The organism is Streptomyces sp. NPDC054887, assembly GCF_053610585.1.
Genome location: NZ_JBSGYQ010000066.1, coordinates 1 through 40,905, shown reverse-complemented (window position 1 = coordinate 40,905; position 40,905 = coordinate 1). Strand labels below are relative to the sequence as shown.

The following is a 40,905-nucleotide window of genomic DNA, read 5'->3' as shown; positions in this document are numbered from 1 at the left end:
GCCCGTGACCGCGGCCGGGCGACGCCGGGCCGCCCACGCCGGACCGGGCCCTGCGCCACGGGCCGCCGCGGACCCCCGCGCGTCGGCCGCCGACGGCCGGGCCACGCGCGGCGCCCCGCGCCGGATCAGGCCGATTCCCTCCGTACCAGCTCGGTCGGGAGGATCACCGCCGCCGCTTCCTCGCCGCCGATCCGGGCGAGCAGCATCCGCACCATCTCGGTGCTGATCCGGTCCCAGGGCTGGCGGATCGTGGTGAGCGGGGGGCGGGTCGACAGGGCGGCGGGCGAGTCGTCGAATCCGCCGACGGCCACGTCCTCGGGCACCCGCCGCCCGGCTCGCGCCAGCGTGTCGAGCACGCCCTGCGCCATCAGATCCGACGCCACGAAGACCGCGTCCAGGTCGGGGGCCCGGCGCAGCAGCAGCTCGGCCGCCGCCTCGCCACTGCCCCGGCTGTAGTCGCCCGCCGCGATCAGCGCCTCGTCGGCGGGCAGCCCGCACTCGGCGAGCGTCTCGCGGTACCCGGCGAGGCGCTCCACGCCGCCGGGGGTGTCCGCGGGGCCGGTCACCGTGGCGATCCGCCGCCGGCCCGACGCGTACAGGTAGCGCACCATCTCCCGCGCCCCGTCCCGGTCGTCGGCCGCGACGTAACTGACCCTTGTGCTCTGGCCCAGCGGCTTCCCGCAGGCGACCACGGGCACGCCCGCGGCCTGGAGTTCGCTGACGACGGGGTCGCCGGAGTGGCTGGAGACCAGCAGGACACCGTCCACGTGCCCGGCCGCGATGTACCGCAGGTTGCGCCGCCGTTCGGCCTCCGTGCCCGCGATCATCAGCAGCAGCGGGATGTCCTGGGCGGCCAGCGCCTGCGTGCAGGAACGCAGCAGCACGTTGAAGTTGGGGTCCTCGAAGAACCGCTCCTGCGGCTCGGTGAGCAGGAACGCCACCGAGTCGGACCTGCCCGTGATCAGCGAACGCGCGTGCCGGTTCACGACGTAACCCGTCCGGCGGATCGCGCTGTTGACAGCGGTCTGCGCCGCCGGGCTCACGTAGTGCCCGCCGTTGAGGACACGCGAGACGGTGCCGCGCGAGACGCCGGCCTCGCGCGCCACGTCGTGGATCGTCACCGGCCGGCGTTTGCCCTCTGTGCCGCGGTTCATGTTCTGTTCCCCTCTTTTCCTGCCCTCGGGCGCTCAGGACTTTACGGCTCCGGAGAGCAGGTCGAGACTCCAGAAGCGCTGGATGACGAGGAACAGCGCGATGAGCGGGACGATCGCCAGCAGCGCCCCGGTGATGACGAGCGTGTAGAGGGCCGGGGTGTTGGAGCCCTGCGCGAGCAGGGTGAACAGGCCCACCGTCATGGGGAACTTCTCGTCGTCGCCCAGCATGATGTACGGCAGCAGGAAGTTGTTCCAGATGGCCACGAACTGGAAGAGGAAGACGGTCACCAGACCCGGCGACATCATCGGGACGGCGATTCTCGCGAAGATGCGCCACTCGCCGGCGCCGTCCATCCGGCCGGCCTCGACCAGCTCCATGGGAATGGCCGCCTCCGCGTAGATCCGGCTCAGGTAGACGCCGTACGGGGAGAGGACGAGCGGCAGCAGTACGGACAGGTGCGTGTCCGTCAGGTCCGCCTCCGCCATCAGCAGGTACTGGGGGATCGCCAGGATCACCGGCGGCATCAGCACGCCCGCGAGCAGCACGTTGAAGACGGTCTCCCGGCCCCGGAAGCGGTACACGGCCAGCGCGTAACCGGCGAACGCCGAGACCACCGTGGACAGGACGGCGCCGAGCCCGGCGTACACGGCGGAGTTGGCCATCCACCGCCAGTAGATGCCGTCCCGGTACGCGCCGAGGTCCGCGAGGTTGTCCGCGAAGCCGGTGCCCGGCAGGAAGGTGAAGGTGGAGAACAGCTCCCCGCCGGACTTCGTCGACGCCATGACCACCCAGGCGACCGGCAGCAGGCAGTAGAGCGCACCGAGCACCAGGACGGCGGTGGGCAGGAGGGCGACGCCGCGCGGGCGGCGCGGCGGGCCGTGGGACGTGCCGGGGGTCGTTCCGGCGGCCGGGGCCGCCCTGCGGGCCTGGGCGGGAGGGGTGAGGGTGCTCATCGGGCCCCTCCTTTCCCCGTACGGGAGTTGGCGGCCCTGAGCAGGGCGAAGGACAGGACGAAGGTGGCGGCGGCGAGGACCACGGCGGTGGCGGACGCCGCGTACACGTTCCCGTTGACGAAGGCGTCGTTGTAGACCTTCATGAGCGGGCTCCAGGTGGTGGAGATGCCGTTGGTCAGCGGTTTGAGGGTCGTCGGCTCGCTGAAGACCTGGAGGGTGGCGATCACCGAGAAGAAGAAGGTGAGGACGAGTGAGGGCGCCACCATGGGGATCTTGACGCGCAGCGCGATCTGCACGGGTGTGGCGCCGTCGAGCTTCGCCGCCTCGTGGACCTCGGCCGGTATGGAACGCAGCGCCGTGTAGATCACGATCATGTTGAAGCCGGTGCCGCCCCACACGGCGATGTTGGCCAGCGCCCCGAAGAGCGGCGCGCCGTCGAAGAGGTCGGGGCCCGGCAGGCCGAGCCGCTCCAGCGCGTAGTGGAAGGGGCTGACGTCGGGGAGGTACAGGAAGCCCCACAGGAGAGCCGCGACGACCCCCGGGATGGCGTACGGAAGGAAGATCGCGAGCCGCGAGAAGGAGCGGGCCCGCACCCGCTCGGTGTCCAGCAGCAGCGCGAACAGCAGGGCGAGGCCGAGCATGACGGGGACCACGATCGCGCCGTAGCCGAGGACGCGCAGGGCGCCGTGGCCGAGTTCCGCGTCGGTGAGGGCGGCGGTGTAGTTCTCCAGTCCCGCCCAGACCTCGGCGCGGGCGCCCTTGCCGAGGCCGAGCCCCTTGACCTCGACCTTGTGGAGGCTGAGCCAGAGGGCGTACCCGACGGGAAGGGCGAAGAACAGGGCGAAGAGGGCGGCGGCCGGGAGGAGGAAGCCGTACGGGGCGCTTCTGACCCCGTACGACGTCCGGGCGGTACTGGTCACCGAGCGACCTCGAAGCCCTGCTTCTCCAGGTCCGCGACGGTGGCCCGGTGCATGCCGGTCAGCGCAGGGCCGAAGTCCGACCTGGTCTTGGCGGCCTTGCCGAACCGGTCCTTGAAGGCGGCGTACGCGACGTTGACGTTCGGGCCCCAGGCGGCGGGCGCGGTCGTCTTCGCGATGTCGGCGGCCCGGCGGTAGAAGTCCGGCTGGTGGGAGAAGAAGGCGGGGGCCTCGGTCAGGGCGCCGCTGGTCTGGGCGGCCGTGGCGGCCGGGTAGATGCCGCCCTCCTTGACCAGCGCGGCCAGCGCCTTGGGGTCCGTGTTCAGCCAGGTCGCGAACTTGGCGGCGGCCGCCCGGTGCTTGGAGTCGGTCGTGACGGCGGTGGTGGAACCGCCCCAGCTGCCGGTGGCGGTCTCGCCCTTCTTCCACTGGGGGAGCGGGGCCATCGCCCACTTGCCCTTGGTGTCGGGCGCCGCCGTGGTGAGTGTGCCGGGCGCCCAGACGGCGCTCACCCAGGCGATCTGCTTGCCGGTGTTGAGGGCCTTGTTCCAGGCGGGCGTATACATCGGCTGGTTGTCGACGGCGCCCTCCTCGACGAGACCGCCCCAGAAATCGGCGACCTTCTGGGTGGGCGCGTCGTCGATGCCGACCTTCCACTTGTCGCCCTCGGCGGTCCACCACTTGGCGCCGGCCTGCTGGGCGAGCCCGGCGAACAGTCCCGAGTCGTTGGAGGAGAACGTCGTCAGCGACTTGTCCGGCGCCTTCTTCTTCAGCGCGCGGGCGCTCTCGGCGAACTCGTCCCAGGTCGCCGGGACGCTCAGCCCGTACTTCTTGAACAGGTCGGCCCGGTAGTAGAACATCATCGGCCCCGAGTCCTGCGGCACGGCGTACACGGCGTCCGTGCCGAGGGTGGTCTGCTGCCAGACGCCCGGGGCGAACCTGCTCTCGGCGTCGCCGACGTCCCCGGATATGTCGGCGAGGGCGTCGTTGCTCACCAGCGTCGGCAGTGCCTGGTACTCGGCCTGCACGAGGTCGGGGGCCTGGTGTGCCTTGGACGCCGTGATGATCTTCGTGACCAGGTCGTCGCCGGACGCCTGCTTCTGCACGGTGACCTCGATGTCCGGATGCGTCTTGTTCCAGAGGGCGGCGACCTTGTCCATGCCGGGCGCCCAGGCCCAGTAGGTGAGTTCGACGGGGCCGGACCCGGCCTCGTCGCCGCCGTCGGACGAGCCGCAGGCGGTGAGCGCGGTCGCGGCGACGACGACGGCGGTGGCGGAGGCCGCGAGGCGGCGGTACGACGTGTGGGGCATGGGTGCTTCTCTCTGACCGAAGGGGCCTCCCGCTCCAACGGGGAGACCTGCCATGCATCTGTGAGCGTTCACAGTAGAGAAACGTTCCCGACACTTGTCAATGGTTGTTCGTGTGCGGTTATGTTGCACTGCCGTATCGATCGGCATGTGTGCACGTTCCCAGATCTGTTCAACATTCCAGGCTTCAGGAGAGATTCATGCCGGAGACCACTCACCAGGGCCGGCCACGGCTGCACTTCGGCGGGGACTACAACCCGGAGCAGTGGCCGGAGGGCGTCTGGCAGGAGGACGTACGGCTGATGCGCGAGGCCGGGGTCAACCTGGTGAGCGTCGGGATCTTCTCCTGGGCCCTGCTCGAACCCGAGCCGGGCGCCTACGACTTCGGCTGGCTCGACCGGCTGCTCGACCTGCTGCACGAGAACGGCGTCGGCGCCGACCTCGCCACCCCCACGGTCGCGCCCCCGGCCTGGTTCTACCGCGCCCACCCCGACGCGCTGCCGGTCAGCCGCGAGGGCGTCCGGTACGCGTTCGGCTCGCGCGGCGCGATCTGCCACAGCAACCCCGCCTACCGCGAGGCCGCCGCACGGATCACCACCGAGCTCGCCCAGCGGTACGCCGCCCACCCCGCCCTCGCGATGTGGCACGTCCACAACGAGTACGGCGTCCCTGTCAGCGCCTGCTACTGCGACACCTGCGCCGCCCGCTTCCGCCGCTGGCTCGACGCCCGCTACGGCTCCGTGGAGGCGGTCAACGAGGCGTGGGGCACGGCGTTCTGGGGCCAGCGCTTCGGCTCGTACGAGCAGATCGACCCGCCGCGCCTCACCCCGACCACCGGCAACCCCGGCCAGCAGCTCGACTACCGCCGTTTCGCCGACGCCACCATGCGCGAGAACTTCGTCGCGGAGCGGGACATCCTGCACCGGCTCGCGCCGGGCGTCCCCGTGACGACCAACTTCATGACCGCGCTCAGCCAGTGCGACTCCGTCGACTACTGGGCCTGGGGCCGCGAGGTCGACCTCGTCAGCAACGACCACTACCTGATCACCGACGGCCGCCGGACCCACATCAACCTCGCCATGGCCGCCGACCTCACCCGCTCGGTCGCCGGCGGAGCGCCCTGGCTGCTGATGGAACACTCCACCAGCGGCGTCAGCTGGCAGCCCCGCAACCCCGCCAAGCGCCCCGGCGAGATGGCCCGCAACTCCCTGGCCCACGTGGCCCGCGGCTCCGAGGGAGCCATGTTCTTCCAGTGGCGCCAGTCCCGGCGCGGCGCCGAGAAATTCCACTCCGCGATGCTGCCGCACGCCGGCACCGACTCCCGGACGTGGCGCGAGGTGGTCGGTCTCGGCTCCGCGATCGAGTCCCTGGCGTCCGTACGCGGCACCCGCACCGTCGCGGACGTGGCCATGGTCTGGGACTGGCAGTCCTGGTGGGCGCAGAACCTGGAGTGGCGCCCCAGCGAGGACCACGACGCCCGCGAGCGGGCCGACAGCTTCTACGAGGCGCTCTACGACCGGCACCTGACGGTCGACTTCGTCCACCCGGAGGCGGACCTGTCGGCCCACCCCCTGGTCGTGGTGCCCGCGCTCTACCTCGCCACGGAGGCGGCGGGCCGCAATCTGCGGGCGTACGTCGAGAACGGCGGCACCCTCGTCGTCTCCTACTTCTCCGGGATCGTCGACGAGCACGACGCCGTCCACGAAGGTCCCTACCCCGGCGCGCTGCGGGACGTGCTCGGCCTGACCGTCGAGGAGTGGTCGCCGCTCGGAGCGGGCGAGGGCGTGCGGATCGGCGGCCCGGGCGACGCCTCGCTGGCCGCCGACGTGTGGACCGAGTTCGTGGTGCCGCGCGGCGCCGAGACCGTGTGGACGTACGCCGACGGGCCGGCCGCCGGCGGACCCGCCGTCACCCGGCACCGCCTGGGCGGCGGCACCGCCTGGTACGTCTCGACCCGGCTGGACGCCGTCGCGCTCGACACGATCCTGGCCGCCGCCTGCGAGGACGCCGGAGTCGAAGCCCGTACCGGACTGCCCCGCGACGTCGAGGTGGTGCGCCGCTCGGGCGAGGGCGGCGACCACGTCTTCGCCGTCAACCACACCGCGCACGACGCCAAGGTCCCGCTGGCGGACTCCGGCACCGAACTGCTCACCGGCGACCGCGTGGCGGGACACCTCGCCGTACCGGCGGGCGCCGTAAGGGTCGTACGGCTCGACGCCTGACCCCTTCCCCACCTACTCCCGGGGGCGGCCGTCGAGCCGCCGGCCGCCCCCGGGGCGCACCCGCACCACCTTCCCCCCGCCCTCCGCCGTCGAAGGGACACCGACGATGTACGCACAGCCACGAGGTGCTTTCCGCTCGTTCCTCAGATCCGCCGCCGTGCCCGTGCTCGGCGCACTGCTCGTCACCGCGCTGCCGGCCGCACCGGCGCACGCGGCGTCCACGCTCACCAACACCGGCTTCGAATCGGGTGTTTCGGGCTGGTCCACCTACTCCGCGACCGGCCAGAACTCCGCCTCGTACGCCGAGGCCGGCGGCCGCAGCGGCAGCACCAGGCTGACCCACTGGTCGTCGTCCGCCTACAAGGTGGAGACGTACCAGTACCTCACAGGACTGGCCGACGGCAGCTACACGTTCAGCGCCTGGGTGCGCTCCAGCGGCGGCCAGAACGCCGCGTACCTCGCCCTGCGCAACTGCGGCAGCCCCGAGCAGCGCACCGATCTGCCGCCCACGCCCAACGGGAAGTGGATACGGCTGGTCGCCTCCGTCAAGGTGACCGGTGGGCAGTGCACGGTCGGCGTCAACTCCGACGCCCGGGCGGGCAACTGGCTCAACGTCGACGACGTCACCTTCACCCCCGGGGCGACGGGCATCCCCGTCAAGGGCGTCGACGTGTCCTCGCTGAAGAAGAGCGAGGACCTCGGCGGTACGTACCGGACGAGCGGCGGCGCCACGGGCGACGGACTCGCGATCCTGAAGTCCGCGGGCGCCAACTACGGCCGTCTCAAGGTCTGGGTGAACCCGGCCGACGGCTACAACGACAAGGCCCGTGTCCTGCGGATGGCGCAGCGGATCAAGGGCCAGGGAATGAAGCTGCTCGTCGACTTCCACTACTCCGACACCTGGGCCGACCCGGGCGCCCAGACCAAGCCGGCCGCCTGGGCGTCGCACGACTACAACCGCCTGAAGACGGACGTGTACGACCACACGTACGACGTCCTGAACGCCCTCAAGGCGCAGGGCACCACGGCGGACATGGTGCAGATCGGCAACGAGATCAACACCGGGCTGCTCTGGCCCGAGGGTTCCACGGACAACTGGGACCGCACGGCGGGCCTGCTGAAGTCCGGGATCTCCGCCGCCCGTGCGGTCGCCCCGTCCACCCGCGTCGCCCTGCACCTGGCCCACGGCGGCGACAACGGCCTCTACCGCTGGTGGTTCGACAACGCGACCGCGCGGGGCGTGGACTTCGACGTCATCGCCCTGTCCTTCTACGGGTACTGGCACGGGCCGCTGTCCGACCTCCAGGCCAACCTGGACGACGTCTCGGCCCGCTACGGGAAGCCGGTCCTGGTCGCCGAGACGGCGTACGCCTTCCGCCTCGACAGCAAGGACGGCCACGAGAACATCATCGACACCACGGGCGAACTGATCGCGGGCTACCCGGCGAGCCCGGCCGGACAGGCGGCCTGGCTGCGTGACGTGATGAACGTGGTGGAGGCCGTGCCGAACGGCCGCGGCCTGGGCGTCGTCTACTGGGAGCCCGCCTGGACCGCCGTCGCGGGCAACGGCTGGGACCCGGCCGACCCCGCATCGGGCAACGGCTGGGAGAACCAGGCGCTGTTCGACTACGACAACCGGCTGCTGCCCGCCGCGAACTGGTTCGGCCACCGCTGAGCGGGAGCCGGGCCGCCGGTGCGTCCGGCGGCCCGGCCCCGGTCCACGGGCGCACGGGCCCGACCCCTCCCGCCGCGCGGGCGCGCACTCCGTCCGGCATCGTCCGGGAGGTCACCCCGTACGGTCGCTATGCTCGAAGCCCCGTCCTCCGAGGAGCCATGACCAGCGCCGCACGCAACCTGCCCCAGCTGCTCACCGACGCCAAGCGCTGGTTCGACGACGCATTGCTGGCCAGCATGCGGGCCGCCGGCGAGCGGCCGGTCACCGTCGGGCAGGCGGCCGTCTTCGCCGCCCTCGACGACGGCGGCACCACGGTCTCCGAGCTGGCCCGCCGGACGGGCGTCACCCGGCAGACCGCCCATCAGGCCGTGCACGCCCTCATCGGCATGGGGCTGCTGGAGCAGGCCCCCGATCCGGCCTCCGCCCGCAGCCGGCTGATCCGCCCCACGGACGAGGGCGCCCGTGTGCACCGGCGTGCCCAGGACACCCTGGCCGTCATCGAAGGCGTCCTGGCGGAGCGCGTCGGCGACGACGCGCTCCGCGCCCTGCGCGAGGCGCTCAGCGCCCCCAGGGGCGAGCCCCCGTTGGTGCGGGCGCCCTGAGCGCCGACGGTCCGCGGCCGGTCGGGCGGCGGACCGTCGCCGGCCGTTCGCCGGTCAGCGGGCGGCGGCGAGCACCGCGTCGGCCATGGCCCGCTCGCCGGCCGCGTTGGGGTGGAAGGGCGCGGCCGCGTTCGTGACGAGCGGCTCCATCCACCGCGTGCCGGCCGGCTTGCAGACGTCGTGGCCGATGGACTTGGTGTAGGTGTCCACGTAGACGGCTCCGCGCGCGGCGGCCTGGGTGGCGATCATGGCGTTGAGGCGCTTGTGGGTGTCGCGCAGCCACGGGGCGTCGCCCTTGGCGATGGTGGCCACCCAGGGGCAGTTGGTGCCGTCGTCGGGCAGGATCGCCGGATAGCCGGTGACCAGGACGCGGGCCTGCGGGGCGCGTTTGCGGATGCCGTCGATGGCGGCGGCGATCTTCGGGGCGGTGGCGTTGACGGTGGCGGCGAGCTGGTCGGTGCCCGTCCAGGTGTAGCTGTTCTTGCAGGGCGAGCCGCCGAGGTTGAACGCGCCCAGGGTCACGCAGCGGACGATGATGTTGGCGAAGCCGACGTCGTTGCCGCCGATGGTGAGGGTGACCAGGTCGGTGTCGGCGCTCAGCGCGTCGAGCTGCGGCGGCGCGGACGCGTTCTGCGCGGAGGTCATGTGCACCGTGGTGGCCCCTCCGCACGTGACGTCCTTGTGCGCGGCGGGGGAAAGGGCGGCGTTCAGCAGGGCCGGGTAATTGCGGTCCGAGCGCATGCAGTTGGAGTCGACCTGGTTCGGTACACCGGCTCCGGAGGCGAACGAGTCGCCCAGGGCCACATAGCGGTCGACCGTGGTGCCGGCGGCCGCGGCGGGGCCGGCTCCCAGGCCGGCGGCGGCGGCCAGGGACGCGGTGACGGCGGTGAACGCGGCGGCGGTGCGGGCGCGACGGCTCGGTGGAACTGATCGCATGGCAGTGCCTCTCATGACGGGGTGTGGGGATCGGGCGCCTTCTGGCCGCCGGGGAGGGCCAGTCGGCACGCCGGACCGGCGGCAGGGCGGTCCCGTTCGCCCGCCGCCGGAATTGCGAGGCACTGCGCGCAGTGTTACCGGTCGGTTGTACTGGCTCGTAATATGTGGCCGGTGTGACGGGGCGTCAAGATGTTGGGCCTTAAATTGTTTCCGTCGAGGCGCACAGCGTCACGGCCCGGACGTCGTTGTCCTGGGTGCCGTAACCGGGGAACGTCACGGTGTCGCCGGGGCCGGCGGTCCGGCAGGGGACGGCGCTGCCGTCGCGGTACTCGACGGTGATGTGCTGGGTGGCGTCGCACGTGTTGGTGACGAACGTGTAGCGCCAACTTGTCGAGTATTGAACACAAGAGGGGGCCGGTTCCCCACTCTGGACGGCCGCGCCGACGCCCGGAGCCTGGGTGAGACACGCTCCTACGGCCAACAGGGCCGCCGAAGCGACGCGTGCGATTGAACGCATGGTGGGACGCATTGATGATCAACCCTTCACTTCTTGAACAGTGCGGAAGTGAGAGTAGGCAAGGCGGACGGCCGCTTGAAAGAGTTTTCGCCAACTTGCGCAAGAAAGCCGCCCGTTGCCGGATTCCGGCCCGCGAGGGCGTGCGCGGGCGAAGAGTCCCAGCTCCGCCGCTCGTGGCGGTCCGTGGCCGCGGGGCGGGCGGATCGCCGGTCGCGAAGGGTGCCACGGACCGCCGGAGGGCGCGTACGGGCGTCGTCGCAGGCACGGGCCCTGGGCGGGCGTCTCGGCGGTGGGCGTGCCGCCCCGTGGAGAACGCGCGGAAATCGCCGTCGCGCGGGCTGCGCGTCCCCCGCGCTGTGACTCAGGTGCCGGCCGCCAGGGGCGACAGGGGCCGGAGGCTGTGGGTGCTCGCGGACGGGTTGGTGTATTCGAGGGTGATCTCCTGCCAGGCCTGGGTGAAGCCGAGGTCGGTGATGGCGAGCAGGCGGGCGTGCTGGTCGTGGATGCGCCGCCGCATGCTCAGTCCGGGCGCGGCGGGACCCCGCCTGTCGTGCCGGGTCAGGGTGATGGCCTCCCGCACCACCGCCCGCAGGCCGGCTCGCTCCAGCCACAGGTAGAGCAGGCTCAGGTCGGGATCGGTGACGGGTACGCGCGCGAGGTAGCGGGCCAGTTCGGGAACCTCGGCCACGGCCGCGGGCGAGAAGTACGTGACGGCGTCCTGGACGGCCTTCCCCGCCGCGTTGAGGACGCGGTGGTGGTGGATCAGCGTCGCCCGCCCGCCGGCCAGGCCCAGTTGGAGCGCGAGCGACGGTGACACCGACGCGCTGAACAGCCGGCCCGAGGTGGGGCCTCCGGCCGGGGGCGCCGGAAAGGCCGGCAGGTCCCGCACGGCCGACCGCGGCGCGGCGGCCGGCGGGGCGTCCGGGGTGCCGCGGCCGACGGCGTACGTCCCCCGGCGGTCCGTCAGGACCAGTCCCTGGTCGCGCAGGTGCTGGAGGGCCGCCCGTACGGTCTGCCGGTTGACGTCGAACCGCGCGGCCAGTGCGCGTTCGGCGGGAAGCCTGGAGTTCACCGGTATCGCCCCCTGCTCGATGTCCCGTGCGAGCGCTGCGGCGATCCGCAGGTAGACAGGGATGGTGGGGGGCTCGGGGCGCGATGAACGGGGCATGAGGACCTCTCACGTCACAGAGTGCTACGAAGCATGTGGGGAGCGCGACCAACTTAGCAGTGGTCTACACCTGTGGCGACCCGCAGTCGGCCCGCCTGGCCGGAATCGCCCGGCGCCGCGGCCGGGGATCCGGTGACCGCGCTGTACGGGCGGCCGGGGCGCCCGTGAACCGTGCGGGGCGGCGCCACGCGTCGGCCGAAGAGGACCGCTGGGCCCGGCGCTCCGGCGACTGCTGCGGCGCCGCGCTCCGGTGGGCGGCGGGCGGCGGGGTGCACCATCATCGATGGCAGACGGGGCGCTCCGTACCGGCCAGGCGGAAGGCGGTGGCACCGTGGTGCTCACGCTCGTACGCGAACTCGGCCGACGGGCCGACCCCCTCCGCCTGCGGGGTGACGTGGAGTACCTGGCAGACCGCCCCCGCAGCCGCGTCCGCGCGCCCGAGGCCATGCTGCGCGCCGAGGCCCACGTGACGCGCGAACTGTCCGACGCGGGCTGGCACACCGAGCGACAGCCGTTCGACGTACGGTGGCGGCTGGGCGGCAGCGACCGCGGCGGCGAGCAGCCGGTCGCACTCCAACCGCGCCTGCACAGGCGGCTGAACGGCGCCAACCTCGTGGCCCGCCTGCCGGGCGCCGACGGCCGGCCCACCGTCGTCGTCGGCGCGCATCTGGACACCGTCGACGCCGGCCCGGGCGCCGACGACAACGCCTCGGGCGTGGCGGCGCTGCTGGAAGCCGCACGGCTGCTGGGCGGGCTTCCGCGTCCGCCCGCCGTCACCCTGGTGTTCTTCGACATGGAGGAACTGGGCATGATCGGTTCCCGGTTCGCCGCCCGGGAGCTGCCCCGCACCCACCCGGTGGCGGGCATGATCTGTCTGGAGTCCGTCGGCTACTTCGCCACCGCGCCCGGAACCCAGCGCATGCCCCCGGGCTTCGGAGCTGTCTTCCCCGAGGTGGCCGCGCGCGTGCGCGCGGCCGGTGAGCGGGGTGACTTCACCCTCGTCGTGCACCGGCGCTCGACCGGACCGGCCGCGGCGCTGTGGTGCCGCGCGGCGCAGGCGGCGGAACCGCGACTGACCGCGCTGACCCTGCGCGACCCGCGTCCGCTCGGACTGCCCGGCGCGCTGGCCGGCCTCGTGGCGCCCCCGCTGCTGCACCTGGACCGCAGCGACCACGCGTCCTTCTGGAACGCCGGGATTCCGGCCATGATGCTCACGGGCACGGCGAACTTCCGCAATCCCCACTACCACCGGCCGACCGATACGCCCGACACGCTCGACTACGCGCGCCTGTCGGCAGTCGCCGTCGCGACCGCCGCCACGGCGGCGTGCTGGTGAGCTGCCCGCCCCCGGGCGAGGGCCGGCTCCAAGTCGTACTGGCGGCCGGGCCGGACGGTAGTAAAATCACGTGCCATGTCGAACCCTGATGGTCTGCTCGTCGATGTCGCCGCCATGGTGGAGTCCGAGCACTGCAATCAGATGTCCCTCACCGTGGTCGCCGGAGGCGCCGTCATCACCGGACGGCTGGCTCCCGAGGCCGTGTGGCGCCAGCGCGTCGCCGAGGTGCTCAAGGACTCCGATCGCCTCGGCCCCTTCTCCAGCATCTTCATGACGTCCAGCGCCCACTCGAGCCACGACCCGGCCGAGCCGCCCGCACCCACCCACCTGCACTTCCATGTGGCGAGGATCCTCCAGGGCAACGTGGGCATCCCCGAGACCGGTGGCATGTACCGCATCGCGATCAAGGACGTGAGCGCGTGGACGGTGGGTGACTTCAGCTACTCGGAATAGTGACCACCGCGCCGGGTGCGGCGAGCGCCGCCGGCCGGCGGGGACCGCGTCTGCCGTGACACAGCCAGGACCCTGCCGAGCAGGGTCCTGGCTGCTGTACGAGGCGGTCGGGCCGGGCGGCGTCCCGCCGCGCGTCCGCCGTGAGGAGCGGCGCCGGGCCGGAGGCGGCCATAGGCTGATCTTCATGGACATCACCATTCACACGAGCTTCCTCCCGCACGACGACCCGGAGGCGTCCCTGGCGTTCTACCGCGACGTCCTCGGCTTCGAGGTCCGCGGCGACGTCGGGCAGGGCAGGATGCGCTGGATCACGGTCGGCCCCGCCGGCCGGCCCGACACGTCCATCCTCCTCGCGCCGCCGGCCGTGGACCCCGGGGTCACCGACGACGAACGCCGCACCGTCGCCGAGATGATGGCCAAGGGCACCTACGGCTGGATCCTGCTGGCCACCCCCGACCTCGACGGCACGTTCGAGAAGGTGCGGGCCGGCGACGCCGAGGTCGTGCAGGAGCCGACCGAGCAGCCGTACGGCATCCGCGACTGCGCCTTCCGCGACCCCGCCGGCAACCTGATCCGCATCCAGGAAGTGCGCTGAGCGCGTCCGCCCGGAACAGGTACGAGACCGGTCAGGAATGAAGAAGCGCAGGCCGCCCGGGCGCAACTAGCGTGAGGGACATGGCAACCATCGCATCCGTCACGCTCGACGTGGCCGACCCCGCAGCCGCCCGTTCCTTCTACACCGCCGCCTTCGGCCTGGACACGCAGCTGCGCCTGCGGGCCTCGCAGGAGCCCTCCGCAGGCTTCCGCGGGTTCACGCTGGCGCTCACGGTGTCCGGGCCCGCCACCGTCGACGGTTTCGTGACCGCCGCCGTCGACGCCGGCGCCACGGTCCTCAAGCCCGCCTCGAAGTCGCTCTGGGGCTACGGCGGCGTCGTGCGGGCCCCGGACGGGACCATCTGGAAGATCGCGACCTCGGCGAAGAAGGACACCGGCCCCGCCACCCGCCACATCGACGAGATCGTGCTCCTGCTCGGCGTCGCGGACGTGGCCGCGAGCAAGCGGTTCTACGTCGGACAGGGCCTCGCCGTGGCGAAGGGCTTCGGCCGCGTGTACGTCGAGTTCGCCGCCGGGGAGAGCCCCGTCAAGCTGGCGCTCTACCGGCGCCGCGCCCTGGCCAAGGACCTCGGCGTCGCACCCGACGGCTCCGGTTCGCACCGGCTCCTGATCGGCGGCGACGCCGCACCCTTCACGGACCCGGACGGGTTCGCCTGGGAGGCCGCCGCGCCGGCGCACGCCGCGTGACCCGCCCCCGCCGCCGGCCCCGGCAGCAGAGCGGCCCGGCGCCCCGTGTCGAACGGTGCGCCGGGCCGGACGGTGCCCCGGGTCAGGCCGCGGGGGCCGGGAACGTCGGGTACTCGACGCCGGAGACGTGCTGGACGACCCGGATGACCTGGCAGGAGTAGCCGAACTCGTTGTCGTACCAGAGGTAGAGGATCGCGTTGTCGCCCTCGACCTTCGTGGCGCCCGCGTCGACGATCGACGCGTGGCGGGAGCCGATGAAGTCGCTCGACACCGCGTCGGGGGCGGTGATGAAGTCGATCTGGCGCTTGAGCGGCGAGGTCAGCGAGACGTCGCGGAGGTGGTCGAGGACCTCCTCGCGCGTGGTCTCCCGCGCCAGCTGGAGGTTGAGGATCGCGATCGAGACGTCCGGCACCGGCACGCGGACGGAGCTGCCGGTGATCTTCGCCTTGAGGTCCGGAAGGGCCTTGGCGACGGCGGAGGCGGCACCGGTCTCGGTGATGACCATGTTGAGCGCCGCCGAGCGGCCGCGACGGTCCGAACTGTGGTAGTTGTCCAGAAGGTTCTGGTCGTTGGTGAACGAGTGGACGGTCTCCACGTGGCCGCGCAGAACGCCGTACTCGTCCGCCATCGCCTTCAGCGGCGGGACGATCGCGTTGGTGGTGCAGGACGCGCAGGACAGGATCCGCTCGTCCGGCTTGATCGTGTCGTGGTTCACACCGTGCACGATGTTAGGGACGTCGCCCTTGCCCGGCGCGGTGAGGACGACCTTGTCGATGCCGGGGCGCAGGTGCTTGGACAGCCCCTCGCGGTCGCGCCACTTGCCGGTGTTGTCGATGAGGATGGCGTCGTTGATGCCGTACGCCGTGTAGTCGACCTCCGACGGGTCGTTGGCGTAGATCACCTTGATCTCGTTGCCGTTGGCGACGATCGCGCTGTTCGCCTCGTCCACGGTGATCGTGCCCTGGAACTGGCCGTGGATGGAGTCGCGGCGCAGCAGCGAGGCGCGCTTGACGAGGTCCTCGGCGCCCCGGCCGCCCCCGCGGACGACGATGGCGCGCAGGCGCAGACCGTTGCCGGAGCCGGCCTTCTCGATGAGGAGGCGGGCGACGAGGCGGCCGATGCGGCCGAACCCGTAGAGGACGACGTCACGTCCCTCGCCGCGCTCGATCTTGTTGGCGCCGGTGGCGCCGGCGACGGCCTCCGCGGTGAAGTCCTCGATCGAGAGCCCGCGGCCGTCCGTCTTGTACGTCGCGGCGAGCATCCCGATGTCGATCTGGGACGGGCCGAGGTCCAGGGTGGTGAGGGCCCGCAGGAAGGGGAGCGTCTCGGTGACCGAGAGCTCCGCGCCGGCTATCTGCCGGGCGAACCGGTGGGTCTTGAGAATGCTGACCACCGACTTGTTCACCAGGGAGCGGCTGTGAAGCAGGACGTTGACGTCCTGCTCCCGGTGCAGCTTCCCGATGATCGGGATCATCGACTCCGCGATCTCCTCGCGGGTCTTCCAGCTGGTGAACGAGTCGTCATTGACAGTCACAGGTTTATCTTTCGAGCTAGGCGGCGCTCATATGCTAACCCGCCGCTGTTCTGATCTTTGAGGCGGTGTCCGCGGAGCGCTGTGCGGGCACCGTGACCGCCGTGACGACGAGGCCGTCGCGCATCTGCCAGCGGCCGTCGAAGCCGGTGAGGTCGCCGTCGGCCAGGGTGGCTCCCGGGACCAGCAGGGCGGCGGTGAACGTGCCGTCCGGGCGCAGGGTGACCTGGGCGTCGTGGAAGCCGAGCCACCGGCCGGTGAGCGGGGACCACGCCTTGTAGACGGACTCCTTGGCGCTGAACAGCAGCCGGTCCCAGGGGATGCCGGGCCGGTGCGCGGCCAGTTCCCGCAGCGCGGCGCGTTCGGCGGCGACCGTGACCATGCGGAGCACGCCCTCGTTGCGCAGCGGTTCGGCCGGCTCGGCGTCGATGCCGATGCCCGCCGCCGTCGTGCTCCGGGCGACGGCCGCCGCCCGGTAACCGGCGCAGTGCGTGAGGCTGCCGACCATCCCGGCGGGCCACCGGGGAGCGCCCCCGGGCCCGGGGAGTATCGGCGCGGGGGGCAAGCCGAAACTGGCCAGAGCCGTGCGCGCGCAGTGGCGGACCGTCGTGAACTCGTGCCGCCGCTTCGCGACGGCCGCCGCCACCAGAGCCCGCTCCTGCGGGAAGAGGAAGCGTTCGGCGCTGTCGTGGAACGTGTCGACGGCGGTGACCTGCCGGGGGAGCAACGAGGCCAGCACACCGGCCGGAACCGGGCCGCCGGACGGAAGCGGGGTCATGGGCCGTCACAGTACCGGTGGCCCCCGCCCGCCCGCCGCGCGGTGCTGGATGCCGTATAGGCCAGATATAGCCAGGGAACGCACGCTCGACTCATTCGAACGGATGGGGGCGGCATGGCGGATCACGAGGCACAGGCGGATCAGGAGACCCAGGTGGCACTGGTCACCGGAGGGTCGCGGGGTATCGGGAGGGCGGTGGCCACCCGGCTCGCACGGGACGGTTTCGACGTGGCGATCTGCTACCGGTCGGACGACACGGCGGCGGAGCAGGTCGAGAAGGAGATACGGGCGGCGGGCCGGCGCGCGCTGATCCGCCGGGTCGACGTGGCCGACCGGGTCGGCGTCAGGTCGTTCGTCGCGGACGTCGAGGCGAACCTCGGCCCGGTGTCGGCGGTGGTCACCTCCGCGGGGATCACCCGTGACCGCCCGCTGGCGCTGATGTCGGACGACGAGTGGGACTCCGTACTGAGCACCAACCTCGACGGTACGTACAACCTGCTGCGCTCGGTCGTCCGCTCGATGATCCGGCGCCGCACCGGAACGGTCGTCACGCTCTCCTCCGTGGCCGGAGTCGTCGGCAACGCGGGGCAGACGAACTACTCGGCGTCGAAGGCCGGCATCATCGGCCTGACCCAGGCGCTGGCCAAGGAGTTCGGGCGCTACGGCGTGCGCGCCAACGCGGTCGCGCCCGGCTTCATCGACACGGAGATGGTCGCCGCCGTGCCGGAGGCCGTCGCGAAGGACGCCCTGGCCCGCATCCCCATGGGGTGTTTCGGCACGCCCGAGCAGGTGGCCTCCCTGGTCTCCTTCCTGGCCTCCCCGCAGGCCGAGTACATCACCGGACAGGTCGTCCGGATCGACGGGGGCATGGCGCTGTGAGCGCGTCCGGGATCTGGTTCCGCAGGTACGCGCGGACGGGCGCGCCGCGGCTGCGGCTGGTCTGCTTCCCGCACGCCGGCGGCAACGCCCAGCTCTTCCACGGCTGGTCCTCGCGGCTCCCCGCCGACATCGAGGTCCTCGCGGTCCGGTATCCGGGCAGGCAGGAGCGGATGGGCGAGCCGTGCGTCGAGTCGATGGACGAGCTGGCCGACCGGATCTCGGACGCACTCGTCCCGCAGGGCGACCTGCCGACGGCCTTCTTCGGCCACAGCATGGGCGCCGCGGTGGCCTACGAGGTGGCGGCGCGGCAGGAGGCCCGGACGGCCGAAGGACCGGTCCTCGTCCTGCTGTCGGCGCGCAACGCCCCGCACCGGACCGCGCCCACCACGCTGCACCGGGCCGCCGACGACGTCCTGGTCGCCGGGGTGTCGCGGCTCGGCACCCTGGGCGGCGACCCGTACGCGGTCCCCGAACTCCGGGAGCTGCTGCTGCCGGTGCTGCGCTCCGACTACCGGCTCATCGAGACGTACCGCCCGCACGGCCCGGCGGTGCTGCGTGCCCCGGTCGTCGCGTACCAGGGCGACCGCGACCCCGGCACCTCGTACGAACGGCTCCACGCCTGGAGCGAGCTGACCACCGGCGGCTTCGCGCTGCGGACGTTCGCCGGGGACCACTTCTACCTCGCCCCACGGGAGGCGGAGCTCACCGCTGACATCGCGGAGCGGCTGGCTCGTATCCCTTCCGGCCTGCGGACCTGACGGCCGGCGAAGGCTTCATCACAACAGCGAGAGGAGCGGCGCCGTGACGAGTCCGACGCCTTGGGCACCACTGGAGATCGAAGCGAAGGGCGAGGGCGGGACCGGTGAACTGCTGAGCCGCCTGGAGGAACTGGAACTCGGCCTGGCCGGGACCCTCGTGCGGGAGAAGGCGCTGGTGTTCCGCGGCTTCGGTATCACCCCGCAGACGCTCGACACGGCGCTGGACCGGCTGCTGCCGAACCGGCTCGCGTACGTGCACGGCAACTCGCCGCGCACCAAGGTCGGCGGCAACGTCTACACCTCGACCGAGTACCCGCGGGAGTTCACCATCTCGATGCACAACGAGATGAGCTACGCCCACGCCTGGCCCTCCCGGCTGGCGTTCTTCTGCCAGGTGCAGCCCGGCGGCGGCGGCGCCACCCCGGTGCTGGACGCCGAGCGCTGGCTGGCGGTCCTGGACCCCGAGGTGCGCGAGGCCTTCGCCGGCGGCGTGCGCTACGTACAGAACCTGCACGACGGCTACGGCCTCGGCAAGAGCTGGCAGGACACCTTCGAGACGTCCGACCGCGCGGAGGTGGAGGCGTTCCTCAAGACCGCCGGCGCCGAGTGGCAGTGGCGGCGCGACGGCAGCCTGCGGGTGGAGTCCGAGCGCCCGTCCACCACCAGGCACCCCGTCACCGGTACGGAGGTGTGGTTCAACCAGGCCGACCAGTGGCACCCGGCCGGCCTCGGCGACGACACCGCGGCCGAGCTCGCGCAGATCCTCTCCGAGGACGAGCTGCCGCAGTCGGTGCGGTTCGCCGACGGCAGCCCGATCCCCGCCGAGTACGTCGTACAGGTCCGCGACCGCGGGCTGGAGGCCGCCGTCGACGTCGACTGGCGCACGGGCGACCTGCTGCTCATCGACAACGTCCTGCTGGCCCACGGCCGGCGGCCGTTCACCGGGGACCGCCGCGTCCTCGTGGCGATGTCCGACTGACGACGCCCCTGCCGGTCGGACCGCACCGCGCGGTGTGCCCCCAGGGCCCGGCGTGCCCCGACTTCTTCGACCACAGAGCGAGCTGACCATGACCATCACCTCGGAAGAGACACCCGCCGGCTGGGTGGGGAGCGGAACCGTGCCCGGGGTACGGCGCCCCGCGGCCCCCGGCACCGGCATCCACGACTACATCACCGACCACCGGGCCGAGCTGCGCGAGCTGCTCACCGAGCGCGGCGCGCTGCTGCTGCGCGGCTTCGAGGTCGGCGGCGTCGACGGCTTCGACGGCACCGTCCGGGCGTTCTCCGCCGCGCCGCCGCTGGCGTACGCCGAGCGCTCCTCGCCCCGCAGCACCATCAAGGGGCAGGTCTACACCTCGACCGACTATCCGCAGAACGAGGAGATCTTCCTCCACAACGAGAACTCCTACCAGGCGGTCTGGCCGCGGACGCTGTACTTCTACTGCGTCGAGCCGCCCGTCACCCGGGGCGCCACCCCGCTGGCCGACATCCGCCAGGTCCTGCGGGCCGTCGACCCCTCGGTCCGCGCCGAGTTCGAGGCGCGCGGCTGGCAGGTCGTGCGCAACTTCCACGCCGGCTTCGGAGTGCCCTGGCAGGAGGCGTTCAACACCGGGGACAAGGCGGCCGTGGAGGCGTACTGCGCGGAGCGCAGGATCACCGCCGAGTGGCGGCCGGACGGCGGTCTGCGCACCACCGCCGTACGGCGGGCGGTGCACCGCCACCCGGTCACCGGCGAGGAAGTGTGGTTCAACCACGCGACGTTCTTCCACGTCAGCACCCTCGCCCCGGAGGTCGGCGCCGGTCTGCGCGCCATCTTCGCCGACGAGGACCTGCCCACGAACACCTTCTACGGGGACGGCGGGGCCATTCCCGACGAAGTGACGGACCACCTGCGCACCGCCTACCGGTCGGCGGCGGTCCGCTTCGACTGGCAGCGCGACGACGTGCTGGTCGTCGACAACATGCTGGCCGCGCACGGGCGCGAGCCGTTCACCGGGCCGCGGCGGATCGCCGTGGCCATGGCAGAGCCGTCGGACGCCGACGCCTCGACGGGGAGTTGAGGGAACCATGCTCAAGACGTACGGATCACGCATATCGGGTCTGGCCGTGTACCGGCCGGCCCGGCTGGTGTCCAACGAGGAGCTGTCGCCGCTGACGACGGTCTCGCCGCAGTGGATCGAGACCCGGACCGGCATCAGGACCCGCCACCACGCCTCCGACGCGGAGGACCTGGTCACGATGTCGACGGCGGCCGGCGAGAAGGCCGTCGTGTCGGCCGACATCGACCCGGCCGAGGTGGACCTGACCATCGTCGCCAGCGCCACCCGGCGCCGCCGGATGCCCGGCATCGCCCCCGAGGTGGCCAGCCGCATCGGACTGCCCAACTCCGGTGCTTACGACCTGAACGCGGTCTGCGCCGGCTTCACCTACTCGCTCGCCATGGCGTCCAACGCCGTACGGCTCGGCGAGGCGCGGCACGTCCTGGTCGTCGGCGCCGAACGCACCAGCGAGTGGATCGACCCGGCCGACCCCGACACCTTCGTCATCTTCGGCGACGGCGCCGGCGCCGCGGTCGTGTCCCGCTCGGACCAGCCCGGCATCGGACCGGCGGTCTGGGGCAGCGACGGCGCGCGCCACGAGGTCCTCGGGATCACCGAGAAGGCCGACGGCCGTGAGTACGTCACCATGAACGGCCCGCTGGTCTACAAGTGGTCCACGGCCACCATGCCGGACGTGGCGCACCGCGCCTGCGCCGCCGCCGGACTGACCATGGCGGACATCGACTGGTTCGTGCCCCACCAGGCCAACAACCGCATCATCAGGACCCTCGCCGCGAACCTCGACCTCCCGCCGGAGCGCGTCGTCAACGACGTGGTCGACACCGGCAACACCTCCGCCGCCTCGGTGCCCCTCGCGCTGAGCCGGCTCAAGGACAGCGGCCGCAGCACCCCGGGCGAGAACGTGCTGCTGCTCGGCTTCGGCGCCGGCCTGACGTACGCCGGCCAGGTCGTCCGGATGCCGTGACCGAGGCCGACGACCGCACCACCCGCACCGCACACCCATCCACCGCACCACTCCAGAGAGACGGAAAGACCATGACCAGAGACGAACTGATTGTCGAGATCATCAACCTCACCCTGCGCACCGCGCCGGACCTGGAGGGCGAGGTCACCGCGGAGTCCAGCTTCGAGGAGCTCGGCATGGACTCCCTCACCCGCATCGACCTGCTCGCCGCCGTCGAGAAGACGTTCAGCCAGACGGTTCCCGACGAGAAGGTCGGTGATCTCCTGCGCGTCTCCGACGTCGCGGACTTTCTGACGGCGGCGAAGGCAGGAGTCTGACCCATGGACCACACGGACCCCATGGGCGGGGCGAAGCCCCTGTCGGTGGGCCAGGAGGGCCTGTGGCTCCTCCACAAACTGGCTCCCGGCAGTGCGACCTACAACCTCGCGGGTGGTGTCCGGATGGAGCCCGCGCCGGACCCGGTGGTCCTGGCGCGGGCGGCCCGGGCGCTCACCGAACGGCACCCGATGCTGCGTTCGGTGTACGCCGAGGCCGACGGCAGGCCCCAGCGGCTGGTGCGCGACCCGGGCGACATCGGCGAACTCGTCGTACGGGACGTGCCGGACGCCGGCGACGCCGAGCTGGAGCGCCTCGTCGCGGCGGAGGCCGCGACCCCCTTCCGGCTCTCGGAGGAGGGACCGTTCCGGGTGGTGCTGTGGCGCCGCCGCGACGACGCCGTGCTGCTGGCGCTCACCCACCACATCGCGACCGACGCCATCTCCCAGTGGCTGCTGTGGCGCGACCTGCTGGACGCGTACGCGGCGTACGCCGAGGGCAAGGAGCCCGGCTGGGCGCCCGTCCCCGTCGAGTACGACCACTTCGTCGAGAGCGAGCGGGCCCTGCTCGAATCCTCCCGGGGACAGCGGCAGGGGGAGTACTGGCAGGAGCAGTGCGCCGGGTCGGTCCCCGGTGAACTGCCCACCGACAGGCCCCGGCCGGCCGTCTCCGCGTTCACCGGGGCCAGCCTCGTGCGCCGGCTGCCGGACGAGCTCTCCGAGCGGATCGCGCGAGCCGCCGCCGCGCAGGAGATCTCGCAGTTCGCCCTGGCGCTCGGCTCGCTTCAGGCCCTGGTGAACCGGTGGACCGGTCAGACGGACTTCCTCGTCGCCTGCCCGGCCTCGGTGCGCCGCTCCGCCTCCAAGGAGGTCATCGGCTACTTCGTCAACCCGGTGCTCGTCAGAGCCGTGCTCGACAGGAACAGCACCCTGGGCGAAGTGACGGCCGAGGCCAACGGCCGCCTCCGCCAGGCCACCGCGCGCGCCACCTACCCGTACCCGCTCGTCGCCCGTGCCGCGGCGGCCGACGGGCCGCTGTTCCGCATCTCCATGACCATGGTCACCACGGACCGCTTCGGCTCCGACCTGGCCGGCGCCGTCGCCGGGGTGCCCCTCGACGTGGCCGGCCTGACCACCACGTACCTGGAGATCCCGCACCTGGAGGGCCAGTGCGACATCTCCGTGGAGGTCACCCGTGACGCCCACGGGCTCACCGTCGCACTGCGCTACGACACGGCGCTCTTCGAGCGCGACACCGTGGAGCGGCTCTTCGACCAGCTCGTCCGCTTCATGACGGCCGCCGTCGAGACTCCGGAGCGCCCGATCTCCCGGATCCCGCTGACGGACGCCGCGCAGAAGCGCTCGCTGCTGGCCCTGGGCAGCAACACCGGCGACGGATCATGAGGCAACCGGTACTCCGGGGCATCCTCGACGGCGTCGGCAACACGCACCTGGTGGAACTCGGCGGGCTGCTGCCCCGCTTCGGGTCGCGCGTCTTCGCGAAGCTCGAAGCGTTCAACCCCGGCGGCAGCGTCAAGGACCGGTCCGCGCTGTCGATGCTGCTCGGCAAGATCCGCAGCGGTGAACTCGTACCGGGGCGGTCCACCGTCGTGGAGTCCAGCTCCGGGAACCTGGCCATCGGCATCGCGCAGATCTGCCGGTACTTCGGGATCGACTTCGTCTGCGTCGTGGACCCCAAGACCACCACACAGAACCTGGCCATCCTGCGCGCCTACCGGGTCGCGGTCGAGATGGTCACCGAAACCGACCCGGACACGCGGGCCTACCTCCCGATGCGCCTGGCGCGGGTGCGTGAACTGGTGGCCGCGATCCCCGGGGCGTACTGGCCCAACCAGTACGCCAACCCGCTCAACCCCCGGGCGCACGTGCAGACGATGCGCGAGATCGCCGAGGCGCTGGACGACCAGGTGGACTACCTGTTCTGCTCGACCGGCACCGGGGGAACCATGACCGGCTGCGCGCAGTACATCCGGGAACGCGGGCTGACCACCACGCTGGTGGGCGTCGACGCGATGGGCAGCGTGCTGTTCGGCGGCCCCTCGGGGCCGAGGCTCCTGCCCGGACACGGGGCCGCGATCAAGCCGGCGCTGTTCGACCCGACGCTGGCCGACGAGGTCATGCTCATCTCCGACCTCGAATGCGTCGTCGCCTGCCGCACCCTGACGGACCGTGAGGCGATCCTCGCGGGCGGCTCGTCCGGCGCCGTGGCGGCCGCGCTGGGGAAGATGGCCGACCGCATCCCGGCCGGCAGCAACTGCGTGATGATCTTCCCCGACCGCGGCGACCGCTACCTCGACACCATCTACTCCGACGACTGGGTGCGCGCCCACTTCGGAGAGGTCTCACATCTGTGGAACGAACCCGAACACACATTGGCGGTGGGCGCATGCTGATCCTCAAACACGGCGAAGTGGCCGGACTGCTGTCCGGCCGGGAGAAGGAGGTCATCGACCTCGTCTCCGAGGCGTACCAGCGCCACGACGAGGGCCGCACGGTCCTCCCGCACTCCGTCTTCCTGCGCTTCCCCGACCGCCCGAGAGACCGGATCATCGGCCTTCCCGGCTACCTCGGGGCCGGCTCGGGCAACGACGGCGAGCCAGGCCGTGGTCCGGGCGAGGTCGCCGGAATGAAGTGGATCTCCTCCTTCCCCGGCAACGTCGCCGCCGGACTCCAGCGCGCCAGCGCCGCCGTCCTGCTCAACTCGCTCGACAACGGACATCCCGAGGCGCTCGTCGAGGGCTCGCTGATCTCCGCCCGGCGGACCGCGGCCTCGGCCGCACTGGGCGCCCGGGTGCTCCTCGGCGACCGCAGGGCCTCCGGGGTCACCCTCATCGGCACCGGCGTCATCAACCGCGAGGTGCTGCGCTTCCTCGCCGTCGAGCGGCCTGAACTCGACTCCCTGGCGGTGTACGACACCGACATGGACCGCGCCAGGCACTTCACCGCCGACCACGCACGGCTGCTGCCCGGCGCGAAGGTACGCCACTGCGCGTCCCTCGAAGAAGCGCTCGGCGCCCACGACCTGGTGTCCTTCGCGACGACGGCCGCCTCGCCGTACACCGGCCTCGACGCCTGCCCGCCGGGGACGGTCGTCCTGCACATCTCCCTGCGCGACCTCACCGTGCCCGCCGTCCTGGGCGCGCACAACATCGTCGACGACCCCGACCACGTGTGCCGCGAGCAGACCTCACTGCACCTCGCGGAGCAGCACACCGGGGGCCGCGACTTCGTCGACGCCTCGATCGGCGCACTGCTGCGCGGCACCGCCCGGCTCGAACCCGACCCCGGGAAGCCGCTGGTGTACTCCCCGTTCGGCCTCGGCGTCCTCGACCTGGCGCTGGCCGGTTTCGTACGCGACGAAGCCCGGCGCGGCGGCGTCGGGACGCGCGTCGACGGGTTCCTGCCGGCCCGGACCCACTAGGCCCCGGACCGCTCGCGCACTCGGGCCACCACCACCGCACTGATCAACACCTCTGGAGAAGAGATGTCTGTCCCGCTGCACGAACTGATAGCCCAGCAGACCGTCCGTACCCCCCACGCCACCGCGGTCGAGGACGCACAAGGGGCGATGACGTACGCGCAGCTCGACCGGCGCGCGAACGGCGTCGCGCGACTCCTGCGGGAGCGCGGCGTGGGTCCCGAGGCGCGGGTGGCCGTCTGCCTGCCGCGCGGCCGTGAGCTGCTCGCCGCGCTCCTGGGCGTCTGGAAGGCAGGAGCGGCGTACGTGCCGCTGGACGCCGGCCACCCCGCCGAGCGCGTCGCCTGGATGATCGCCGACAGCGGTGTGCGGACGGTGCTGACGGTGAGCGCCTCGGCCGCGGCCCTCGCCGGAGCCGTGCCCGAGGACGTGGTCCTCCTCGACGCCCCCACCACCGCCGACGACGCCGACGCCGGGACCGGCGCGGAACCGGTCGCGGCAGACCCCGGGTACGCCGCGTACCTCACGTACACCTCCGGCTCGACGGGCCGCCCCAAGGGCGTGCTCGTCGAGCACGGCGGCATCGCCAACCGGGTGGCCTGGACGGTGAACCGGCAGGAACTCGCCCCGGACGACCGGATGCTCCAGAAGACCGTGCTCACCTTCGACGCCGCGGCCCTCGAACTCTTCGCGCCGCTGGTCGCCGGCGCGACGGTCGTCATGGCCCCCGAAGGCGCCGAGTCGGACCCCGCACTGCTGGTGCGGACCGTCGCCGAGCGGCGTATCACCGTCCTCCAGGGAGTGCCGTCCGTACTGCGGCTCCTCGCCCAGGAGCCCGGCTGGTCCGAGTGCACGGGTCTGCGGCTGGTGTTCTCCGCCGGAGAGGCGCTCGACGCCGAGCTCTGCCGCAGACTCGGCGAGCCCACCGGCGCGAAGGTGTGGAACACCTACGGCCCCACCGAGTGCTCCATCGACGTCACGGGCCAGGAGTTCGACCCGGCCCTGCACACCGAGGCCGTGCCGATCGGCCGCCCCGTCGACAACATGCGGGTCTACGTGCTCGACGAGGAACTCGACCCGGTGCCGATCGGCGTCGTGGGCGAGCTCTACGCCGGCGGCGTCGGCACGGCACGCGGCTACGTCGGCAACCCCGCCCAGACCGCCGACAGGTTCGTGCCCGACCCGCACGGCCCCGACGGCAGCCGCATGTACCGCACGGGCGACCTCGCCCGCTGGCGCTCCGACGGCACACTCGCCTACCTCGGCCGCGCGGACCACCAGGTCAAGGTGAACGGCGTCCGGATCGAGCCGGCCGAGGTGGAGGCCGCCCTCAACGCACACCCCGACGTGCGGGGCGCGGCGGTCGGCGCCTACACCGCCGGCGGCGGGAAGCGGCTGGTCGCCCACCTGGTGTCCGCCCGCCGCATCCCCCGTGACGAACTGCGCAGCTTCCTGCGCAGGCGGCTCCCCGAGCCCATGATCCCCGCCCTCTTCGTACCGCTCGACGCCTTTCCGCTGACCAGCAGCGGCAAGGTGGACCGCAAGGCACTGCCCGACCCGGAGCAGCCGGACGCCCGCGAGGCCATGGAGGGGCCGGCCCACGTCGCACCCCGCACGGTCGCGGAACGCCTGGTGGCGCAGGTGTGGGAGCAACTGCTCCAGGTCGAACGGGTCGGTGTGCACGACGACTTCTTCGCCCTCGGCGGCTCCTCGCTGGTCCTGACCCGCCTGGCGGACGCCCTGGGCAGGGCGTCCGGCGACAACGTGCAGCTGCGCGGCCTGTTCGCCGCCTCCACCGTCGAGGCCCAGGCGAAGCTGCTGGAGGAAGCCCGCCCCGCCGTACCCGCGGTGGTCCCGGTGGGACGGGACGTCCCGCTGCCGCTCTCCTTCGGCCAGCACCGGCTGTGGTTCCTGGACCGCATGCACCCCGGCAGCCCGGAGTGGGTGGCCCCGCTGTTCCTGCGGCTCCCCTCCGGAACGGCCACCGAGACGGTGCGGAGCGCGCTGAACACCCTGGAGCAACGGCACGAGGCCCTGCGCACCCGGTACGTACTGGAGGGCGAGGAGCCGCGCCAGACCGTGGCCGGACCGCAGCCCGTCGAACTGCGGGTGGAGGACGCCAACGAAGCCGAGCTGGAGCGCCTCTTCGGCGAGCAGTTCGCCCGAGGATTCGACCTGACCGAGGGGCCGCTGTGGCGCGCCCTGCTGGTACGGGTCCCTGTCGGCGGCCCGGTGCTCCTCGTGACGACCCACCACATCGCCACCGACGGCTGGTCGACGGTCCTCATGGAACGCGAGATACGCGAGATGTGCGCCGCCGCGGCGGAGAACCGTACGCCGGACCTGCCGGAACTGCCCGTGCAGTACGCCGACTACGCCGCCTGGCAGGCGGCCCGCGCCGACGATGCGGTCCTCGACCGCGAACTCGACTACTGGAAGAACGCCCTGCGCGGCATGGGCGAACTCCAGCTGCACACCGACCGGCCCCGCCCCGCCCGCCGCGACGGCAAGGGCCAGGGCGTGCGCTTCTCGGTGCCGGCGGGCCTCGCCGACGCCCTCAGCGGCATCGGCCGGCAGCACGGCGCGACGCAGTACGCCACACTGCTGGCCGTCTTCGCGGCGATGCTCTCGCGCCACAGCGGCCAGGACGACTTCGGCATCGGCAGCCCCGTCACCGGCCGGCTCAGGCCGGAGACCGAGGGCACGGTCGGCTTCTTCCTCAACTCGCTGGTGATGCGCTGCGACCTGTCCGGCGATCCCACCTTCGGCGAACTGCTGAGGCGCACGAAGGACACGGCCATGGCCGGATTCGCGCACCAGGAGCTGCCGTTCGAGCGGCTGGTGGACGAGCTCCAGCCGGTCCGCGACCTGTCCCGTACCCCCCTGTACCAGGCCGCCTTCGACCTCCAGGACGAAGGCGCGACGTCGGTGGCCGCCGACGGGGTGCTGATGGACGCCTTCCAGGGCGCCTGGCGCGTGGCCAAGACCGACCTCACGATGTTCGTCTGGCGCCAGGCTGACGGCTCGCTGAGCGGCGGTCTGGAGTACGCGACCTCCCTGTTCGACCGGCCGACGGTGGAACGGATGGCGGACCACTTCGTACGGCTGCTGGAAGGCGTCGTGGCGGCCCCGGACCGGAAGCTGTCGGCCATCGACATCACCTCGGTCCACGAGCACCGGCTCCTGCGGGTCTGGAACGAGTCGGGTGTGGTGGTGCCGGAGGTGTCGGTGCCGGAGTTGGTGGGTCGGTGGGTGGTGGAGTCGCCGGGTGCGGTGGCTGTGGAGTGTGGTGGTCGGCGTCTGACGTTTGCTGAGTTGGATGTGCGGGCGAATCGGTTGGCTCATCGTTTGGCCGGGTTGGGTGTGGGGCCTGAGGTGTCGGTGGCGGTGTTGCTGGATCGTTCGGTTGATCTGGTGGTGGCGTTGTTGGCGGTGTGGCGTGCTGGTGGTGGGTTTGTTCCGATGGATCCGGTGTTGCCGGCGGGTCGGGTGGCGGGGATGGTGGCTGATGCTCGGGTGTCGGTCGCGGTGACGTCGTCGGCGTATGCGGACCGGTTCGACGGGGTTGTCACGGTTTTGGTGGACGAGGACATGTCGTCGTTGCCGGTGGTGGCGCCTGATGTGGCTGTGGATTTGGATTCTGTGGCGTACACGGTGTTCACGTCGGGTTCGACGGGGCGGCCGAAGGGTGTGCAGGTTTCGCATCGTGGTCTGGTCAATCATGTGGACTGGGCGGTGCGGGAGTTGGTGGGTTCGGCTGCGGGTGGTGCGCCGGTGTTCTCGTCGGTGGCGTTCGATCTGGTGGTGCCGAATGTGTGGGCTCCGCTGGCTGCGGGTCGGCGGGTGTGGTTGTGGGACGGTGAGCTGACGGAGCTGGGCGGAAGTCTGGTGGAGTCGGGTCCGTTCTCGTTCATGAAGCTCACCCCGGGGCATCTGGAAGTGCTTTCCGGCCAGTTGTCCGATGACGAGATTCGTGTCCTTGCCGCTCGTGTGGTGGTGGCGGGTGAGGCGCTGCCGGGTGCTCTGGTGGAGCGTTGGCGGGTGTTGCTGGGTGATGGCTGTGTGGTGAATGAGTACGGTCCGACGGAGGCGACGGTGGGCACGTGTGTGTTCCCGTTGGTCGAGGCGCATGAGGGTGTGGTGCCGATCGGTCGTCCGTTGCCGAACATGGTGATGCGGGTCTTGGACGGCGGTTTGCGTCCCGTCCCGGTGGGTGCGGTGGGGGAGTTGTTCGTCGGTGGTACAGGCGTGGCGCGGGGTTACGCGTTCCGTCCGGGGGTGACGGCTGAGCGTTTCGTGCCGGATCCGTATGGGCCGGCGGGTACGCGGTTGTATCGCACGGGTGACGTGGTGCGCTGGCGCAGCGATGGTGCGGTGGAGTTCCTGGGTCGTATGGACGATCAGGTGAAGGTGCGGGGTTATCGGATCGAGCTGGGTGAGATCCGTGCGGCGCTTGTCGCTCATCGGCAGGTGTCGGACGCCACGGTGGTCGTCTCGGAGGACCAGCGGCTGATCGCGTATGTCGTCGGCAGTGCCGCGGGATTGGCCGAGCGGCTGGCCGAGTCGTTGCCTCCGTACATGGTGCCGTCGGTGTTCGTCGAGCTCGACGCGATCCCGCTGACCGCCAACGGCAAGACCGACCGCCGCGCCCTGCCCGACCCGGAAGGCACGGCCGAGGACGCGTTCATCGCCCCCGCCACGGTCACCGAGGAGCGCATCGCCGCCATCTGGCGCGAGCTGCTGGGCAAGGAGGCGAGTACGCAGGACAGCTTCTTCGACCTGGGCGGCCACTCGATCCTCGCGGTCCGGCTGGTCTCGCGGCTGCAGAACGAGTTCGACCTCGACCTGCCGATGCGCGTGGCCTTCGAGAGCCCGACGATCGCTCGGCTCGCCGTGGAGATCGAGGACCGGATCCGGGCCGAGATCGACGCCGTGCTGACCGAGTCCCACTGACCTCCGCGACACGAAGGGCGTGCCCATGCGACACCTCATCTCCATAACCGACCTGAGCGACGACGACTTGCGGGCCATGGTCGAGCGGGGAGCGGAATTCGCCGCCGGGGCCGGGGCGAAGTCCCTGGAGGACGCGATCGTCGGTATCTACTTCCGGCGTACGTCCACCCGCACCCGTACCGCCTTCACGAGCGGGGCGCTGCGCCTCGGGGCGAAGGCTGTGACCTTCGGCCCCGACGACCTGCAACTCAAGACGGGGGAGACCACGGAGGACACCGGCAGGGTGCTCTCCGGCATGCTGGACATGCTGGTCGCCCGTACCGCGGACGCCACCGACGAGATGCGCACCTGGGCGGCCGCCGGCGGAATGTCGGTCGTCAACGCGATGAGCGCCGAGGAGCACCCCACGCAGGGGCTGACCGACCTCACCACCCTCCAGCACCACTTCGGCCGCGTGGAGGGCCTGCGGGTCCTGTACGTCGGCGAGGGCAACAACAGCGCCGCCGCCCTCGCCCTGGCCCTGTCCCGCTTCCCCGGGGTCGAACTGGAGCTGCGTACCCCACCCGGTTACGGGCTGGCGCCGGAGATCCTCGCCACCGCCGTCGAACAGGCCCAGCGCAGTGGCGCGAAGGTCTCCGAGCAGCACGACATGGCTGCCCCGCCCTCCGGGCTGGACGCCGTGTACACCACGCGCTGGCAGACCACCGGGACCAGTAAGCCGACCGCCGACTGGCAGGACGTCTTCGCACCGTTCCAGGTTACCGGCGAACTGTGGGAGGAGAGCCCCGACGCCGTCTTCCTGCACGACCTTCCCGCACACCGCGGCCAGGAGGTCACCGCCGAGGTGCTGGACGGGCCGGCGAGCATCGCCTTCACCCAGGCGACGCACAAGTTGCACAGCGCCATGGCTGTCCTGGAATGGTGCTGGGCCGACCGTCGATGAGAAAGAAGGGGGGGAAAGGAGCCGGGCGGAGAAGCAAGCAGGCGCTGCCGAGCCTGCGCAGCTATCGCGACTTCCGGCTGCTGTGGACCGGATCGGCGATGTCCGTCATGGCGGAGCGCTGCTCCGGCATGGCGTTCACGCTGCTCGTGCTGTGGCACACCGATTCGGAGAGCGCGGCCGGCCTCGTCGGCTTCGCGGGGCTGCTGCCGGCCCTGCTGGTCCAGCTGCCGGCCGGAGTCATGGTGGACCGTCTGAACCGGCGGCGGGTCATGATCACGTGCGTCGTGGTGCGGATGGTGGCGGTCGCCACGGTGGCCCTGACGCTCGTGGGGGACAGCGTCGCGGTCTGGCACATCGCCACGGTGGCGTTCGTCCAGAGCAGCATGACCGTCTTCTACCAGCTGTCCGAGCGGGCCATGGTCCGCGGCGTCGTACCGGCCGAGCAGCTCGGCGCGGCCATGGCGACGAACGAGGCCCGCTCCAGGGGGGTCAACTTCGTCGGACACCCGGTGAGCGGCGCCATGTTCGGCCTCTCGGCCTGGATACCGTTCATGTCCAGCGTCGGTCTGTACCTGATGTCACTGATCACGCTCCTGCGGCTGCGCGGGGCCCAGGAGCCGCAGGTACGACGGGGCGGCGGCAAGCGCCGCCCCATGCGTTCCGACATCGCCGCGGGGCTGCGCTGGGTGTGGGATCGAGCCTATTTCCGTACCGCCCTGTTGATCATCGCGGTCAGCAACCTGGTCTTCCAGGGACTCATCCTCACCGTGGCCGTCGTGGTCCGGGAGGACGGGGGCGCCGCGGGCACGATCGGGCTGATCATGGCGTGCGGCGGCGCGGGCGGGCTGCTCGGGGCGCTGGCCGGCGGCTGGCTGAACAAGCGGCTGGCGATGCGTCAGATCATGATCCTCGCGCACGTGTCCTGGGCGCTGGTCATGCCGGCAGCGGTATTTTTCAGACAACCGGTGGCACTTGGCGTTCTCTTCTTCATAACGTCGCATATAGGAGCCGCTGTTACTGTCTCCGGCATGTCCTACCAGGTGCGCATCACCCCCAACAACATGCAGGGGCGGGTCGGCAGCGTCGTCATGCTCCTTGTGTCGGGGGCGAGTTCACTGGGTGCGCTCGGAACCGGGTACCTCCTGGAGGCGATCGGCAGCCGGCAGACGCTGATGGTCGTGTCGGGCGTGATGGCCGTGCTCGCCGTCGTGGCGGCCGTGGTGTTCACCCGGCGGGGCGCGGCGCTCGAGGACCGGCAGGACAGCGAACCGCCCGTACGGCCCGAACCGGTCGCCGTCGCGGACGGCTCGACGGCCGACCCCCTCACCACCCTGGAATTGCGGAGAATCGATGGATGACGCAGTGCGGCTCGAGTCGCTGACCAAGACCTACGGATCCGGGGACAGCACGGTGACCGCGCTGCGCGGGACAGATCTGTCCTTTCCCCGCGGCAGCTTCACGGCCATCATGGGCCCGTCGGGGTCCGGCAAGTCGACTCTCCTGCAGTGCGCCGCCGGACTCGACCGGCCCACGTCGGGGCGGGTGTTCCTCGACGGCAAGGACATCGTCGGCCTGAACGAGACGCAGCTCACCGAACTGCGCCGCGCCACCACGGGGTTCATCTTCCAGGCGTTCAACCTGCTCCCGTCGCTCACCGCCGAGCAGAACGTGGCGCTGCCGATGCGCCTGGCCGGGCAGAAGATCCGGCGGCGGGACGTACAGCAGGCCCTCGCCCAGGTGGGGCTGGAGAAGAAGGCCGGCAGCCGGCCGGGCCAGCTCTCCGGCGGCCAGCAGCAGCGCGTCGCCATCGCCCGCGCGCTGGTGGTCCGCCCGGCCGTGCTCTTCGCCGACGAACCCACCGGCGCGCTCGACCTCACCACGGGCCGGGAGCTGCTGGACACACTGCGGCGGCTCGCGGGAGGCCCCGCGCAGGCCGGCGCGCCGGGGCAGGAGGAGCGGGTCACCACCACCATCGTGATGGTCACGCACGACCCCAACGTGGCCGCGTACGCGGACCGCGTGGTGTTCCTCGCCGACGGAAGCGTGGTCGGTGAGCTGCGCTCGCCCACCGCCGAGGCCGTCGCCGCGCGCATGACGGACCTGGCGGTGTCCACGTGATCGGGGTGGCCTTCCAGACCCTGCGGGCACGCTGGGTGTCGTTCCTCGGCACCGTCGTGGCGCTGGTGCTCGGCGTCGCGCAGGTCGCGGCCATGGGCGTACTCATGACGACCATGCTCGACCTGCCCGACCGGCCGGTGGAACGCTTCGCCCGGGCCCCGGCCGTCGTGCAGGCGTCGGACCCGGACTGGAATCCGGCCCACCACGACCTGGGCGTACGGTCCCTGCCGGCCGCCCAGGGCATCTCGGCCGAACTGCGCGAGAAGGTCGCCGCCACCGGCGAGACCGTGGTCGACCGCGCCTTCTACGCCCAGCTCGAAGGCGGACCCCGGGACCAGGTCGGCCACCCGTGGCCGGTGGCCCGGTTCGGCGGCTACCGGCTCACCGGCGGCGACGAGCCCAAGGGCGCCAAGGAGATCGTGGTCCCCTCCGACCGGGCCTCGACCGGCGACAAGGTGACGGTGCTGACGGCCTCCGGCGTCGAGGGGTACACCGTCAGCGGCACGGTCGCCCCCGTCGGCTGGGAGGACGCGGTCTTCTTCACCGACGAGGAGGCCGCCCGCCTCTCCCCGCGCGTCGAGTCCCTGGTGGCGCTCGGCCCGGTGGCCGAGGTCCGCGAGGCCGTGGGCGACAGCGCCGCGGTCCTCACCGGCCAGGACCGTCACAAGGCGGACGCCAGCGAGGCGAGCGACCGCGAGACGCTGGACAACACCATCACGCTCGTTCCCGTGATGGCCAGTGTGGCGGGCACGACCGCGATCTTCGTGGTGGCCTCCACCTTCGCGTTCGCGGTGATCCAGCGCCGCCGCGAGGTCGCCCTGCTCCGCACGGTCGGCGCCACGCCGAAACAGGTGCGCAAGATGGTGCGCAACGAGGCGCTGCTCGTCGGCATCGTGGCCTCGGCGGTCGGCACCGTACTCGGCCTGCTCGGTGCGCAACTGCTCGCCGACATGCTCATCGCGATGGACATCTCGCCCGAGTGGTTCACCGTGGAACCGTCCCTGCACTGGACCGTCCTCGCGCCGCTCGCCGCCGCCTTCCTGACCGGGCTCCTGGTGGCCGTCGGCGGCGCGGTCGCCGCCGCCCGGCGGGCCGGCGCGATCCGCCCCGTCGAGGCACTGCGCGAGGCGTCGGCCGACGACACCGGGGTGACGCCCGGCCGGGCGCTGCTCGGCGTCGCCGCCCTGGTGGGCGGCGTCGGATGGACGGCGTGGATCGCCGTCGCCGACCCGACGAGCGTCCTTTCGCCCACGACATACGTCATGTCGCTCATGGTGCCGGTGCTCGCCGCCGCCGTCCTCGCGCCGCTCGCCGTCGGGCCGCTCACCAAGCTGCTCATGCTGCCCTTCCGCGGGTCCTCGGGACCCACCGCCATGCTCGTGCGGGAGAGCGCACTGACCTCGCGACGGCGTACGGCGGCCACGGCGGCGCCCGTACTCCTCACCGTCGGGCTCGCCTTCTCGCTGCTCGCCGCCACCGACTCGCTCGGCGCGGCACGGGACAGCGGGCTGCGCAACCAGGTCACCTCGCCGTACGTGCTCGCCCCCGACGGCACCCCGGGCATCAGCCCGCAGGTGATCGAGCGCGTGGCGCGGATCGACGGCGTCCACGTGGCGGCCCCCATCCTCACCACCGTCTACACCAAGGACGAGGACCGGTACGACGAGAACGACGGGCTCGTGGTCGACCCCGCCGCGCTCAGGAAGACGATGGACCTGAAGATCGTCGACGGCTCCCTGGACGATCTCGACGACAACAGCACGGCCGTGGCGGATCTGTGGGGCATGGACGTCGGCTCGAAGCTCGCCGTGCGCATGCCCGACGGCGAGAACGTCGAGCTGCGCATCGCGGCGACGTACGAGGCCCTGCGCGGTGAGGACGTGGCGTACCTGCCGCAGCGGTTCGCCGCATCGGCGGCCTACGCCCGCGACGGCCTCGCCCGGCGCGCCTACATCACGCTGGACTCCGGCGCCGACCGCGCCGCCGTCACCGCCGGCATCCGCGAGGCGGTGGCCGGCAGCGGGGCGACCCTCATGACCCGGGACCAGCTCATCGCCTCGGAGAGCGCGTACGCACGTCATCTGACCGAGGTGCGCCAGCGCTCCACCGCGGTGATCATCATGGTGTTCTGCTTCATCGCCATCCTCAACACCCTCCTCATGGCGACGGCCGACCGGCGCCGTGACCTGGCGGTGCTGCGCATGGCCGGGGCGACGCCGAAACAGGTCGTGCGCTTCTTCGTCGCCGAGTCCCTGCTGGTCTCCGCCATCGGAGTGGCGCTGGCCCTGGCGGCCACGGCCGTCAACCTGGCCGGGCTGTGGAGCGCGCTCCTCCAGCTGTTCGGCACGACACCGATCGTGGTCCCGTACACGGTCGTCGTCGCGGTCGCCGTCGTGTCGACCCTGCTGGCGGTGCTCGGCACCGTGCTGCCGGTCGGCGCGGCGCTGCGGGCGCGGGTCGTCCAGTTCGCCGGCTCCCGCGAGTAGCCCGGGCGCCCGTCACACCCCGTACCACCCCAGACCCACGCGGTCCGGTCCCGCCTCCCCCGACGGGACCGGGCCGCGTGCTGCGTTGTGGGGCGGGTGTGTCCACGGATGCGTCCAGTAGAGGGCCGGTATAGGCGCGCGTTCGAAGCTGAGTGCGTATCCGACCACCGAAGGGAAACCGACATGCCTGACGAGCAGACCGACAACCGCGTCTACCGGGTCGTACTCAACGACGAGGAGCAGTACTCCATCTGGGACGCGGACCGGGAGCTGCCCGCCGGCTGGCACGCCGAGGGCACCGAGGGCGCCCGGCAGGTGTGCCTGGACCGGATCGAAGAGGTCTGGACGGACATGCGGCCGGCGAGTCTGCGCCGCCGCATGGACAAGGCCGGCGCCTGAGCGGGAACGCGGCCGCCGGCCCGGCCGGCGGCACCACGCAGGACACCCAGTGAGACGTAGCAGAACGAACGAAGGTCGGGAGGGGCGCTCAGCATGAGTACTGGCGAAGTTCGCACGGACGGGCAGGCCGAGGAGAGGCGCGAGGAACTGGTGCGCGCCCGGCTCGCCGGAGGCCGTGGCGGCCGGCGTGCCGCGGTGGTGGCGGTCGACCGGGGCGGACCGCTGGCGCTCTCCCACGGTCAGCAGCAGATGTGGTTCCTGAGCCGCCTCGACCCGGACAGCTGGGAGTACAGCGTCCCGGTCGCGCTCCGGCTGAACGGCCCAGTGGACACCGAGGTGCTGCGCCGCGGCTTCGGGGAACTGGTGACCCGGCACGAGGTCCTGCGCACCCGCTACCGCCTCGACGGCGCCGAGCCGGTCCAGCTGATCGACCCTCCCGCCCCCTTCGTCCTCCCGCTCGACGACCTCACGGACATCGAGGACCCGGCCGAACGCGAGCGGCGCGCCCTCGCGCTGGCCGAGGCCGAACCCGGCCGCCCCTTCGACCTGGAGAACGGCTCGCCGCTGCGGGCCCGGCTGATCCGTGTCGCCGAGGACGACCACCTGCTCGTCGTGGTCTTCCACCACGTCGCCTGCGACGAATGGTCCGTCGGCCTCTTCATGTCCGAACTCTCCGACGTGTACGGCGCGTTCCGCGAGGGCAAGCCGTCCCCGCTCGCGCCGATGGCCGTGCAGTACGCCGACTACGCCGCCTGGCAGCACACCCGCCTCGCCGGCGACGACCTGACCCGGCAGCGCGACCACTGGCGGGACCGGCTGGCGGGCCTGACCCCGCTCGAAGTCCCCACCGACCGACGCCGCCCCGCCTCCCGCGGCTACGACGGCGACGCCGTGCCCGTCGAGATACCCGCACCGGTGGCGCGGCGGCTGCGCGCCCTCGGCTCCGCCCACGGCGCGACCCCGTTCCAGACCCTGCTCGCCGCCTACCAGGCGCTGCTCTCCCGCTACACGGGACGTGACGACATCGCCGTCGGCACCGTCGTCTCCGGCCGCGGCCGGCCCGAGCTGGAGCAGCTCATCGGCTACGGCGTCAACACCCTGGTGCTGCGCGGACGGTGGCAGGGCGACCCGACGTTCCGGCAACTGCTCGCCGGAGCGCGCGAGACCGTGCTGGACGCCTTCGACCACCAGGAGTACCCGTTCGCGAAGATCGCGGACGAGCTCGTGCCGGTACGGGACCTGTCCCGCACGCCCCTGTGCCAGGTCGCCTTCACCATGCACCAGGAGCGCACCCGCGACTTCCGGCTCCCCGGCGTCGAGGCACGGCCCCTGACCGCGGCCTCCCGGGTCTCGCGCTTCGACCTGACCCTCCAGCTGAGCGAGGCCGCGGACGGCTCGGTCAAGGGCGCACTGGAGTACAGCACCGCCCTGTACGACCGCTCCACCGTCGAGCGCATGGCCCGGCACCTCGTCCGCCTCGTCGAGTCCGCCGTCACCGACCCGGACCTGCGGCTCTCCCGCCTCGACATGCTCGACGCGGCCGACCTCGCGGTCCTGCTCCCCGCCCAGCGCTCCTTCGAGGCCCCCGACCGCTGCGTCCACGAACTCGTCGAGGACCGGGCCGCCGAGACCCCCGACGCGATCGCCGTCGTCTGCGGCGACCGTCGGCTGACCTACGCCGAGCTCAACACCCGGGCCAACCGGCTCGCCCACCACCTGCGGGCCCACGGCGCGGGCCCCGGCACTCTCGTCGGTGTGAGCCTGGACCGGGACCTCGACCTGGTGCCGGCCCTGCTCGGCGTGCTCAAGTCGGGCGCCGGATACCTGCCCCTGGACCCGGAGCACCCGGCCGACCGCATCGGCTACACACTCCAGGACGCCGGCGCCCGCGTCGTCGTCACCTCCACCGCGCACGCCGCACACCTGGCCGGCGTCGCCGAGGGCCTGCTCGTGGTCCTGGACGGCGAGGCGGACGCGGCCGCCCTGGCCGCGGCCCCGGACAGCAACCCGAAGTCCGGTGCGGTACCCCAGGACCTCATCTACACCATCTACACCTCCGGCTCCACCGGCCGCCCCAAGGGCGTCGGCCTCAGCCACACCAACGTCCTGCGCCTGCTGACCGCGACCGACGAACACCTGGGCTTCACGGACAGGGACGTGTGGCCGCTCTTCCACTCGTACGCCTTCGACATGTCGGTCTGGGAGATCTGGGGCGCCCTCGCATACGGCAGCCGGCTCGTCGTCGTCCCGCCGGACGTGGCCCGCTCGCCCGAGGACTTCCTGCGCCTGCTCACCGACGAGGGCGTGACGCTCCTCAACCAGACCCCGTCCGCCTTCCGCGGCCTGGTCGCCCTCGCCGCCGACGGGAACCCGCTGATCGACGAACTCGCCGTACGCGCGGTCGCGTTCGGCGGCGAGCGGCTGGACATCCCGGCCCTCAAGCCCTGGGTCGACCGCCGCGGCCTCGGGCAGACCGCACTGATCAACCTGTACGGCATCACCGAGACCTGCGTCCACACCACCTACCACGAGCTCACCGAGGCCGACCTGGAGTCCGACACCGGCAACGCCGTCGGCGTCCCGCTGCGCGACCTCCAGGTCCACCTGTTCGGCCCGCACGGCGAGCTGGTCCCCGTCGGCGTGCCCGGTGAGATCCACGTCGGCGGCCCCGGCGTCGCCCGGATGTACCTCAACCGCCCGGCCCTGACCGCCGAACGCTTCGTACCCGACCCGTACGGGAAGCCGGGCGCGCGGCTCTACCGCAGCGGCGACCTGGCGAGCCGACGGCCCGACGGCAGCCTCGACTACCTGGGCCGCATCGACCACCAGGTGAAGATCCGCGGCCACCGGATCGAACTCGGCGAGATCAAGGCCGCGCTGACCACCCACCCCCGCGTACGGGACGCCGTCGTCGTGGCCCGGGAGGACACCCCCGGCGACCGCCGGCTCGTGGCGTACGTCGTGCCCACCAGCGACGCCGTGGCGGCGCCCAGCGAACTGCGGACCCTGCTGGCCAGGACGCTCCCCGACTACATGATCCCGACGGCCTTCCTGGTCGTCGGGAAGATCCCGCTGACCGTCAACGGGAAGCTCGACCAGGCCGCGCTCCCCGCCCCCGACCGCAGCGCCCTCGGCGTGCAGAGCGCCCACGTCGCGCCGCGCGACGCGGCGGAGGAGCAGATGGTCGCCGTCTGGCGGCAGGTGCTCGGCGTCGAGAAGATCGGCGTCGAGGACAACTTCTTCGACCTCGGCGGCGACTCGCTCCGCGCGGTCGCACTCGTCGGCGCCCTGCGCGACGGCGAGTACGACGTGAGCGTCCGCGACGTATTCGAGCACCGGACCCCCGCCGAACTCGTCGCGTTCGCCACCGGGCGCCCCGCCCCCGCCCGTGCCGAACCGGCCGTCGCACCCTTCGCGCTGCTCGCCCCCGAAGACCTCGACCGGCTGCCCGCGGGACTCGTGGACGCCTACCCGCTCGCACAGGTGCAGCTCGGCATGGTCGTCGAGATGCTCGCCGACGACGGCCGCAACCACTACCACAACTCGACCTGCTTCCGGATGCTCGACGACCGGCCGTTCGACGGCGAACTGCTCCAGCGGACCGTCGACCTCGTCCTCGCCCGGCACGAGGTCCTGCGCACCTCCTTCGCCATCGAGGGCTACTCGGTGCCGCTGCAACTCGTCCACGCACCGTCCGACGTCACCTCGCCGGTCGGCGTACGAGACCTGCGCGGACTCGACGGTGACGCCGTCGAGACGGCGCTGCGCGCCTTCATGGCCGAGGAGCGCTCCCGCCTCTTCGACCTCACCCGGGCCCCCCTCATCCGCTTCACCGGGCACGCCTGCGACGACGGCGCCTGGTGGCTCACCCTGACCGAGTGCCACGCCGTACTCGAAGGCTGGAGCCACCACTCGCTGCTCATGGAGGTGGCCACCACCTACCGCGCACTGCGCGACGGCCGCCCGGTCGAGGAACCCGAACCGGCCGCCGTGCGGTACGCCGACTTCATCGCCGCGGAACTCGTCTCCCTCGCCGGGGACGAGGACCGCGACTACTGGCGGAGGGTCCTGGAGAACAACGCCCCGTTCGAGCTGCCCGCCGGCTGGGGCGACGACCCTCAGCAGACGCCGCGCGGCCTGCTGCGCGCCTGGGTCCCGTACCACGACCTGGAAGCCGGACTGCGGACGCTGGCCAGCAAGGCGAAGGTGCCGATCAAGAGCGTCCTGCACGCGGTGCACCTGAAGGTCATGAGCCAGCTGACGCCGGAGGAGTCCTTCTGTACGGGCCTGGTGACCAACGCCCGGCCGGAGGCCGTGGGCGCCGAGCGCGTGTACGGCGTCTACCTCAACCCACTGCCCTTCGCCTTCACCCGGGGAGCCGGAACCTGGCACGACCTGGTGCGCCAGGTCTTCGACCAGGAGATCGATGTCTGGCCGCACCGGCGGTACCCGCTGGGCGTCATGCAGCGCGAACTCAGCACCAGCGAACGCCTGGTGAACGTCCGCTTCAGCTACCAGAACTTCCGGCAGGTCGACCAGGACCTGGTCGACTACCCCGCCACCCTCGACGACAGCCCCACCGAGTTCCCCCTGGGCGTCTCCACCCGCGCCGGCTTCATGGTGATCACGGCCAACCGGCACTTCGTCGGGCGTGAGGGTGTCGATCGTCTGGCGTCGATGTACCGGTCGGTGTTGGAGTCGATGGCCGCGGATGTGGAGGGTGATGCGCGGGAGGTGTTC

General features: G+C 71.9%; 32 protein-coding genes. 23 read left to right on the top strand and 9 right to left on the bottom strand.

The features are described from left to right. Positions 1-125: 125 nt before the first annotated feature. Genes ACWGH0_RS28670 through ACWGH0_RS28655 form a run of 4 tightly spaced genes read right to left on the bottom strand, consistent with a single transcriptional unit; the run spans position 126 to position 4,335 of the window. Positions 126-1,154, bottom strand: coding sequence for a LacI family DNA-binding transcriptional regulator (locus ACWGH0_RS28670; RefSeq protein ID WP_453407152.1), 1,029 nt, complete (start codon positions 1,152-1,154; stop codon positions 126-128). Between the two features lie 33 nt (positions 1,155-1,187). Then, on the bottom strand, positions 1,188-2,108 hold the full coding sequence (locus ACWGH0_RS28665; RefSeq protein WP_453407151.1) for a carbohydrate ABC transporter permease: 921 nt from the start codon (positions 2,106-2,108) through the stop codon (positions 1,188-1,190). After that, entirely contained in the window at positions 2,105-3,028 is a 924-nt protein-coding gene (locus ACWGH0_RS28660; RefSeq protein WP_453407150.1) for a carbohydrate ABC transporter permease, read from the bottom strand. The genes ACWGH0_RS28665 and ACWGH0_RS28660 overlap by 4 nt, the downstream gene beginning before the upstream one ends. After that, positions 3,025-4,335 (bottom strand): ABC transporter substrate-binding protein, encoded by a 1,311-nt coding sequence (locus ACWGH0_RS28655; RefSeq protein ID WP_453407149.1) that lies wholly within the window; start codon positions 4,333-4,335, stop codon positions 3,025-3,027. The genes ACWGH0_RS28660 and ACWGH0_RS28655 overlap by 4 nt, the downstream gene beginning before the upstream one ends. Positions 4,336-4,532: 197 nt before the next feature. Between ACWGH0_RS28655 and ACWGH0_RS28650 the strand changes: the two genes are divergently transcribed. From ACWGH0_RS28650 to ACWGH0_RS28640, 3 genes are all read left to right on the top strand, one after another. Continuing rightward, on the top strand, positions 4,533-6,554 hold the full coding sequence (locus ACWGH0_RS28650) for a beta-galactosidase (protein ID WP_453407148.1): 2,022 nt from the start codon (positions 4,533-4,535) through the stop codon (positions 6,552-6,554). Between the two features lie 106 nt (positions 6,555-6,660). Then, positions 6,661-8,229: a glycoside hydrolase family 53 protein gene (locus tag ACWGH0_RS28645; RefSeq protein ID WP_453407147.1), complete on the top strand. Its 1,569-nt coding sequence runs from the start codon at positions 6,661-6,663 to the stop codon at positions 8,227-8,229. A gap of 158 nt (positions 8,230-8,387) precedes the next feature. Next, positions 8,388-8,831 (top strand): MarR family winged helix-turn-helix transcriptional regulator, encoded by a 444-nt coding sequence (locus ACWGH0_RS28640; protein ID WP_453407146.1) that lies wholly within the window; start codon positions 8,388-8,390, stop codon positions 8,829-8,831. A 54-nt stretch (positions 8,832-8,885) separates the two neighbouring features. Here ACWGH0_RS28640 and ACWGH0_RS28635 read toward each other — a convergent pair whose 3' ends face one another. The 3 genes from ACWGH0_RS28635 to ACWGH0_RS28625 all read right to left on the bottom strand — a co-directional run bounded on the left by ACWGH0_RS28635 (position 8,886) and on the right by ACWGH0_RS28625 (position 11,452). Further along, entirely contained in the window at positions 8,886-9,767 is an 882-nt protein-coding gene (locus ACWGH0_RS28635; protein ID WP_453407145.1) for an SGNH/GDSL hydrolase family protein, read from the bottom strand. Positions 9,768-9,966: 199 nt separating this feature from the next. Further along, a complete protein-coding gene (locus ACWGH0_RS28630; protein ID WP_453407144.1) occupies positions 9,967-10,284 on the bottom strand; it encodes an alpha-amylase in 318 nt (105 codons plus the stop codon). A gap of 361 nt (positions 10,285-10,645) precedes the next feature. Further along, positions 10,646-11,452 carry a GntR family transcriptional regulator gene (locus ACWGH0_RS28625; RefSeq protein ID WP_453407143.1) on the bottom strand — a complete coding sequence of 269 codons (807 nt, stop codon included), beginning with the start codon at positions 11,450-11,452 and terminating at the stop codon, positions 10,646-10,648. 283 nt (positions 11,453-11,735) lie between these two features. Between ACWGH0_RS28625 and ACWGH0_RS28620 the strand changes: the two genes are divergently transcribed. The 4 genes from ACWGH0_RS28620 (at position 11,736) to ACWGH0_RS28605 (ending at position 14,543) form a co-directional block, all read left to right on the top strand. Next, a complete protein-coding gene (locus ACWGH0_RS28620; protein ID WP_453407142.1) occupies positions 11,736-12,788 on the top strand; it encodes a M28 family peptidase in 1,053 nt (350 codons plus the stop codon). A gap of 75 nt (positions 12,789-12,863) precedes the next feature. Beyond that, positions 12,864-13,241, top strand: a complete 378-nt coding sequence (locus tag ACWGH0_RS28615) for a hypothetical protein (protein ID WP_453407141.1) — start codon at positions 12,864-12,866, stop codon at positions 13,239-13,241. 184 nt (positions 13,242-13,425) lie between these two features. Further along, on the top strand, positions 13,426-13,836 hold the full coding sequence (locus ACWGH0_RS28610; protein WP_453407140.1) for a VOC family protein: 411 nt from the start codon (positions 13,426-13,428) through the stop codon (positions 13,834-13,836). An 80-nt stretch (positions 13,837-13,916) separates the two neighbouring features. Next, the gene (locus tag ACWGH0_RS28605) at positions 13,917-14,543 is read left to right on the top strand and encodes a glyoxalase (RefSeq protein ID WP_453407139.1); all 627 of its coding nucleotides are present in this window, start codon (positions 13,917-13,919) and stop codon (positions 14,541-14,543) included. A gap of 82 nt (positions 14,544-14,625) precedes the next feature. Here ACWGH0_RS28605 and ACWGH0_RS28600 read toward each other — a convergent pair whose 3' ends face one another. Beyond that, a complete protein-coding gene (locus ACWGH0_RS28600) occupies positions 14,626-16,077 on the bottom strand; it encodes a glyceraldehyde-3-phosphate dehydrogenase (RefSeq protein ID WP_453407138.1) in 1,452 nt (483 codons plus the stop codon). A 34-nt stretch (positions 16,078-16,111) separates the two neighbouring features. Further along, positions 16,112-16,852, bottom strand: a complete 741-nt coding sequence (locus tag ACWGH0_RS28595; RefSeq protein ID WP_453407137.1) for a 4'-phosphopantetheinyl transferase family protein — start codon at positions 16,850-16,852, stop codon at positions 16,112-16,114. 114 nt (positions 16,853-16,966) lie between these two features. On the opposite strand from ACWGH0_RS28595, the gene fabG reads away from it, so the two are divergent. The 16 genes from fabG to ACWGH0_RS28515 form a co-directional block, all read left to right on the top strand. Then, complete coding sequence (gene fabG / locus ACWGH0_RS28590; RefSeq protein ID WP_453407136.1) at positions 16,967-17,731, top strand: 3-oxoacyl-[acyl-carrier-protein] reductase; 765 nt, start codon at positions 16,967-16,969, stop codon at positions 17,729-17,731. Next, positions 17,728-18,489 (top strand): thioesterase II family protein, encoded by a 762-nt coding sequence (locus ACWGH0_RS28585; protein WP_453407135.1) that lies wholly within the window; start codon positions 17,728-17,730, stop codon positions 18,487-18,489. The genes fabG and ACWGH0_RS28585 overlap by 4 nt, the downstream gene beginning before the upstream one ends. 43 nt (positions 18,490-18,532) lie before the next feature. Further along, positions 18,533-19,468 (top strand): TauD/TfdA family dioxygenase, encoded by a 936-nt coding sequence (locus ACWGH0_RS28580; RefSeq protein WP_453407134.1) that lies wholly within the window; start codon positions 18,533-18,535, stop codon positions 19,466-19,468. 88 nt (positions 19,469-19,556) lie between these two features. Further along, entirely contained in the window at positions 19,557-20,549 is a 993-nt protein-coding gene (locus ACWGH0_RS28575; RefSeq protein ID WP_453407133.1) for a TauD/TfdA family dioxygenase, read from the top strand. Between the two features lie 7 nt (positions 20,550-20,556). Then, the gene (locus tag ACWGH0_RS28570; protein WP_453407132.1) at positions 20,557-21,513 is read left to right on the top strand and encodes a beta-ketoacyl-ACP synthase III; all 957 of its coding nucleotides are present in this window, start codon (positions 20,557-20,559) and stop codon (positions 21,511-21,513) included. 71 nt (positions 21,514-21,584) lie between these two features. Then, complete coding sequence (locus ACWGH0_RS28565) at positions 21,585-21,830, top strand: acyl carrier protein (protein ID WP_453407131.1); 246 nt, start codon at positions 21,585-21,587, stop codon at positions 21,828-21,830. A 3-nt stretch (positions 21,831-21,833) separates the two neighbouring features. After that, positions 21,834-23,231: a condensation domain-containing protein gene (locus ACWGH0_RS28560; protein WP_453407130.1), complete on the top strand. Its 1,398-nt coding sequence runs from the start codon at positions 21,834-21,836 to the stop codon at positions 23,229-23,231. Further along, positions 23,228-24,241, top strand: a complete 1,014-nt coding sequence (gene sbnA, locus ACWGH0_RS28555; RefSeq protein ID WP_453407129.1) for a 2,3-diaminopropionate biosynthesis protein SbnA — start codon at positions 23,228-23,230, stop codon at positions 24,239-24,241. The genes ACWGH0_RS28560 and sbnA overlap by 4 nt, the downstream gene beginning before the upstream one ends. Continuing rightward, positions 24,235-25,269, top strand: coding sequence for a 2,3-diaminopropionate biosynthesis protein SbnB (gene sbnB / locus ACWGH0_RS28550; protein WP_453407128.1), 1,035 nt, complete (start codon positions 24,235-24,237; stop codon positions 25,267-25,269). Before sbnA ends, sbnB begins: the two co-directional genes overlap by 7 nt. A gap of 63 nt (positions 25,270-25,332) precedes the next feature. Next, positions 25,333-30,219 carry an amino acid adenylation domain-containing protein gene (locus ACWGH0_RS28545; RefSeq protein ID WP_453407127.1) on the top strand — a complete coding sequence of 1,629 codons (4,887 nt, stop codon included), beginning with the start codon at positions 25,333-25,335 and terminating at the stop codon, positions 30,217-30,219. A gap of 25 nt (positions 30,220-30,244) precedes the next feature. Further along, positions 30,245-31,162, top strand: coding sequence for an ornithine carbamoyltransferase (locus tag ACWGH0_RS28540; protein WP_453407126.1), 918 nt, complete (start codon positions 30,245-30,247; stop codon positions 31,160-31,162). Next, on the top strand, positions 31,159-32,520 hold the full coding sequence (locus ACWGH0_RS28535; protein WP_453407125.1) for an MFS transporter: 1,362 nt from the start codon (positions 31,159-31,161) through the stop codon (positions 32,518-32,520). Before ACWGH0_RS28540 ends, ACWGH0_RS28535 begins: the two co-directional genes overlap by 4 nt. Then, complete coding sequence (locus tag ACWGH0_RS28530) at positions 32,513-33,280, top strand: ABC transporter ATP-binding protein (protein ID WP_453407124.1); 768 nt, start codon at positions 32,513-32,515, stop codon at positions 33,278-33,280. Before ACWGH0_RS28535 ends, ACWGH0_RS28530 begins: the two co-directional genes overlap by 8 nt. Then, on the top strand, positions 33,277-35,766 hold the full coding sequence (locus tag ACWGH0_RS28525) for an ABC transporter permease (RefSeq protein WP_453407123.1): 2,490 nt from the start codon (positions 33,277-33,279) through the stop codon (positions 35,764-35,766). The genes ACWGH0_RS28530 and ACWGH0_RS28525 overlap by 4 nt, the downstream gene beginning before the upstream one ends. A 183-nt stretch (positions 35,767-35,949) precedes the next feature. Continuing rightward, positions 35,950-36,165: an MbtH family protein gene (locus ACWGH0_RS28520; RefSeq protein WP_453407122.1), complete on the top strand. Its 216-nt coding sequence runs from the start codon at positions 35,950-35,952 to the stop codon at positions 36,163-36,165. 93 nt (positions 36,166-36,258) lie between these two features. After that, positions 36,259-40,905, top strand: a 4,647-nt coding sequence (locus ACWGH0_RS28515; RefSeq protein ID WP_453407121.1) for an amino acid adenylation domain-containing protein, incomplete at its 3' end; no start/stop codon positions are given.

What these genes read in the sequence shown, in the direction of transcription:
- ACWGH0_RS28670 (WP_453407152.1), bottom strand. Translation starts at nt 1,154, where the DNA reads ATGAACCGCGGCACAGAGGGCAAACGCCGGCCGGTGACGATCCACGAC.
- ACWGH0_RS28665 (WP_453407151.1), bottom strand. Translation starts at nt 2,108, where the DNA reads ATGAGCACCCTCACCCCTCCCGCCCAGGCCCGCAGGGCGGCCCCGGCC.
- ACWGH0_RS28655 (WP_453407149.1), bottom strand. Translation starts at nt 4,335, where the DNA reads ATGCCCCACACGTCGTACCGCCGCCTCGCGGCCTCCGCCACCGCCGTC.
- ACWGH0_RS28650 (WP_453407148.1), top strand. Translation starts at nt 4,533, where the DNA reads ATGCCGGAGACCACTCACCAGGGCCGGCCACGGCTGCACTTCGGCGGG.
- ACWGH0_RS28645 (WP_453407147.1), top strand. Translation starts at nt 6,661, where the DNA reads ATGTACGCACAGCCACGAGGTGCTTTCCGCTCGTTCCTCAGATCCGCC.
- ACWGH0_RS28640 (WP_453407146.1), top strand. Translation starts at nt 8,388, where the DNA reads ATGACCAGCGCCGCACGCAACCTGCCCCAGCTGCTCACCGACGCCAAG.
- ACWGH0_RS28635 (WP_453407145.1), bottom strand. Translation starts at nt 9,767, where the DNA reads ATGCGATCAGTTCCACCGAGCCGTCGCGCCCGCACCGCCGCCGCGTTC.
- ACWGH0_RS28630 (WP_453407144.1), bottom strand. Translation starts at nt 10,284, where the DNA reads ATGCGTTCAATCGCACGCGTCGCTTCGGCGGCCCTGTTGGCCGTAGGA.
- ACWGH0_RS28625 (WP_453407143.1), bottom strand. Translation starts at nt 11,452, where the DNA reads ATGCCCCGTTCATCGCGCCCCGAGCCCCCCACCATCCCTGTCTACCTG.
- ACWGH0_RS28620 (WP_453407142.1), top strand. Translation starts at nt 11,736, where the DNA reads ATGGCAGACGGGGCGCTCCGTACCGGCCAGGCGGAAGGCGGTGGCACC.
- ACWGH0_RS28615 (WP_453407141.1), top strand. Translation starts at nt 12,864, where the DNA reads ATGTCGAACCCTGATGGTCTGCTCGTCGATGTCGCCGCCATGGTGGAG.
- ACWGH0_RS28610 (WP_453407140.1), top strand. Translation starts at nt 13,426, where the DNA reads ATGGACATCACCATTCACACGAGCTTCCTCCCGCACGACGACCCGGAG.
- ACWGH0_RS28605 (WP_453407139.1), top strand. Translation starts at nt 13,917, where the DNA reads ATGGCAACCATCGCATCCGTCACGCTCGACGTGGCCGACCCCGCAGCC.
- ACWGH0_RS28595 (WP_453407137.1), bottom strand. Translation starts at nt 16,852, where the DNA reads ATGACCCCGCTTCCGTCCGGCGGCCCGGTTCCGGCCGGTGTGCTGGCC.
- fabG (WP_453407136.1), top strand. Translation starts at nt 16,967, where the DNA reads ATGGCGGATCACGAGGCACAGGCGGATCAGGAGACCCAGGTGGCACTG.
- ACWGH0_RS28575 (WP_453407133.1), top strand. Translation starts at nt 19,557, where the DNA reads ATGACCATCACCTCGGAAGAGACACCCGCCGGCTGGGTGGGGAGCGGA.
- ACWGH0_RS28570 (WP_453407132.1), top strand. Translation starts at nt 20,557, where the DNA reads ATGCTCAAGACGTACGGATCACGCATATCGGGTCTGGCCGTGTACCGG.
- ACWGH0_RS28565 (WP_453407131.1), top strand. Translation starts at nt 21,585, where the DNA reads ATGACCAGAGACGAACTGATTGTCGAGATCATCAACCTCACCCTGCGC.
- ACWGH0_RS28560 (WP_453407130.1), top strand. Translation starts at nt 21,834, where the DNA reads ATGGACCACACGGACCCCATGGGCGGGGCGAAGCCCCTGTCGGTGGGC.
- sbnA (WP_453407129.1), top strand. Translation starts at nt 23,228, where the DNA reads ATGAGGCAACCGGTACTCCGGGGCATCCTCGACGGCGTCGGCAACACG.
- sbnB (WP_453407128.1), top strand. Translation starts at nt 24,235, where the DNA reads ATGCTGATCCTCAAACACGGCGAAGTGGCCGGACTGCTGTCCGGCCGG.
- ACWGH0_RS28545 (WP_453407127.1), top strand. Translation starts at nt 25,333, where the DNA reads ATGTCTGTCCCGCTGCACGAACTGATAGCCCAGCAGACCGTCCGTACC.
- ACWGH0_RS28540 (WP_453407126.1), top strand. Translation starts at nt 30,245, where the DNA reads ATGCGACACCTCATCTCCATAACCGACCTGAGCGACGACGACTTGCGG.
- ACWGH0_RS28535 (WP_453407125.1), top strand. Translation starts at nt 31,159, where the DNA reads ATGAGAAAGAAGGGGGGGAAAGGAGCCGGGCGGAGAAGCAAGCAGGCG.
- ACWGH0_RS28530 (WP_453407124.1), top strand. Translation starts at nt 32,513, where the DNA reads ATGGATGACGCAGTGCGGCTCGAGTCGCTGACCAAGACCTACGGATCC.
- ACWGH0_RS28520 (WP_453407122.1), top strand. Translation starts at nt 35,950, where the DNA reads ATGCCTGACGAGCAGACCGACAACCGCGTCTACCGGGTCGTACTCAAC.